This is a genomic window from Burkholderia sp. NFPP32 (genome assembly GCF_900119325.1).
Taxonomy (GTDB): Bacteria; Pseudomonadota; Gammaproteobacteria; order Burkholderiales; family Burkholderiaceae; genus Burkholderia; species Burkholderia pyrrocinia_C.
This window is the reverse complement of record NZ_FPJP01000006.1, coordinates 172,487-227,392: the sequence shown is the minus strand read 5'-3', so window position 1 is coordinate 227,392 and position 54,906 is coordinate 172,487. Positions and strand designations below refer to the sequence as shown.

The 54,906-nt window shown below is 67.5% G+C and carries 58 protein-coding genes and 3 pseudogenes (1 of these 61 running past the window's edge); 38 read left to right on the top strand and 23 right to left on the bottom strand.

Annotated features, from left to right (window positions below):
• From moaA to fdhD, 3 genes are all read right to left on the bottom strand, one after another.
• A protein-coding gene (gene moaA, locus BT264_RS14950; protein WP_072437797.1) for a GTP 3',8-cyclase MoaA crosses the window boundary here: on the bottom strand, positions 1-294 show its 5' end (the start). The gene continues 831 nt to the left of window position 1, outside the view; only the first 294 of its 1,125 coding nucleotides appear in the window; its start codon is at positions 292-294; its stop codon lies beyond the left edge, outside the window.
• A gap of 199 nt (positions 295-493) precedes the next feature.
• On the bottom strand, positions 494-1,708 hold the full coding sequence (gene glp, locus BT264_RS14945) for a molybdopterin molybdotransferase MoeA (protein ID WP_072437798.1): 1,215 nt from the start codon (positions 1,706-1,708) through the stop codon (positions 494-496).
• On the bottom strand, positions 1,705-2,577 hold the full coding sequence (gene fdhD, locus BT264_RS14940; protein WP_072437799.1) for a formate dehydrogenase accessory sulfurtransferase FdhD: 873 nt from the start codon (positions 2,575-2,577) through the stop codon (positions 1,705-1,707). The genes glp and fdhD overlap by 4 nt, the downstream gene beginning before the upstream one ends.
• Before the next feature lie 422 nt (positions 2,578-2,999).
• On the opposite strand from fdhD, the gene BT264_RS14935 reads away from it, so the two are divergent.
• The 4 genes from BT264_RS14935 (at position 3,000) to BT264_RS14920 (ending at position 7,079) form a co-directional block, all read left to right on the top strand.
• Positions 3,000-4,400 carry a cytochrome ubiquinol oxidase subunit I gene (locus BT264_RS14935; protein ID WP_072437800.1) on the top strand — a complete coding sequence of 467 codons (1,401 nt, stop codon included), beginning with the start codon at positions 3,000-3,002 and terminating at the stop codon, positions 4,398-4,400.
• Between the two features lie 2 nt (positions 4,401-4,402).
• Positions 4,403-5,410, top strand: a complete 1,008-nt coding sequence (gene cydB, locus BT264_RS14930; protein WP_072437801.1) for a cytochrome d ubiquinol oxidase subunit II — start codon at positions 4,403-4,405, stop codon at positions 5,408-5,410.
• Between the two features lie 163 nt (positions 5,411-5,573).
• On the top strand, positions 5,574-6,494 hold the full coding sequence (locus BT264_RS14925; RefSeq protein WP_072437802.1) for a bestrophin family protein: 921 nt from the start codon (positions 5,574-5,576) through the stop codon (positions 6,492-6,494).
• Between the two features lie 198 nt (positions 6,495-6,692).
• Positions 6,693-7,079 carry a VOC family protein gene (locus BT264_RS14920; RefSeq protein ID WP_072437803.1) on the top strand — a complete coding sequence of 129 codons (387 nt, stop codon included), beginning with the start codon at positions 6,693-6,695 and terminating at the stop codon, positions 7,077-7,079.
• A gap of 223 nt (positions 7,080-7,302) precedes the next feature.
• Here the strand turns inward: BT264_RS14920 and trpS are convergent, their stop codons facing one another.
• The 3 genes and pseudogenes from trpS to BT264_RS37435 all read right to left on the bottom strand — a co-directional run.
• Positions 7,303-8,316: a tryptophan--tRNA ligase gene (trpS, locus tag BT264_RS14915; protein WP_072437804.1), complete on the bottom strand. Its 1,014-nt coding sequence runs from the start codon at positions 8,314-8,316 to the stop codon at positions 7,303-7,305.
• A gap of 209 nt (positions 8,317-8,525) precedes the next feature.
• Positions 8,526-8,681, bottom strand: coding sequence for a hypothetical protein (locus BT264_RS39190; protein WP_175961797.1), 156 nt, complete (start codon positions 8,679-8,681; stop codon positions 8,526-8,528).
• A 202-nt stretch (positions 8,682-8,883) separates the two neighbouring features.
• Positions 8,884-9,369, bottom strand: a pseudogene (locus tag BT264_RS37435) (HipA N-terminal domain-containing protein); the annotation flags it as partial.
• 218 nt (positions 9,370-9,587) lie between these two features.
• Between BT264_RS37435 and BT264_RS14900 the strand changes: the two are divergent.
• The 4 genes from BT264_RS14900 to BT264_RS14885 all read left to right on the top strand — a co-directional run bounded on the left by BT264_RS14900 (position 9,588) and on the right by BT264_RS14885 (position 11,739).
• Complete coding sequence (locus BT264_RS14900; RefSeq protein ID WP_072437806.1) at positions 9,588-10,238, top strand: hypothetical protein; 651 nt, start codon at positions 9,588-9,590, stop codon at positions 10,236-10,238.
• 93 nt (positions 10,239-10,331) lie between these two features.
• On the top strand, positions 10,332-10,664 hold the full coding sequence (locus tag BT264_RS14895; protein ID WP_072437807.1) for a RebB family R body protein: 333 nt from the start codon (positions 10,332-10,334) through the stop codon (positions 10,662-10,664).
• 185 nt (positions 10,665-10,849) lie between these two features.
• Positions 10,850-11,218, top strand: a complete 369-nt coding sequence (locus BT264_RS14890; protein WP_072437808.1) for a RebB family R body protein — start codon at positions 10,850-10,852, stop codon at positions 11,216-11,218.
• 197 nt (positions 11,219-11,415) lie between these two features.
• Positions 11,416-11,739 carry a RebB family R body protein gene (locus tag BT264_RS14885; protein ID WP_072437809.1) on the top strand — a complete coding sequence of 108 codons (324 nt, stop codon included), beginning with the start codon at positions 11,416-11,418 and terminating at the stop codon, positions 11,737-11,739.
• 76 nt (positions 11,740-11,815) lie between these two features.
• Here the strand turns inward: BT264_RS14885 and BT264_RS14880 are convergent, their stop codons facing one another.
• On the bottom strand, positions 11,816-12,700 hold the full coding sequence (locus tag BT264_RS14880) for a Crp/Fnr family transcriptional regulator (protein ID WP_256260632.1): 885 nt from the start codon (positions 12,698-12,700) through the stop codon (positions 11,816-11,818).
• Between the two features lie 196 nt (positions 12,701-12,896).
• On the opposite strand from BT264_RS14880, the gene BT264_RS14875 reads away from it, so the two are divergent.
• The 8 genes from BT264_RS14875 (at position 12,897) to argE (ending at position 19,024) form a co-directional block, all read left to right on the top strand.
• Positions 12,897-13,454: an RNA polymerase sigma factor gene (locus BT264_RS14875; RefSeq protein WP_072437811.1), complete on the top strand. Its 558-nt coding sequence runs from the start codon at positions 12,897-12,899 to the stop codon at positions 13,452-13,454.
• A gap of 113 nt (positions 13,455-13,567) precedes the next feature.
• Positions 13,568-13,861, top strand: a complete 294-nt coding sequence (locus BT264_RS14870; RefSeq protein ID WP_072437812.1) for a RebB family R body protein — start codon at positions 13,568-13,570, stop codon at positions 13,859-13,861.
• 35 nt (positions 13,862-13,896) lie between these two features.
• Positions 13,897-14,556, top strand: coding sequence for a hypothetical protein (locus tag BT264_RS14865; RefSeq protein WP_256260631.1), 660 nt, complete (start codon positions 13,897-13,899; stop codon positions 14,554-14,556).
• 159 nt (positions 14,557-14,715) lie between these two features.
• On the top strand, positions 14,716-15,162 hold the full coding sequence (locus BT264_RS14860; RefSeq protein WP_034184499.1) for a hypothetical protein: 447 nt from the start codon (positions 14,716-14,718) through the stop codon (positions 15,160-15,162).
• 183 nt (positions 15,163-15,345) lie between these two features.
• Positions 15,346-16,668, top strand: a complete 1,323-nt coding sequence (locus BT264_RS14855) for a flavin-containing monooxygenase (RefSeq protein ID WP_072437814.1) — start codon at positions 15,346-15,348, stop codon at positions 16,666-16,668.
• 76 nt (positions 16,669-16,744) lie between these two features.
• Positions 16,745-17,194 carry a RidA family protein gene (locus BT264_RS14850; RefSeq protein WP_072437815.1) on the top strand — a complete coding sequence of 150 codons (450 nt, stop codon included), beginning with the start codon at positions 16,745-16,747 and terminating at the stop codon, positions 17,192-17,194.
• Positions 17,191-17,868 (top strand): DUF1028 domain-containing protein, encoded by a 678-nt coding sequence (locus tag BT264_RS14845; RefSeq protein WP_072437816.1) that lies wholly within the window; start codon positions 17,191-17,193, stop codon positions 17,866-17,868. The genes BT264_RS14850 and BT264_RS14845 overlap by 4 nt, the downstream gene beginning before the upstream one ends.
• Positions 17,861-19,024, top strand: coding sequence for an acetylornithine deacetylase (gene argE / locus BT264_RS14840; RefSeq protein ID WP_072437817.1), 1,164 nt, complete (start codon positions 17,861-17,863; stop codon positions 19,022-19,024). Before BT264_RS14845 ends, argE begins: the two co-directional genes overlap by 8 nt.
• Before the next feature lie 56 nt (positions 19,025-19,080).
• On the opposite strand, the gene BT264_RS14835 is transcribed toward argE, so the two are convergent.
• Complete coding sequence (locus BT264_RS14835; RefSeq protein ID WP_072437987.1) at positions 19,081-20,004, bottom strand: LysR substrate-binding domain-containing protein; 924 nt, start codon at positions 20,002-20,004, stop codon at positions 19,081-19,083.
• A 389-nt stretch (positions 20,005-20,393) separates the two neighbouring features.
• On the opposite strand from BT264_RS14835, the gene BT264_RS14830 reads away from it, so the two are divergent.
• Positions 20,394-21,815 (top strand): purine-cytosine permease family protein, encoded by a 1,422-nt coding sequence (locus BT264_RS14830; RefSeq protein WP_072437818.1) that lies wholly within the window; start codon positions 20,394-20,396, stop codon positions 21,813-21,815.
• Between the two features lie 133 nt (positions 21,816-21,948).
• Here BT264_RS14830 and BT264_RS14825 read toward each other — a convergent pair whose 3' ends face one another.
• The 5 genes from BT264_RS14825 to BT264_RS14805 form a co-directional block, all read right to left on the bottom strand.
• On the bottom strand, positions 21,949-24,228 hold the full coding sequence (locus tag BT264_RS14825) for an FdhF/YdeP family oxidoreductase (protein WP_072437819.1): 2,280 nt from the start codon (positions 24,226-24,228) through the stop codon (positions 21,949-21,951).
• Between the two features lie 127 nt (positions 24,229-24,355).
• Positions 24,356-27,205 carry an ATP-dependent Clp protease ATP-binding subunit gene (locus BT264_RS14820; RefSeq protein WP_072437820.1) on the bottom strand — a complete coding sequence of 950 codons (2,850 nt, stop codon included), beginning with the start codon at positions 27,203-27,205 and terminating at the stop codon, positions 24,356-24,358.
• A gap of 566 nt (positions 27,206-27,771) precedes the next feature.
• Entirely contained in the window at positions 27,772-28,041 is a 270-nt protein-coding gene (locus BT264_RS14815; RefSeq protein ID WP_072437988.1) for a hypothetical protein, read from the bottom strand.
• 93 nt (positions 28,042-28,134) lie between these two features.
• Entirely contained in the window at positions 28,135-28,950 is an 816-nt protein-coding gene (locus BT264_RS14810) for a family 1 encapsulin nanocompartment shell protein (RefSeq protein WP_072437821.1), read from the bottom strand.
• Positions 28,943-30,010, bottom strand: a complete 1,068-nt coding sequence (locus tag BT264_RS14805; RefSeq protein ID WP_072437822.1) for a Dyp-type peroxidase — start codon at positions 30,008-30,010, stop codon at positions 28,943-28,945. Before BT264_RS14805 ends, BT264_RS14810 begins: the two co-directional genes overlap by 8 nt.
• Before the next feature lie 391 nt (positions 30,011-30,401).
• Between BT264_RS14805 and BT264_RS14800 the strand changes: the two genes are divergently transcribed.
• The 5 genes from BT264_RS14800 to BT264_RS14780 all read left to right on the top strand — a co-directional run bounded on the left by BT264_RS14800 (position 30,402) and on the right by BT264_RS14780 (position 33,687).
• Positions 30,402-30,851: a phosphate-starvation-inducible protein PsiE gene (locus BT264_RS14800; RefSeq protein WP_072437823.1), complete on the top strand. Its 450-nt coding sequence runs from the start codon at positions 30,402-30,404 to the stop codon at positions 30,849-30,851.
• Positions 30,852-30,892: 41 nt separating this feature from the next.
• The gene (locus BT264_RS14795; protein WP_072437824.1) at positions 30,893-31,090 is read left to right on the top strand and encodes a hypothetical protein; all 198 of its coding nucleotides are present in this window, start codon (positions 30,893-30,895) and stop codon (positions 31,088-31,090) included.
• A gap of 75 nt (positions 31,091-31,165) precedes the next feature.
• Positions 31,166-31,621: a DUF1269 domain-containing protein gene (locus BT264_RS14790; protein WP_072437825.1), complete on the top strand. Its 456-nt coding sequence runs from the start codon at positions 31,166-31,168 to the stop codon at positions 31,619-31,621.
• Positions 31,622-31,653: 32 nt separating this feature from the next.
• On the top strand, positions 31,654-31,902 hold the full coding sequence (locus BT264_RS14785; protein WP_072437826.1) for a hypothetical protein: 249 nt from the start codon (positions 31,654-31,656) through the stop codon (positions 31,900-31,902).
• Positions 31,903-32,262: 360 nt separating this feature from the next.
• Complete coding sequence (locus BT264_RS14780; protein WP_072437827.1) at positions 32,263-33,687, top strand: aminotransferase-like domain-containing protein; 1,425 nt, start codon at positions 32,263-32,265, stop codon at positions 33,685-33,687.
• A gap of 50 nt (positions 33,688-33,737) precedes the next feature.
• On the opposite strand, the gene BT264_RS14775 is transcribed toward BT264_RS14780, so the two are convergent.
• Positions 33,738-34,898, bottom strand: coding sequence for an NAD-dependent formate dehydrogenase (locus BT264_RS14775; RefSeq protein WP_072437828.1), 1,161 nt, complete (start codon positions 34,896-34,898; stop codon positions 33,738-33,740).
• A 252-nt stretch (positions 34,899-35,150) separates the two neighbouring features.
• Here BT264_RS14775 and BT264_RS14770 point away from each other — a divergent pair, with 252 nt between their 5' ends.
• The gene (locus tag BT264_RS14770) at positions 35,151-36,683 is read left to right on the top strand and encodes an FAD-dependent oxidoreductase (protein ID WP_072437829.1); all 1,533 of its coding nucleotides are present in this window, start codon (positions 35,151-35,153) and stop codon (positions 36,681-36,683) included.
• A 15-nt stretch (positions 36,684-36,698) separates the two neighbouring features.
• Here BT264_RS14770 and BT264_RS40485 read toward each other — a convergent pair.
• A pseudogene (locus BT264_RS40485) lies at positions 36,699-36,827 on the bottom strand (DUF6566 family protein); the annotation flags it as partial.
• A gap of 310 nt (positions 36,828-37,137) precedes the next feature.
• Between BT264_RS40485 and BT264_RS14765 the strand changes: the two are divergent.
• Together BT264_RS14765 and BT264_RS14760 are read left to right on the top strand one after the other, a co-directional pair.
• Positions 37,138-37,275 carry a hypothetical protein gene (locus tag BT264_RS14765; RefSeq protein WP_083534020.1) on the top strand — a complete coding sequence of 46 codons (138 nt, stop codon included), beginning with the start codon at positions 37,138-37,140 and terminating at the stop codon, positions 37,273-37,275.
• 21 nt (positions 37,276-37,296) lie between these two features.
• A complete protein-coding gene (locus BT264_RS14760; protein ID WP_072437830.1) occupies positions 37,297-37,620 on the top strand; it encodes a four-helix bundle copper-binding protein in 324 nt (107 codons plus the stop codon).
• Positions 37,621-37,672: 52 nt separating this feature from the next.
• Here the strand turns inward: BT264_RS14760 and BT264_RS14755 are convergent, their stop codons facing one another.
• Positions 37,673-38,731 (bottom strand): sigma-54 interaction domain-containing protein, encoded by a 1,059-nt coding sequence (locus BT264_RS14755; protein ID WP_072437831.1) that lies wholly within the window; start codon positions 38,729-38,731, stop codon positions 37,673-37,675.
• Positions 38,732-39,078: 347 nt separating this feature from the next.
• Between BT264_RS14755 and BT264_RS14750 the strand changes: the two genes are divergently transcribed.
• From BT264_RS14750 to BT264_RS14710, 8 genes are all read left to right on the top strand, one after another.
• Positions 39,079-40,446, top strand: coding sequence for a sigma-54-dependent transcriptional regulator (locus BT264_RS14750; protein WP_072437832.1), 1,368 nt, complete (start codon positions 39,079-39,081; stop codon positions 40,444-40,446).
• A gap of 76 nt (positions 40,447-40,522) precedes the next feature.
• A complete protein-coding gene (locus BT264_RS14745) occupies positions 40,523-42,829 on the top strand; it encodes a hybrid sensor histidine kinase/response regulator (protein ID WP_072437833.1) in 2,307 nt (768 codons plus the stop codon).
• A 328-nt stretch (positions 42,830-43,157) separates the two neighbouring features.
• Positions 43,158-43,553: a BON domain-containing protein gene (locus tag BT264_RS14735; RefSeq protein ID WP_072437835.1), complete on the top strand. Its 396-nt coding sequence runs from the start codon at positions 43,158-43,160 to the stop codon at positions 43,551-43,553.
• Between the two features lie 27 nt (positions 43,554-43,580).
• Entirely contained in the window at positions 43,581-44,606 is a 1,026-nt protein-coding gene (locus BT264_RS14730; protein WP_072437836.1) for an SDR family oxidoreductase, read from the top strand.
• Positions 44,607-44,639: 33 nt separating this feature from the next.
• Positions 44,640-44,939 carry a DUF2795 domain-containing protein gene (locus BT264_RS14725; protein ID WP_072437837.1) on the top strand — a complete coding sequence of 100 codons (300 nt, stop codon included), beginning with the start codon at positions 44,640-44,642 and terminating at the stop codon, positions 44,937-44,939.
• Between the two features lie 52 nt (positions 44,940-44,991).
• Complete coding sequence (locus BT264_RS14720) at positions 44,992-45,561, top strand: hypothetical protein (protein ID WP_072437838.1); 570 nt, start codon at positions 44,992-44,994, stop codon at positions 45,559-45,561.
• A gap of 131 nt (positions 45,562-45,692) precedes the next feature.
• A complete protein-coding gene (locus BT264_RS14715) occupies positions 45,693-46,298 on the top strand; it encodes a DUF4142 domain-containing protein (protein ID WP_072437839.1) in 606 nt (201 codons plus the stop codon).
• A gap of 54 nt (positions 46,299-46,352) precedes the next feature.
• Positions 46,353-46,961 (top strand): DUF892 family protein, encoded by a 609-nt coding sequence (locus BT264_RS14710; RefSeq protein WP_072437840.1) that lies wholly within the window; start codon positions 46,353-46,355, stop codon positions 46,959-46,961.
• Between the two features lie 108 nt (positions 46,962-47,069).
• Here the strand turns inward: BT264_RS14710 and BT264_RS14705 are convergent.
• Together BT264_RS14705 and BT264_RS14700 are read right to left on the bottom strand one after the other, a co-directional pair.
• Positions 47,070-47,279 (bottom strand): annotated as a pseudogene (locus BT264_RS14705) (hypothetical protein); the annotation flags it as partial.
• Positions 47,224-48,084 carry a UdgX family uracil-DNA binding protein gene (locus BT264_RS14700; protein WP_371287093.1) on the bottom strand — a complete coding sequence of 287 codons (861 nt, stop codon included), beginning with the start codon at positions 48,082-48,084 and terminating at the stop codon, positions 47,224-47,226. The pseudogene BT264_RS14705 and the gene BT264_RS14700, both read right to left, overlap by 56 nt.
• A gap of 12 nt (positions 48,085-48,096) precedes the next feature.
• Between BT264_RS14700 and BT264_RS39185 the strand changes: the two genes are divergently transcribed.
• From BT264_RS39185 to dctA, 3 genes are all read left to right on the top strand, one after another.
• Positions 48,097-48,267, top strand: coding sequence for a hypothetical protein (locus BT264_RS39185; protein ID WP_177318355.1), 171 nt, complete (start codon positions 48,097-48,099; stop codon positions 48,265-48,267).
• A gap of 114 nt (positions 48,268-48,381) precedes the next feature.
• On the top strand, positions 48,382-49,305 hold the full coding sequence (locus BT264_RS14695) for a LysR family transcriptional regulator (RefSeq protein WP_072437841.1): 924 nt from the start codon (positions 48,382-48,384) through the stop codon (positions 49,303-49,305).
• Between the two features lie 43 nt (positions 49,306-49,348).
• On the top strand, positions 49,349-50,671 hold the full coding sequence (gene dctA / locus BT264_RS14690) for a C4-dicarboxylate transporter DctA (RefSeq protein ID WP_072437990.1): 1,323 nt from the start codon (positions 49,349-49,351) through the stop codon (positions 50,669-50,671).
• A gap of 24 nt (positions 50,672-50,695) precedes the next feature.
• Here the strand turns inward: dctA and BT264_RS14685 are convergent, their stop codons facing one another.
• From BT264_RS14685 to BT264_RS14665, 5 genes are all read right to left on the bottom strand, one after another.
• Positions 50,696-51,478, bottom strand: a complete 783-nt coding sequence (locus tag BT264_RS14685; protein WP_072437842.1) for a substrate-binding domain-containing protein — start codon at positions 51,476-51,478, stop codon at positions 50,696-50,698.
• A gap of 45 nt (positions 51,479-51,523) precedes the next feature.
• Positions 51,524-52,819 carry an MFS transporter gene (locus tag BT264_RS14680; protein ID WP_034184471.1) on the bottom strand — a complete coding sequence of 432 codons (1,296 nt, stop codon included), beginning with the start codon at positions 52,817-52,819 and terminating at the stop codon, positions 51,524-51,526.
• Between the two features lie 194 nt (positions 52,820-53,013).
• Positions 53,014-53,496 carry a PRC-barrel domain-containing protein gene (locus BT264_RS14675; RefSeq protein ID WP_072437843.1) on the bottom strand — a complete coding sequence of 161 codons (483 nt, stop codon included), beginning with the start codon at positions 53,494-53,496 and terminating at the stop codon, positions 53,014-53,016.
• Positions 53,497-53,591: 95 nt separating this feature from the next.
• Positions 53,592-54,023: a CBS domain-containing protein gene (locus BT264_RS14670; protein ID WP_072437844.1), complete on the bottom strand. Its 432-nt coding sequence runs from the start codon at positions 54,021-54,023 to the stop codon at positions 53,592-53,594.
• Between the two features lie 94 nt (positions 54,024-54,117).
• Complete coding sequence (locus tag BT264_RS14665) at positions 54,118-54,372, bottom strand: hypothetical protein (RefSeq protein WP_072437845.1); 255 nt, start codon at positions 54,370-54,372, stop codon at positions 54,118-54,120.
• Here BT264_RS14665 and BT264_RS39180 point away from each other — a divergent pair.
• Together BT264_RS39180 and BT264_RS14660 are read left to right on the top strand one after the other, a co-directional pair.
• Positions 54,371-54,544, top strand: coding sequence for a hypothetical protein (locus BT264_RS39180; RefSeq protein WP_177318356.1), 174 nt, complete (start codon positions 54,371-54,373; stop codon positions 54,542-54,544). The two genes, BT264_RS14665 and BT264_RS39180, sit on opposite strands and share 2 nt — an antisense overlap.
• Positions 54,541-54,843 carry a hypothetical protein gene (locus BT264_RS14660; RefSeq protein WP_072437846.1) on the top strand — a complete coding sequence of 101 codons (303 nt, stop codon included), beginning with the start codon at positions 54,541-54,543 and terminating at the stop codon, positions 54,841-54,843. The genes BT264_RS39180 and BT264_RS14660 overlap by 4 nt, the downstream gene beginning before the upstream one ends.
• Positions 54,844-54,906: the final 63 nt, after the last annotated feature.

Here is a 54,906-nt window from a genome sequence, read left to right as displayed (position 1 = left end):
GATTTTTTCGACGCCGAGCGACGTGAACGCGCGTGCGATCTTTTCCAGTTGCGCGAACGACAGCCGCTCGGACGACGGCATGAATGCGTAGCCGGCGCCGAAGCTTTCGCGCGGCATGCAGTAGCCGCAGCGGAAATTGCATTGGTCGATGACGGACAGGCGCAGGTCGCGCAGCGGGCGGCCGAGCGTGTCGGTCGTGCGGGGAAAGGCGCCGGGCGATGCGCCGCCGGAGGATGCGGCGGCGGCCGGCGTGGCGGAAACGATGGCATTCACGATCGGGTCGTCGGCCTGCATGAAGTAAGCGGAGGGGCGTCGCCGATCGACCGCGTGCGTGCCGGCGTATCGGTGCACAGGTCGTGGCGAGCCTCATCGTGAGCATAGTCCGCCGGACTTTTGCGGCAGGGACACAATCGCGCCCGAATTGCAGGAATACAGTTCGCCGTACGGGGTGCGCGGCGAATGCGCGGCATCGGGCGGCTATCCGGCGTCGCGATCATGCGAGCCAATGCGCGAATTCGTAATACGGCACCGCGTCGCCGCGCGCGATGCGCTTCCCGGCCGGCAGCCGCGCGAGCCCGCTCGCCTGCACGAGCGATTGCAGCGTGCCGGCGCCTTGCTGCCGCAGCGTGTCGAGCACGGCCGAGCCGTCGGCGCCGATGGTCCGGCGCACGCGCACGAAGCGCTCGCGCTGCGCATCCGGCTCGAAGTCGATGTCGACCGGCAGCGACGGCACGATCGGCACGCACGCGTCGCGCCCCTGCAGGCAGCGGATCAGCGGTGCGACGAACAGCGCGAACGCCGTCATCGCGGCGCCCGGATTGCCGGGCAGCAGCACGACGGGCCGCGCGTCGAGCCGCGCGAGCGCGACCGGCTTGCCGGGTTTCATGCGCACGCCGCCGACGACGAACGATGCGCCGAGCGCGGCCAGCGCGGGGCGCAGCAGGTCCTTGTCGCCGGCCGACGCGCCGCCGACGCAGATCACCAGGTCGCAACACGCGTGCAGGTCGCGCAGCGCACGATCGACGGCGGGCGCCGTATCGGCCGCATGCAGGCTCATCGCAACGCCGGCACCGGTTCCCGATACCAGCGCGGCGAGCATCGGCGCATTGCTGTTGTAGATCTGCTGCGGCGCACGCGGTTGGCCGCACGCGACGAGTTCGTCGCCGGTCGTCAGGATGCCGACGCGCAGCGCCGGGCGCACGCCGATGCGCGCGAAACCTTGCGCGGCGGCCACGCCGACGTGCATCGCGCCCATCCGCACGCCGGCCGGCACGAGCAGGTCGCCGGCACGCACTTCCTCGCCCCGGCGGCGGATGTGCGAGCCGCTGCGCTGCGGCGCGTCGAATGCGACCCAGCCGTCCTGTTCGTGCGCATGCTCTTGCATCACGACGGTGTCGGCGCCGGGCGGAATCAGGCTGCCGGTGAAGATGCGTGCGGCCGTGCGCGCGGCCAGCGGCGCGGGCGTGTCGCCCGCATAGCAGCGCTGCGCGACGCGCAGCGGCTCGCCGTGCGCGAGATCCGCGTGACGCACGGCGTAGCCGTCCATCGCACTCTGGTCGGCCGGCGGCTGGTCGAGCACGGCGGTTAACGGTGCGGCCAGCACGTGGCCGGCCGCGTCCGCGACGGGCATGGAAACGACCGCGTCCGGCGGCGCGAACGCGCCGGCGAAATGCTGCTGGGCGGTGTCGAAATCGATCAGTTGTTTCATGACGAGAGAGCCGGATGCGCTTGCGAAAGCGCCGGTTGGTCGGGATGGGCGGCGTCGGGCGACACGTATTCGACGAAGCCGTCGTTGCGGCAGAAGCCGAGCAGCCGCACGCCGGCTTCGCGGGCGACGTCGATCGCCAGCGACGTCGGCGCCGAGATCGTCGCGATCATCGGGATGCCGACCCGCGCGGCCTTGCGCACCAGTTCGTAGCTCGCGCGGCTCGACAGGAACACGAAACCCGCGTGCAGGTCGGCGCGGCGCCGCGCGAGCCGGCCGATCAGCTTGTCGAGCGCGTTGTGGCGGCCGACGTCCTCGAACACGTCGAGCACGGCGCCGCCGCGGTCGCACCATGCGGCCGCGTGGATGCCGCCCGTCTCGCGCATCAGCGTCTGGTGGGCCGGCAACGCGCGCGCGGCGCGTGCGATCGCGTCGGCGCCGATGCTGGCGGCCGCGCCGGCGGCATCGATGCGCGGCGGGTGCAGATCGAGCTGCGCGATGCTTTCGATCCCGCATACGCCGCAGCCCGTGCGGCCGGCCAGCGCGCGGCGGTGCGCCTTCAGTGCCATGAACGCCTGCTGCGACACGGTGAGCCGCACTTCGGCGCTGCCGGGCCGGCATTCGCTCTCGATGTCGAACACGTCGGACGCGCGCTCGACGATGCCTTCGCTCAACGCGAAGCCGAGCCCGAACGCGTCGAGGTCGATCGGCGTCGCCATCATGACCGTGTGCGAGATGCCATTGAACACGAGTGCAACCGGCGTTTCGTCGACGACGCGATCGACGGTGTCGCGCGTTTCGCCGGCACGATGGCGCGTCACATGACACGCGGTGCTGCCGGTCGGATCGTCGCGGCGGGTGCAGGACTCCATGCGTTTTTCTCCAGGCGGATCGGCCGGCGTGCCGGCCGGGCCCGGCGCGTATGCCGGGCGACGGGAATCGATGCCGCCGGGCGGGCGCCGAGGGGCGCGCCGTCGCCGCGGGCAGGCGTTGCATCACATGGTAAGGGCGGTGAACAGCGCGCCGCAGGCACAGCGTCGCAACGCGGAAAGCAGTACAGCTCGCGACGCCCGGCGCCGGTTGTGTCTTTTCCGGACACACATCTTTGCCGGGACGGAAAGCACAGTTTCAGGACGCGTTCGCGCGATTGCGAGTATCGTGGCAAACGCGATATCGTCGTTCACGCTTCGATGCCATGCGAGCGATCGTTTGTGTTCGCATGTGTTGTCGCCAAGCCGTCGCGCGATTTCCTGCTTCGGGCGGACGTTCTCACAATCACGAGCAAATTACGGTCATGGAAATCTTCGATGCGTTCCATCTCGCACGATTGCAATTCGCGTTCACGGTGTCGTTCCACATCGTGTTTCCCGCGATCAGCATCGGCATGGCGAGCTTCCTGGCGGTGCTGGAATGGCGTTATCTCGTCACCGGCGACGCCGCCTACAAATCCATGTTCCAGTTCTGGTCGAAGATCTTTGCGATCGGCTTCGGGATGGGGGTGGTCTCCGGCGTCGTGATGGCATACGAGTTCGGCACGAACTGGGCCGGCTTCTCGCGCGTCGCGGGCAACATCACGGGGCCGCTGCTCACGTATGAAGTGCTGACGGCGTTCTTCCTCGAGGCCGGCTTCCTCGGCGTGATGCTGTTCGGCTGGCAACGCGTGAGCCCGCGCGCGCACTTCTTCGCGACGCTGATGGTCGCGGTCGGCACGCTGATCTCGACGTTCTGGATTCTCGCGTCGAACAGCTTCATGCAGACGCCGCAGGGCTACAAAATCGAGAACGGCCTCGTCGTGCCGGTCGACTGGTTCAAGATCATCTTCAATCCGTCGTTCCCGTATCGTCTCGTGCACATGACGATCGCGGCGTTCATCGTCGCGGGCTTCATCGTGGCCGCGTGCGGCGCGTGGCATCTGCTGAAGGGCCGCCGCGACGAGCCGGTGAAGCGCAGCTTCTCGATGGCGCTGTGGATGCTGCTGCTGCTCGCGCCGATCCAGATCGTCGTCGGCGACGCGCACGGGCTCAACACGCGCGAATATCAGCCGGCGAAGATCGCGGCGATCGAGGGGCTGTGGGAAACCGAGAAGGGCGGCACCGCGCTGAACCTCGTCGGGCTGCCCGACATGCAGGCCGAAACCACACGCTATGCGATCCAGGTGCCGCACCTCGGCAGCCTGATCCTCACGCACAGCTGGGATGGCGAAATCCGCGGGCTGAAGGAGTTCCCGCCGCAGGACCGCCCGTATTCGCCGATCGTGTTCTGGACGTTCCGGATCATGGCGGGCCTCGGGATGCTGATGCTGCTGACCGCGCTGCTCGGGCTGCTGCTGAGAAAGGGCGGGCGCCTGTATGAAACGCGCTGGTTCCAGTGGTTCGTGGTGGGCATGGGGCCGTCGGGCATCGTCGCGCTGCTGGCCGGCTGGATCACGACCGAGGTCGGACGGCAGCCGTGGACCGTGTACGGCGTGCTGCGCACCGTCGATTCGGTCGCGCCGCTCAGCGCGCAGCAGGTCGGCGTGTCGCTGCTGATCTTCGTGGTCGTGTATTTCCTGGTGTTCGGAACGGGTATCTATTACATGATGAAACTGATGAAGCGCGGGCCGGCCGCCCAGGCCGGGTACATCGAGCTGCACCGGCATCCGGGGCTGCGCAAGAGCGCGCTGTCCACGCCGCTGAACGTCACCGAAGCGGAGTAACCATGCAAATCGATCTTCCTGTCGTCTGGGCCGCGATCATCGGCCTCGGCGTGTTCATCTACGTGATGCTGGACGGCTTCGATCTCGGCATCGGCCTGCTGTTCCCGTTCTTCGATGCGAAGTCCGAGCGGCAAGTGATGCTCGACACCGTCGCGCCGGTGTGGGACGGCAACGAGACGTTCCTGGTGCTCGGCGGCGCGGGGCTCTACGGCGCGTTCCCGGTCGTGTATTCGACGCTGCTGCCCGCGAATTACCTGCCGCTGGTGCTGATGCTGGTCGGGCTGATCTTCCGCGGCGCGGCGTTCGAACTGCGTGCGAAGGCGACTCGCACGCAACACATGTGGGATCTCGCGTTCATCGGCGGCTCCGCGCTCGCGGCGTTCTGCCAGGGGATCGTGCTCGGTTCGCTGCTGCAGGGCATCAAGATCGAGAACAACCAGTTCGCGGGCGGGCCGTTCGACTGGCTGTCGCCGTTCAGCCTGCTCTGCGGGATCGGCGTGCTCGTCACGTATGCGACGCTCGGCTGCGGCTGGCTGATCCTGAAGGTCGACGGCGAACTGCAGCGCAAGATGCGGCTGCTGATGAAGCCGCTCGCGGGTGTGTTGCTCGCCGTGATGGCCGTCGTCAGCCTGTGGACCGTAATCGGCTTGCCGGCCGTCGCGCACCGCTGGTTCGGCAGCGGCAACCTCGGCTGGTTCCTGCCGGTGCCGGTCCTCGTCGTCGCGTGCGTGTGGGGTATCTTCCACACGGTGAAGCGCCAGCACGAGGCCACGCCGTTCCTGCTGACGCTCGCACTCGTGTTCCTCGGCTACACGGGGCTCGTGATCAGCATCTGGCCGAACATCGTGCCGCCGTCGCTGACGATCTGGGACGCGTCGTCGAGCCATTCGAGCCAGCTGTTCGCGCTCGTCGGCACGGTGATCGTGCTGCCGATCATCCTCGTGTACAACGCGATGCAGTACCGCGTGTTTCGCGGCAAGGTGCGCGAGGGCGACATCGGCTATCACTGAGCGGCGCGCGATGTGACGGGGCGTGGCGGACGTGGGCGTATCATCGCGCGCAGCGCGGCCCCGGCACGTCCCCTGCCCGAAAGCGGCCCGCCACGCGCGGGCCGTTGCACATCGGGTGCGGGCGTTCCGTGTTGCGTATTCCTTTGTCAGTCGAGAAACAACCATGATCGTCAGACCACGACAAAACTGGCTCAGGATGCTGTTCGTCTGGAACGGCTCCGTGCTGCAATCGATCATTCCGCAACTGGTGTTCATGGCGATCGTCAGCACGCTGGCGGTCTTCACGAACGGGCGCATCTTCGGCGAGAAGATTCCGCTCAACACCGCGCCGTTCACGCTGTTCGGGCTCGCGCTCGCGATCTTCCTCGCGTTTCGCAACAACGCGAGCTTCGAGCGCTTCAAGGAGGCGCGGCATCTGTGGGGCAACCTGCTGATCGCGGCGCGCAACGTGACGTCGCAACTGAATCGCTACCTGCCCGACAGCGTCGGCGATGCCGAGCGCAACCGGCTCGCCGATCTGCTGATCGCGTTCACGTATGCGCTGAAGCATCAGCTGCGCCATACCGATCCGACCGAAGACCTGCAGCGCATCCTCGGCGCGGAGCGTGCCGGCGCGCTCGCACGCAAATGCTTCAAGCCGGTCGCGATCCTCGACGAGCTGCGCGGCGGCATTGTCCGCGCGCTGGGCCGCGCGCCCGGCAGCGACGCGACGTGCTGGATGTTCGAGACGCAGCTCGACGAACTGGGCAAGTCGGTGGGTGGTTGCGAGCGCATCCTGTCGACGCCGATCCCGTTCTCGTACAGCGTGCTGCTGCACCGCACGGTGTATGCGTACTGCGTGCTGCTGCCGTTCGGCCTCGTCGATTCGACGGAGTTCTTCACGCCGTTGATCTGCGTGTTCATCTCGTACACGCTGATCGCACTCGAAGCGATCGCGAACGAGGTCGCCGAACCGTTCGGCCTCGCGCCGAATGCGCTCGCGCTCGATGCGATGACGCGCACGATCGAGCGGTCGGTGCTCGAGCTGGGCGATCGGCCGATGCCGGAGGAGTTCGTGCCGGCGTCGACGTACCAGATCACGTAAGCGGGCACGCGCAACGCGTCGGTTATTCGCGGTGATCGGCGACGATTTCGACGGCTGCCTGCACAAGCGGATCGACGGCGGTTATGCGTTTGTCATTGATTTCGACGAAGAATAGCGGCACGGGCGTTGCCTGTTATCGATGATGCAGCGTGACCGTACGAACGGCGGTTGCCGATTGCCGCTTCAGGAGGGATTGAAATGCGAATCTACGTGACGAGTATTTTTGTCGACGATCAGGACAAGGCGTTGACGTTCTATACCGACAAGCTCGGCTTCAGGCTGAAGAACAACATCCCGGTGGGCGACTACCGCTGGCTGACCGTCGTGTCGAAGGACCAGCCGGACGGCACCGAGTTGTTGCTCGAGCCGAGCAACCATCGTGCGGTCGGACCTTACAAACAGGCGCTGTATGAAGACGGCATTCCGGCGGCGTCGTTCCAGGTCGACGATCTCGATGGCGAGTTCGCATGGCTTACCGCACACGGTGTGCGCTTCACGCTGGAGCCGATGGACGCGGGGCCCGTACGCGTCGCCGTGATCGACGATACGTGCGGGAACCTCATTCAACTGATGCAGATGAAGTAACGCGTTGCGCGGGCCTGATCAGCCGGCCGATCGTTTCCGCTGGCCTCATGGTGTCGCGGGCGGGCGTGGCTGACGGGGAAACGATAGCGGGTGCGAACGGGCATGACGGCGCCGATCGGTGGCTGACCGCCTGCGGGGCGGCCTTGCGCCGTCCGGAGCCTGACAAGCCGCTCCGGCTTTCCGCCGCGCGTCGTCCTCGCACCGCGTTTGCCGCCTGCGCCGCTCAATCGAAATACGTGAGCCCCAGCGCGCCCTTCACCTCCGCGAGCGTCGCACCCGCGACTTCCCGCGCGTGCAACGTGCCGCGCTTCAGGATCGCCATTACCTCGGCCTTGTCGGCCTCGAACTCGCGGCGGCGCGTGCGGATCGGCTCGATCAGTGCCTGCAGCCGCTCGTTCAGCACGCGCTTGACGACGCTGTCGCCGAGCCCGCCGCGGCGATAGTGCGCCTTCAGCTCGTCGACCGTCTGCACATCCGGCTCGAACGCGTCGAGGAACGTGAACACGACGTTGCCCTCGACCTGGCCGGGGTCGCTCACGCGCAGGTGGTTCGGATCTGTATACATGTCCTTCACGGCCTGCGCGATCTCGTCCGGCGTCGCGCCGAGCGTGATTGCATTGCCGAGCGACTTGCTCATCTTCGCCTTGCCGTCGATGCCCGGCAGCCGTGTGACCGACGACAGCACGGCCTCGCATTCGACCAGCACCGGCTGCTCGACGGTCGCGTTGAAGCGGCGCACGAGTTCGTTGGTCTGTTCGATCATCGGCAATTGATCGTCGCCGACAGGTACATGCGTTGCCTTGAACGCAGTGATGTCGGCGGCCTGGCTCACCGGGTAGGTCAGGAAGCCGGCCGGGATGTCGCGCTCGAAGCCGCGCAGGCGGATCTCTTCCTTGATGGTCGGATTGCGTTCGAGGCGCGCGACCGTGACGAGGTTGAGCAGGTATTGCGACAGCTCGGCGAGCTCGGGCACCTGTGACTGCACGACGATCGTCGAGATCGCCGGATCGATGCCGACGGCGAGATAGTCGAGCGCGACCTCGATCACGTTCTCGGTGACGCGCTGGCGGCGGCCCATGTTGTCGGTCAGCGCCTGCGTATCGGCGAGCAGCAGGAATTGCCGCGCTTCGTGCTGCATCTGCACGCGCGCGCGCAGCGAGCCGATGTAGTGGCCGAGATGCAGCGGGCCGGTGGTGCGGTCGCCGGTGAGGATGGTCGGGCGGTTCGGGTGGGTCATGGTGGTCGTTGGCTCCGGGTTGTCGAAGCAGCCAGCCATGATGTCGGCGCTGAAACGCAAATGCCGCCATGGCTGGCGGCATCACGTTTGGGACATGCAAAAGGAAACGGGCCGCCTGGGTCAGGCGCGCCACCAGCAATGCAGGTTCGGCAGGGCAGGTTTGGTTTCCATCGCGAAAGTATAACGCAGCGCGGTGACGGCCATGCGCGTCAGCGCAACACCGATTCCATTGCGAGGTACGCGGTTTCGGCGGACGGCCACAGCAGGTACAGCAGGCCGGCCATCAGCAGCAGCGCGCCCGCGCGCACCAGCGGCGTGCGGTCTTTGTCGCGCGGGGAGGGGATGGGCGGATTCGGTTTCTTCATGCTTGCAGGCGCGCGATGCGCCACTCCAACGGTTACTGCAACGGGTCGAGCGGGGCGACGCCGGGGTGTTGCGGGGTTCAACGGGGCTGGGGCGCGGTTGGCGCACCGAGTCGCCTGGGCGCGACTGCGGGGTTGACCGGTCGCGGGGCATTAAAAAAGGGACGGTTGAACGTCCTGTGGCTGCCGTCCATGCCGAGGCGACGGGCATCCTACCAGTTCGGCAGTCCGGCCACAGGCAAGAATTGTCGGGGATGGGCGCGGCCGTCGGCTCGCTGCCCATCTGCTCGAAAAGCGCGTAGCCCGGCGTCGCCGCGCAACATCGACAGCAGCTTCTGCCGTGCGTCGGCCAGTGACGCACTCTTCGGCGCGGTCTTCAGCGCACACTCGGGCATCTTCTGGATGCGGCGTTCAAGCTCGTCGAGCGAAAGTGGCTGCGTGCTGCCGCCGCTTCCCGCTCGCCTTCGGCGCGCAGCGTGAGCGCGCCGGCCGATTCGCGTCCGAAGTATGCGAGCAGGCTCCAGGCGTAGCCTGCGTCTCCTTTCGCCTCGCGCGCGAGCGACATGCGCCTCCCTTCCTCGGGCAGCAGATGGTCGAAGAACCGCTGGACCGGGCGATCGGTCGATGTATCGATGCACGCTTCCACGCGCAGCCCGAACGTCGGCGACATCCGGTACCCGACACACGCAGCCGGCGCGAGCCGGCGACCGACTTCACAGACCCGTCGCACGGTTCGTCCCTGCAGCAGTCCTGCCGAAATTTCCGGCAAGGCCGTCGCGCATCCATTTCCCGGAGAACACCATGCGATATCCATTGCAGCACGTCGACCAAGGCGCGTCGGCGCTGCGTCCATCCGAACCCGAACCGCACGCACCGGCGCCGCGGGCGGACATCGAGGAGGTGTGAGCCATGAGCAGCGAAGCACTCGACCCCCTGTTGAGGCAGTTCGCAGAGAAGCGCTTGGGACGGCCCCTCGAGCCGGGCGAAGAACAGGCGCTGCTGGAGCGGCTGCCGGGCAGGCACGGGAACCAGCCGGCGCCGGCCGCCGGCACGGCCAAGCAGGCGAGCGCCGCGAACCCGCCATTGCCGCGGTTGAAAACCCGGCAGGAGGCGCGCGAGCAGGTCAAGCATTTTCTGCAGCTCAACCAGCAGAAGGCGTACGAGAAGATGCGCGGCATCCTGCAGACGATCGACGCGCAGAACGAGACGACCCTCGGCATGCTGGCGTCGGAACAGCAGAAAGTGTCCGGCGTACTCGACGCGCACGAGCCGCCGGGCGACGCGCAGGCATCCGGCACGGCGGACATCCAGGACAGCACCCGCCAGGCGCTGGCGATGATCGGCGAACAGCTGACGGGCCTCATCCGGCAGGAAATCGACACCTGCTTCCGGCAATACGTCGATTCGCTCGCCGACCGGCTCGCCGTACGGCTCGACGCGATAGACGGCCGGCTGCAAAGCGTCGGCGCCGGTCCGACCGAACGGTCCGAACCGACCGCGCCGGGTGCTGCCGCCACCGCCGCCGTTCACGATACCGCCGGCCCAGCGTCCATGGAGTAGCACGCGGGTCATGCGGCGAAGTCGAGCGGCTGGACGCGAAACCGGCCGGCCCCGATGTGCGATCTCTCAACTACGTGAATCAAGGAGCAAAAAATGAGTGATAAGTGTCAAGTGTGCCAGGTCAATCCTGCGATTACCGATGCCGTCACGCAGGTCAACGTCAAGGTGGTCGCCGAGGCGCCGGCAATGGCGATGGGCTCGCTGTACCAGGCCCAGAGCCATTCGCTCAGCATCCTGTTCGAGAACGCGGTGCAGCAGCAGTCGCAGGCCGCGATCCAGTCGCAGACGTCGACGAACGTGGGGACGATGCAGCTCTACACGATCGGGCCGGAAAGCGCGGGTGCGGCCGCCACGGAAATCGGCTCGAACGGGATCATCTCCCTGCTGGCCGACGTGATCGCGATTGGCAAGGCGGTGACCCCCTAAGGGGTCAACGCCGTAGTCGAGCGGCGGCGCAAGCGGCACGAGCCGCCCATGCCGCCGCCGTGCCGCGGATCCGCAGCACGGCCGCCGGCACCTGAACAGCGGTGCCGCGCAGTGTTCCGGAGCAACCGACAGAACGGGCCGAGCCAATTCGATGCGGCGCCCGTTCGCAAACCAGGAGAAATACGATGCCAAATGACGCAAACGCCGACAACAAGGACCCGAAGGACCCCTGCGACTGCAAGACGTGCACGGTCAATGCCGCGATCACCGACGCGGTCACGCAGACCAACGTCAAGGTGGTGGGCGAAGCGCCCGCGATGGCAACGGGCTCGCTGTACCAGGCCCAGAGCCATTCGCTCAGCGTGCTGTTCGAGAACGCCGTGCAGCAGCAGTCGCAGGCCGCGGTCCAGCTGCCGACCTCGACGAACGTGGGCACGATGCAGCTCTACACGCTCGGGCCGGCGAGCGCCGGCGCCGCCGCGACGGAAATCGGCTCGAGCGGCGTGATTTCCGTGCTGGCTGATGTGCTCGCGCTCGGCAAGGCGCTTGTCTGACGCGTAACCCGGCGTCGACGCCGGGCGGCGGCCTCGATCCAGGTGGCTGCCGCCCGGCGCCCGGCGACGTGTCGACGCCCGCGACGGCGAGCGAGCACGCCGCATCGACGGCACCGTGCGGCGCGGCGTCGCCGACCAACCCACTCATGCTTTCGCCGTGACTGCGCCGTAGCGGCGAGCAAACCAGGAGTAACGACATGACGGAACAGGTTTCCGCCGCGATTACCGATGCAGTCACGCAAGCCAACGTCAAGGTGGTGGGCGAAGCCCCGGCCGTGGCCTTGGGCACGCTCATGCAGTCGAACAGCCATGCGTCCGCGATCCTGCTTCACAACGCGGTGCAGATGCAGGCGAACCAGGCGGCGTCCAACCTCGCCGCCACGACCGTCGGCATCATGCAGCTCTATGCCGGCTCGCCGGTGGCGGCGGCCGCCGCGGCGCGCTCGGCGAACGACAACTTTGCGTCGCAGCTGGCCGCCATCGCACAGTTGATGAACGCCATCAGCCACTGGCGCGGCTGACCTTCACCGCGCGCCGTGCAACCCGGCGCGCGCAACCTCCCCGCGCCGCGGCACGACGCATGAGCTTGCCGGGGCATCAATTGGTGTCGGCGATGTAGCGGAGCTGCTCCGGTTTTTCGATCGTCACACCGTGCTCGTGAAGCCGGATCAGGCCGTCGCGCTGCATCCTCTGCAGGCTGCTGTTCAGTCGCGGCCGGCTGACGTTGAGCATCGCAGCCAGGATGCTCTGGTTCTCCGGCAGCGGCACCTCGAGATCGTTCCCTTGCATGCGGTTCAGCAGATGGCGCGCGAGCCTTGCTTCGAGCCGGTACAGGCACGCCGACTCGACGAAGTCGCTCAGCTGATGGATGTGCCGGCACAGCTGCTCGTGGATGCGCTCCATGAAATCCGCGTTGGCCAGCAGCGGCGCGAAGTACTGGCGATGCAGCAGCGAAATGCGGCAGTCGGGGCTCAACTGCGCTGTGAAGCTGCGCCGGTGTGCGCGGATCAGCGTGCTTTCGCCGATGAGTTCCCCCGGCACCGAGTGGCCGAGAATGATTTCGCGTCCGCCGGGTTCGTGCAGCGTCATGTAGACGCGGCCGCGGTGCACGAAGGCGACGAAATCTCCCGGATCGCCCTTGAAGAACAGCAGGCGATTGCCGTGTTCGGGCCAGGGCGTGACATGCCGCTCGATATGAGCCAGCAGGCTTTCCGGTAGATCGGTGAGTATCGGTATATTGCGCAGCGTTTGAACGTTAGCAAGGGCAGGCATGTTTTCCGTGCGAGGTTGTTTGACGATGCGGCCACCTAGCGAAAAACGCTGCCTTTGGCACTGCGTGAAAAATGAACAATGAAGATAGCCAGATAATCGGCAAGCAATCCGGATATGGCGGCACTTCGGTGGCAAGGACGCTTGGTCGATCGACGCGGATAGCAGCGCGCGGCTCGCGAACACGTCGCGGCGGCAGTCGTTCTTTTTCATCGCAATGCCGTTATTCACGCCCGGCGGCGCGCCTGAAACGACGGATGGGGCTATGCCGGGGGATTAAAATTTCCGTTCATAATAATCAAGAAAATTTACCGAAACCGATTATCTTGATAACGGTGTTACGCGGGTAACAGCGCCATTCGCGGCATCGAATCGATTCTGTGTTTTCCATGAAAAAGGAAGGCACGGGATGACAACCTCGAACCAGCACGCTGCCCCGACGCCTGAGTCACCGGCGCAGCAGCTCGATCGCACGTGGCGGGAAATGCAGGGGAAATTGCGGCGCCGCGCGCGCCTGCTGTGCAAGGGCGATGTTTACCGTGCCGACGAACTGCTCTCCGATACCGCACTCAAGGTCCACATTTACCTGCAGCGTTCGCCCGAGCGCGTTCAGAACCTGGCCGGCTTTCTCTTTCTGGCACTGAACCATGCGTTCCTCGATGGCGCGCGCCGCCGTCTCCGCGAAAGCGGCAGGCTCGAATTCGACCCGGACTGGGACGACGATCACACCGTCGAGCTGGCTGGCCACGCGCCGTCGATGGAGCAGCAACTGCTGCTCCGGCAGCTGCTGCTGCGTCTCGAGCAGGCGCTGTCCACGCTCCCGCAGCAGCAGCAGATGCTGTTCACGCTGAAGTTCGAGGAGGACCGCCCCTATCTGCACATCGCGGCGACGCTCGGGATCAACGAGCCGCTCGCCAGAAAGCGTGTCGAGCTGCTGCGCAAGAAGTTGCGCGAGGAACTCGCCTGAGCACGTTCACGAACGCGGGCACGCAGCGTTCCTAACGGCATGCGCGGCGTCGATGGCCTGCCGGCCCGCCGTTCCTTCAATCGCATGCCGGAGCCGAGATCCGAGGAGGCCTCGTGGCAGACAAAGTCAATGAGCAGGTTACCGACGCGCTGACGCAGACCAATGTCAGCGTCGTCGCGGGATCGCCGGCCCAGGCGCTGGGCACGCTTTACCAGATGTTCAGCCAGGCCGTCGGCATCTCGGCGCAGAACATGACGCAGCAGCAGGCGGCGCTGAACCAGATTTCGAACGCCGTCGTGTCGAAGGCGGTGGCCATGATCCTGTCCGTCGAAGCATCGCCGAAGGGGGCCTCGGGCGGCGCCGCGCATGCCCCGACGGCCGGGCCGCAGACGGGTTCCACGCATTAGGACGCGCTGACTCTCGGGATACCTGAACCATGAACATGAAAGGCATTTTGGGCGGGCGCGGCGACGGCGTGCCGCAGACACCGCAAACACCGCAAACACCGCAAACACCGCAAACACCGCAAACACCGCAAACACCGCGCGATGTCGCAGACGCCGCAGCCGAAGCAACGACGCCGGCCGATGTCGCGCCGAACACCGCGGCGTCGAAGGCCGGCGCGCGTACGTGGCCGATCAACCGGCTGCGCAGGCTCACCGATGCGCTGAAGGCGCCGAACCAGATCGCCGATACGGCCGGGTCAGGCGGTTCGGCGCTGCAGACCGTGCAGGCGATCAACGCGGAAGCCGCGTCCTACGCGACGACGCAGATCGCCGTCGGCCCGAACATGATGATCACGCAGGCGGGCGGCATGGTCGCGCAGGCGGCGGCCAACTACTTCGAGGCGTCGACGTCGCTGGCGATCGCGGGCAAGAGCGTGCTGATGAAGGATCTGGCGCAGAAGACCATCGACGAGAACGTGCCCGGGATGGCGATGGATGCGATGGGCCTGCTGTTGACGGACCTGTTCGTCGCGACCGCGGCGATCGTCGCGGGCGCCGCGGAGGCGATCGAAGGGGAGGCCGCGAGCGTCGCGCTCGACAAGATCGACGAGAGCCTGCAGAAGTATCAGGCGCTGCTGGACAAGAAGGGCACGTAGAGCGCGACCGCGCGCGCAGTGGCAAGGAATCAACCGACACGACCCGCCGGGCCATCAGGCCGGATGCGGGATGTGAGCGGCGGGACCGACGCGCGTCCGTTTTCCCGGACAGGTCGCGGCCCCGCCACCGGCAGTCCCATCGAGTCAAATGAGGAACCCATGCCCTACGACATTCACAACGTACAAGGTCCCGCGCCGCTGGCGGTTGGCGAGCGCATCTGGGGCGATGCGGCGGAAATCGATTTCGGCGCGATGACGAGCTGCATCGCGCTCGTCGAGCAGACGCCGGGCCAGCCGACGTCGGTGCGCGCAATCCATCTGTCGATCGTCAGCGGCGACGGCACGAAGGTTTACGATCCGTCGGCGAACGTGGCCGGGCAGGTCGAGACGATCATGCAGCAGAGCGGCGACCTGCGTACCTGCCTCGGGCGCATCGATCTCTGGCAGGCCAGCCAGCAGCAACAGCTGCAGGATTTCTTCGCCGCGCTGATGCTGAGCCTCGACATGCAAAACTGGGTGCAGGTGCCGGACGGCAACCTGCGGGTGCGGATCAACGGCGGCGTGATCCAGTATCAGAAGGGCACCGGTCCATGGACCAACGCGTAGCCGGCACAGTACGGGCGCGTCGTCCTGCGCTGCTCGCCGCCCGCGCGACACCCAGCTTTTTGCTCGTCAACACCAACAAAAATCATCATTTCGCCTCCGGCGGTGTGTCAGCAGAATGTCTCCATTCCAGCTCGTGCGACAGCAGGAACGTCGCATCGAGCCGCACTTCAGAAGGAGACAGCCGTGGCAGTCGAAACAACCTCAATCGATACGCTCGTCGTCGGCGCCGGGCAGGCCGGCGTGGCCATGAGCGAGCACCTGGGCAAGCTGGGCGTGCCCCATCTCGTGCTGGAGCGCAGCCGCATCGCCGAACGCTGGCGCACCGGGCGCTGGGATTCGCTGGTCGCGAACGGCCCCGCGTGGCACGACCGCTTCCCGGGGCTCGAATTCGACGGCCTCGATCCCGATGCGTTCGCATCGAAAGACCAGGTCGCGGACTACTTCGAAGCGTATGCGCGGAAATTCAACGCGCCGATCCGCACCGGCGTCGAAGTGAAGAACGTCGTGCGCAACGCAGGCAAGCCGGGCTTCGTCGTCGTGACGTCCGACGGCACGATCGAGGCGAACCGCGTGGTCGTCGCGACGGGGCCGTTCCAGCGCCCGGTCATTCCGCCGATCGCGCCGGACGACGCACGTCTCGTGCAGATCCATTCCGCCGACTATCGCAACTCGGGCCAGCTTCCGGAAGGCGCGGTGCTGGTGGTCGGCGCGGGTTCGTCGGGCGTGCAGATCGCCGACGAGCTGCAACGCGCGGGCCGGCAGGTCTACCTGTCGGTCGGGCCGCACGATCGTCCGCCGCGCGCGTATCGCGGCCGCGACTTCTGCTGGTGGCTCGGCGTGCTCGGCGAATGGGACAAGGAAGTCGCGACGCCCGGTCGCGAACACGTGACGATCGCGGTGAGCGGCGCACGCGGCGGCCATACGGTCGATTTCCGCGCGCTTGCGAACCAGGGCGTGACGCTGGTCGGGCTGACGAAGTCGTTCGACGGCGGCGTGGTCACATTCGAACGCGACCTCGCGATCAATCTCGCACGCGGCGATGAGAACTACCTGTCGCTGCTCGCTGCGGCCGACGCGTATGCGGCGCGCAACGGCCTCGACCTGCCGGAAGAGCCGGACGCGCGCCGCATCCTGCCGGACCCCGAATGCGTCGCGCATCCGATCCTTTCCCTCGACCTTGCCGGTGCCGGCGTCACGTCGATCGTCTGGGCGACCGGCTATGCGGTCGACTACGGCTGGCTGAACGTCGACGCGTTCGCGGCGAACGGCAAGCCGCAGCACCAGCGCGGCGTGTCGACGGAGCCCGGCATCTATTTCCTCGGGCTGCCGTGGCTGTCGCGGCGCGGTTCCAGCTTCATCTGGGGCGTGTGGCACGACGCGAAGCACATCGCCGATCACATCGTGACGCAGCGCAAGTACCTCGACTACCACGATGCGTCGCAACATCGCGCGGCCGCGCAAGCGGCGCAGGCCGACGCGCGCCCGCTCGCCGAAGCGACGAACTGACGAGCAGACACGAACCCGCCGCGCTGCGTCCGCTGCCGGCGCGACGGGTGTTTCCACCGACGATCGAAGGACCTCGATGAGCCAACCTACCCATACGCGTATCCGCATGTTCAACACGAAGGATACCTATCCGAACCAGACGCTCGACAACGACCTGTGCCAGGCCGTGCGGGCCGGCAATACCGTCTACGTGCGCGGCCAGGTCGGCACCGATTTCGACGGCAACCTGATCGGCCTCGGCGACGCGCGCGCGCAGGCCGGGCAGGCGATGAAGAACGTCAAGCAGTTGCTGGAGGAAGCCGGCAGCGACATCACGCATATCGTGAAGACGACGACCTACCTGATCGACCCGCGTTATCGCGAGCCGGTGTACCAGGAAGTCGGCAAGTGGCTGAAGGGCGTCTATCCGATCTCGACGGGGCTCGTCGTGTCCGCGCTCGGCCAGCCGCAGTGGCTGATGGAAATCGACGTGATCGCGGTGATCCCGGACAACTGGCAGCCGAACCGCGCACAGGAGGCGACATGACTTTCTCCATCGTCGGGCGCTGCCCGGAGACGGGGCAGCTCGGGATCGCGATCAGCTCGTCGAGCATCGCGGTGGGTGCGCGCTGCCCGTGGGTGCGTGCGGGCGTGGGCGCGGTCGCGACGCAGAACATCACGCTGCCGGCGCTCGGCCCGCAGATTCTCGACCTGATCGAGCACGAACAGCTCGGGAGCGCCGCGGCGCTCGACCGCGCGCTCAGCGCGAACGGCTGGAGCCAGTACCGGCAGGTCACGGTGATCGACGGGCAAGGGCAGACGGCGTGTTTCACCGGCAAGGAAGCGCTCGGCACGCATCACGCGGTGAAGGGCGAGCAATGCGTGGCGGCCGGCAACCTGCTGGCCGCGCCGGCCGTGATCGATACGATGGTGCGTGCATTCGAACAGGCGCCCGGCCTGCTCGCCGATCGCCTGCTGGCCGCGATGCATGCGGCGATCGCAGCCGGCGGCGAGGCGGGGCCGGTGCATTCGGCCGCGCTGAAGGTGGTCGGCGACGTGGCCTGGCCGATCGTCGACCTGCGCGTCGACTGGGCCGATGCCGACCCGATCGGGCAGCTCGACGCGCTGTGGCGCGCATATCGACCGCAGATGCAGGATTACCAGACCCGCGCGCTGAACCCGACCGCCGCGCCGAGCTACGGAGTGCCGGGCGATGAGTGACGCATCGAGCCGCGCGCTGCTCGAACGGCTGATCGCGTTCGCGACGGTCAGCCGCGATTCGAATCTCGAGATGATCGCGTTCATCCGCGACTATCTCGCGGGCTTCGGCGTATCGAGCGAACTGTTCTACAACGCGGAGCGCACGAAGGCGAGCCTGTATGCGACGATCGGGCCGCGCGATCGCGGCGGCATCGCGCTGTCGGGCCACACCGACGTGGTGCCGGTAGACGGGCAGGCGTGGACGGTCGAGCCGTTCCGGCTGACCGAGCGCGACGGCCGCCTGTATGGTCGCGGCACGGCCGACATGAAGGGCTTCATCGCTTCGGTGCTCGCGGCGGTGCCCGCGTTCGTCGCGAGGCCGCTGAGCGTGCCCGTGCATCTCGCGTTCTCGTACGACGAGGAAGTCGGTTGTGTCGGCGTGCGGCCGATGCTCGAAGCACTGGCCGCGCGCGAGCATCGGCCGCGCCTGTGCGTGATCGGCGAGCCGACCGAACTGAAGCCGGTGCTCGGTCACAAGGGCAAGCTCGCGATGCGCTGCCACGTGAAGGGCGCCGCGTGCCACTCGGCGTATGCGCCGTCGGGCGTCAACTCGATCGACTATGCGGCGAAGCTGATCGGCCGGCTCGGCGAGATCGGCGCGGCGCTCGCGCGGCCCGAATGGCACGACAGCCGCTTCGATCCGCCGTTCTCGACCGTGCAGACCGGGTTGATCAAGGGCGGCCGCGCGCTGAACATCGTGCCGGCCGAATGCGCGTTCGATTTCGAGGTGCGTGCGCTGCCGGATTTCGATGCGCACGACGTGCCGAGAAAGCTGCAGGACTATGCGGAATCCGAACTGTTGCCGAAGATGCGCGCGGTGCAGCCTGATACCGATATTCAACTGCAGCCGCTCGGCGCGTACCCGGGGCTCGCGACCGCGCCCGACAGCGAAGCCGCGCGCCTGCTCGCGATGCTGAGCGGGTCCGATGCGTTCGGTACGGTCGCGTTCGGCACCGAGGGCGGGCTGTTCGGGCAGGCGGGCATTCCGACCGTGGTGTGCGGGCCCGGCAGCATGGACCAGGGGCACAAGCCCGACGAGTTCGTCACGCTCGAACAACTGCACGGATGCGACGCGATGCTGGGCCGTCTGGCCGCGCATCTTGCTTCGGCCGCCTGAACCCATAGCCGACACGCACGCGCCCGTCCGGTGGCGCGTGCGTTTTTTCTCCTTCGTTATCGCGCCGATTCCGCGACGATCCGCGCGAGCCGCTCGCGACAGAAATCGACAAACGACTGCGCCTGCTTGGTGAGCTGCCCGCGTTTCAGTCGTGCGCTCACGAGCCCGGACGGGCTCACCGTTTCGCTGAGGCCGATCGTCACGACGCGCCGGCCGTCGTACGTATATTCCGAATACGGGCGCGTGACGAGCAGCGAGAAGCCGAACCCCTGGCCGACCATCCCGCGCACCATCTCGATCGACGGCGAGCCGAACACGATGTTCGGCGTCAGCCCGAGCTCATGAAACAGGCTGACGAAATACGTGCGGCTCGGCTGCACGTCGAGCAGGATCATCGGCTCGACACAGAGGTCGCGCAGCGACACGTGCGGCTGGCCCGCGAACCGGTGGTTCTCCGGCAGCAGCACGTACGGCTGCTGCGGCGGCATCAACGGCTCGGTTTCGATCGTGCCGTCGAGATCGTGGTCGTACATCAGCGCGAGATCGAACGTGCCGGACGTCAGGCCCTGCACGAGTTCCTGCTGGTCGCCGTCGCGCAGCCGGATGTTGACGCCCGGGTAGCGCTCGCGAAACCCCGCGATGAGCTGAGGAAGATAGAGCGGCGCGACCGTCTCGAAGCAGCCGATGTCGATCTGCCCGGTGATCACGTCGTTGTCGGCGAGCGCGTTCTGTTCGAATTCGTGCGCGATGCGCAGCAGCTCCTGCGCTTTCCGGTAGAAGCGCGTGCCGCTCGGCGTCAGCGATACGCCCTGCGCGTGATGGCGGATGAACAGCTTCACGCCGAAGCTTTCCTCGAGCCCCTTGATCGCGCTGGAGATCGACGGCTGCGCGATGAAAAGCTGGCGCGACGCCTCGGCGACGCTGCCGGATTCCACCGTCGTCACGAAGTATTTCAGTTGCCGCAAAGTGTAGTGAGCCACATGCACCTCTGATGCCCGGCCCCGGCATGCCGCCGAGGGCGAATTCTGTCCATGGTTTCGCGTAGCACCTTACCTGAAGAAGCCTGAAGCCGAAATTTCCGCTACAGAGCTTTTTCGTATGTCCCGGAAATATTTTTAGTATTTCTCCGTCGCGGCATCGGGGGCGCACCATCGTCTCCAATCCGGATCACAACGAGGCCGCACACGTGCCGGCGGGACATGTCGTCCGTCCCCGCATGCCGCGCATTGTCCGCTTCGGCCGACAACCGCCGCGCGTGCACGCGGCGCGTCGTCGCTCGCGTATCCGGACCCGATTGCAGGCTCGCGCACCGTCGTGGGCCGGCTGAAACGGCAAGCGCGCATCGCCGCGCAGGACAGGAGACTTCACCATGACGAACGTGGACCGCAACGCGTCCCCGATGATAGAGAAACACACGATCGGCTACGTGCCGCCCGCGGAACGCCACGGCAAGGTGCGCGACCTGTTCACGCTCTGGTTCGGCGGCAACATCGCGCCGCTGCCGATCGTGACCGGCGCGCTCGGCGTGCAGCTCTTCCACCTGAACCTGATGTGGGGCATCGTCGCGATCGTCGTCGGCCAGGCGGTCGGCGGCGTGCTGATGGCGCTGCATTCCGCGCAGGGGCCGCAGATGGGCATCCCGCAGATGATCCAGAGCCGTGCGCAGTTCGGTTCGTGGGGCGCGCTGCTCGTCACGGTGATCGCGGCCGTGATGTACGTCGGCTTCTTCGCGTCGAACATCGTGCTCGCCGGCAAGTCGGTGCACGGCATCGCGGCGTCGGTGCCGGTGCCCGTCGGCATCGTGATCGGCGCGGTGGGCTCGGGGCTGATCGGCATCGTCGGCTACCGCTTCATCCATATCCTGAACCGGATCGGCACGTGGGTGCTCGGCATCGGGATCCTGGTCGGCTTCTGGATGATCCTCACGCACGTGACGACTGACGATTTCCTGACGCGCGGCGGCTTCGACTTCGCCGGATGGCTCGCGACGGTATCGCTGTCGGCGTTGTGGCAGATCGCGTTCGCGCCGTACGTGTCGGACTATTCGCGTTATCTGCCGGAAAACGTCGGCGTGGCGTCGACGTTCTGGGCGACCTATCTCGGCTGCACGATCGGTTCGACGCTCGCGTTCATCTTCGGCGCGGTCGCGGTGCTCGCGGTGCCGGCCGGCGCGGACACGATGGATGCAGTCAAGCAGGCGACGGGCCCGCTCGGACCGCTGATGCTCGTGCTGTTCCTGCTGAGCGTGATCAGCCACAACGCGCTGAACCTGTACGGCGCGGTGCTCGCGGTGATCACGTCGGTGCAGACGTTTGCGTACAAGTGGATTCCGACCGCAAAAACCCGCGCGGCGGTGTCGGTCGTGATCTTCGTTGCGTGCTGCTACGCGGCGATCGGCGCATCGACGAACTTCGTCGGCAACCTCGTCGATCTCGTGCTCGCGCTGCTGGTCGTGCTCGTGCCGTGGACGGCGATCAACCTGATCGACTTCTACGTGATCCACAAGGGCAAGTACGACATCCAGTCGATCTTCATGGCGGACGGCGGGATCTACGGCCGCTTCAATCCGCAGGCGCTGCTCGCGTATGCGATCGGCATCCTCGTGCAGATTCCGTTCATGAACACGCCGATGTATGCGGGCCCGATTCCCGCGCATCTCGGCGGCGCGGACCTGTCGTGGCTCGTGGGGCTGCTGCTGACGTCGCCGCTGTACTACTGGCTCGCGACGCGCGACAGCGCGTACCGGCGCCGGCAGGGCGGTGCGCATCTGCCGCCGACTGCAGCGCAGTAAGCGGGGCACTGTTCGAAGCGGAGAAGAAAGAGTGGGGCTACCGTAGCGATGGCGATGCGGTGGCTCGTGGAAGCGTTTCGGTATGACGAGGGCAGGCTCGCGGCCGGAGAAGCGCCGCAAGCCTGCGCGTGCATCAGACGGCCGCGGAGCGCGCGACGCGCACCGGCACCGACTTGTACGACGGCGTGCCGCTTTCCTTGTCGATGTAGTCGAGCGGCACGAGCACGTTCGCTTCCGGGTAGTACGCGCCGACCGAGCCCGGCGCGATGTCGTACTCGATCGCGGTGATCTTCTCGAGACGCAGCGTGCGGCCCGACGCGGTGATCGTCTCGATGTCGACGAGGTCGCCGTGTTCGAGCCCGTACTTCGCGAGATCCGCCGGGTTCATGAACAGCACGTCGCGCCGCCCGAACACGCCGCGATAGCGGTCGTCGAGCCCGTAGATCGTCGTGTTGTACTGATCGTGGCTGCGCAGCGTGATCAGCCGCAGCACCTGCTCGGCGCCGAGCACCGCCGCGTCTTCCGCGACGCCCTTGTAGACCGAGAACATCGCCTTGCCGGTCGCCGTGGGCCATACGCGCTCGGTGGGCGGCAGCGGCAGCCGGAAGCCGCCCGGCGTGCGGATGCGTTCGTTGAATGCCTCGAAGCCGGACACCGTGCGGTCGATCAGGTCGCGGATGCGGTCGTAGTCGGAGATCAGGTCGAGCCACGCGACCTTGCTGTTCGGCAGCGTCGCATGCGCGATGCCCGCGACGATCGCGGGCTCCGAGCGCAACTGGTCGGACGCCGGCTTGAGCTTGCCGGCCGACGCGTGGACCATCGACATCGAATCCTCGACGGTGATCGATTGCCGGCCGCTCGCCTGCATGTCGAGCTCGGTACGGCCGAGCACGGGCAGGATGAAGGTTTCCTTCCCGACCAGTAGGTGCGTGCGGTTCAGCTTGGTGCCGAGATGCACGCTCAGGTCGAGCTTCGCCATCGCCGGGAACGACAGCTCGGGATCGGGCAGCGCGACCGCGAAGTTGCCGCCGAGGCACAGCAGCGCCTTCGCGCTGCCGTCGACCATCGCCTGCATCGCCTGCACGGCGTCGTGCCCGTGATGCGCGGGCGGCGTGAAGCCGCATACGTCCTCGATCTTCTTCAGGAACTCGGCCGACGGTTTCTCGGTGATGCCGACCGTGCGGTTGCCCTGCACGTTCGAATGGCCGCGCAGCGGGCAGATGCCGGCGCCGGGCTTGCCGATGTTGCCGCGCATCAGCAGCAGGTCGGCGATCAGGCGCACGGTTGCCGTGCCCTTGTTGTGCTGCGTGACGCCCATCCCGTACGTGACGATCGTCGCGTTCGATTTCGCGTAGGCGAGTGCGACCTGTTCGAGCTGCGCCTGGCTGAGGCCGCTCGCGCGCTCGATGTCGTCCCACGACGTGACCTGCAGATCGGCCGAGAACGCGTCGAAGCCGTTGGTGTGCTGAGCGATGAAGTCGCGGTCGAGCACGTCGCCGCGCTCGGCTTCGAGCTGCAGCAGCGCCTTCATGATGCCCTTCAGCGCGGCCGCGTCGCCGCCCGCGTCGAGCTGGTAGTACGTCGATGCGATGCGCGTCGAGCCGAACGACGCCATCTCGATCATGTCCTGCGGATCCGCGAAGCGTTCGAGCGCGCGCTCGCGCAGCGGATTGAACACGATGATCGGCACGTTGCGCCGCGAGCACTCATGCAGCGTACCCATCATCCGCGGGTGGTTCGTGCCGGGGTTGTGGCCGATCGAGATGATCAGCTCGCAGTGGTCGAAATCCTCCAGCGATACGGTGCCCTTGCCGATGCCGATCGACTGCGGCAGGCCGACGCTGGTCGGCTCGTGGCACATGTTCGAGCAGTCGGGGAAGTTGTTGGTGCCGAGCTCGCGCGCGAACAGCTGGTACAGGTACGCGGCTTCGTTCGACGCGCGGCCGGACGTATAGAACTCGACCTGCTCGGGCGGCAGCGCGCGCAACACTTCGCCGATGCGCGCGAACGCATCGTCCCATTCGATCGCACGGAACGTGTCGGTCGCGCGATCATAGACGAGCGGATGCGTGAGCCGGCCCATGTTCTCCAGTTCGTAGTCCGACATGCGCAGCAGCGACGATACGGTGTTCGCCGCGAAGAACTCGGGCGTCACGCGCTTGGTCGTCGCTTCCCACGTGACGGCCTTCGCGCCGTTCTCGCAGAACTGGAACGTCGACTTGTGTTCCTTGTCGGGCCATGCGCAGCCGGGGCAGTCGAAACCGTCGGGCTGGTTGGTCCGCATCAGCACGATCGGCGCCTCGATGGTTTCCATCTGCGTGCGCACGGCGTCGGCTGTCGCGCGAAGCGCGCCCCAACCGCCGGCGGGCCCGTCGTACTTCCTGATGCCTGGCACTTCGCGTCGATTTGTCATTGTGAATCTCCATGAGCCGGGCCCGGTGCGGGCGGCTCGGGTTGCGCCGTGTCGCGGCGTGGTGCGGCTCCGTCCGTCGGACGGAGTCGGTCATGCGTGCCCCGGGCATGCAGGGCAGGCGGGGGTTTCAGTGCGCGTCCTTCTTCGCGCCGGACGACTTCTTGCCGGACGGTTTCGCGGCGGGTGTGGGCGGCGGTGCGTCGGCGGGCGTGTCGCCTGTCTTCGCATCGTCGCCTGCCTTGGCCGCCTTGCCGTTCGGTTTCGCCTTGCCGCCGGCGTCCTTCTTCGCGTCCTTCGTGTCCTTCGCTTCCGGCGCGGCGAGCTTGTTGAACTTCACTTCGTCGCTGTCCTTGTCGTAGTCGACTTCGACGCGGTCGCCCGACTTCAGCCGGTCGGCGAGGATCTCCTTCGCGAGCTTGGTCTCGATGGTCTGGCGGATCTGGCGCTTCAGCTCGCGCGCGCCGAACTCCGGCTGATAGCCGGCTTCGGTCAGGTGCTCGACGAGCGAGTCGCCCATCATGAGCGTGATGTCCTGCGCGGCGGCCGTGCGCACCACGCGGTCGAGCTGGATCTGCACGATCGCGCGGATGTTCTCCTTCGACAGCGCGTGGAAGACGATCACCTCGTCGATCCGGTTCAGGAACTCGGGGCGGAAATGGCCCTTCAGCACCTGCATCAGTTCGTCGCGGATCGCCTTGTCGGTCTTGCGCGCGGCTTCCGGCTGCGTGAGGTTGTCCATGATGATCGCGGCGCCGAGGTTGCTCGTCGCGATGATGATCGTGTTGCTGAAGTCGACCACGCGGCCCTTGCCGTCGGTCAGGCGGCCGTCGTCGAACACCTGCAGCAGAACGTTGTAGACGTCCGGGTGCGCCTTCTCGATCTCGTCGAGCAGGATCACGCTGTACGGGCGGCGCCGCACGCGCTCGGTGAGCTGGCCGCCTTCGTCGTAGCCGACGTAGCCGGGCGGCGCGCCGATCAGCCGCGCGACCGCATGCCGTTCCATGTACTCGGACATGTCGATGCGGATGATCGCCTGCTCGTCGCCGAACACGGTCTCGGCCAGCGCCTTCGCGAGCTCGGTCTTGCCGACACCCGTCGGCCCGAGGAACAGGAACGTCGCGATCGGCCGGTGCGTCTGGCCGAGCCCCGCGCGCGACAGCCGCACGGCGTCGCTGACGGCCACCACCGCGTCGCTCTGGCCGACCACGCGCTCGCGCAGCTGCTCTTCCATCTTCAGCAGCTTCTGGCGCTCTTCCTGCGTGAGTTCCGACACGGGGATGCCGGTCAGCCGCGACACGACCTCGGCGACCGATTCGACCGTCACCTCCAGCGTTTCCGAGCCGGTCTTGCGCTGCCACGCCTCCATCTTTTCATCGACCGTCTTCTGCTTCGCGTTGATCTGCTCCTCGAACTGCTTCGCTTCGTCGAAGCGCTTGCGCGACGTCGCGTAGTCCTGTTCGCGCTTCAGTTGCGCGATCTGCGCTTCGCCTTCCTGGATGTCGACGGGGCGCGACGTCGCGCCGATCCGCACGCGCGCGGCGGCCTGGTCGATCAGGTCGATCGCCTTGTCGGGCAGGAAGCGCGACGTGATATAGCGGTCGGCGAACTCGGCGGCCGCGACGAACGCGTCGTCGGCGAACGTCACCTGGTGGTGCGCCTCGAGACTGTCGCGCAGCCCGCGCAGGATCACGATCGTCTGCTCGACGCTCGGCTCCGGCACGAACACCGGCTGGAAGCGCCGTTCGAGCGCCGCGTCCTTCTCGATGTATTTCTGGTATTCGTTGAGCGTCGTCGCGCCGATCAGGCTCAGCTCGCCGCGCGCGAGCGCGGGCTTCAGCACGTTCGCGATGTCGAGGCCGCCTTCGCCGCCGCCCTGGCCCGCGCCGACGATCGTATGCAGTTCGTCGATGAACAGGATCAGTTCGTCCTGCTTCGCAGTCACTTCGTCGATCAGCTGCTTCGCGCGCTCCTCGAACTCGCCGCGATACTTGGCGCCGGCGACCATCGAATTGATGTTGACCTCGACGAGCCGCTTGTTGCGCAGCACCTCGGGCACGTCGCCGTTGACGATCCGCTGCGCGAGCCCTTCGACGATCGCGGTCTTGCCGACGCCCGGCTCGCCGATCAGCACCGGGTTGTTCTTCTTGCGGCGCGCGAGCACTTCGATCGTGCTTTCGATTTCCTGCGCGCGGCCGAGCACGGGGTCGAGCTTGCCCTGGCGCGCGATCGCGGTGAGGTCGCGGCCGAACTTGTCGAGGTTCGGCGTGCCGGTCGGTGCGTCGACGCGGCCGTCCTCGGCGCCCTTGCCGACCACCTTCACGACTTTCTGGCGCAGCGCCTCGGGCGTCACGCCGTATTTCTTCAGCAGCGTGCCGGCGATGCTGTCCGGCACCGATGCAAGCCCGATCAGCAGGTGCTCGGGGCCGATATACGAGTGGCCAAGATCGCGCGACGCCTGGAACGCGTATTGCACGGCCTTCTTCACGCGAGGCGAGATCGACAGCTTGTCGAGCGGCGCATCGGGGGCGGCCGTGCCGGTGTGCGCATGCTCGTCGATATACGACTTGATGTCCTGCGGCGACAGCTTCAGTTCCTTCAGCAGCGCGGCGCAGACGTCGGTGTCCGCGAGCGCGTAGAGCAGGTGTTCGGAGTCGAGCTCGCTGCGGCGCAGTTCGTGCGCCTTCTCGGCCGCGCGCTGCAGCAGTTCGAGCGTATGTTCGCTGAACGCGTCGGTCGGGTCGACCGATTCGCGCGGCACCTCGGCGGCGAGCGGCGATTCGTCGCCGAGCTCACCGAACAGCGACGACGAGCCGCCGCCGCCCAGCAGCGAATCGAACGGGTTCAGCATGCTCTGATGCCGCATCAGCTGACGGAAATGGTAGTCGCAGATCGAGATCGTCTTGCGCTCGCCGTCCTGCATCACGGTTGCGCGCGCAACGGCCGGCCGGGCGTGGCAGATATCGCAAAGTGCGGGCATGGTGGTCTGGCTCCTGTCTGTGAAGGTGGGTCGAACGGTGAAGTCACGATGCGGTGCAGCGCTGGCGCGTGCCGACCGCGAACACGCGACGAGAGGCGCGGCGGCGCGCGGGCCGCGCCCACGCTGTCGCGCCGCGCGCGCCGGCGAGGCGCACGGTCGCGGCGGGGAGCGCGCATGCTGCGAGGAGCCCACGGCATCGCTTCGACTGCGTTCAAAATAGCGCCTCGGCGGGAGGCATCCAAGACACAGTTTCGCGCCGGACCGACTGCGAATTGCACCCTCACATGCGCGCACGCACGGGGGACAAGGAGTACAGACGGGCGCGCACGCGGCGACGCGGGCGCGCGCGGCATGTGCAGCGTGCGGTGACTGGAGGCACGGGGGAGGGAAACGCGAACGGATCGCGGTGCGACATCGGCGCGCAGGGCGCCGGTCGGCGGCAAACGGACGGTGATGCGGGTGGGCCGGCCGCGCGCGCATCGCAGCCGATGCGTGCGTGGCGGCCGAACGAGAGGTCCAGTTGCACGGTACGGGCCGGACATGGCGCCAACCGTGGCGAACCGCGATCAGTCGGACAGTTTCATCGCGAGCCGCTGGCGGGCGATCTGCTTCACGTCCGTCGACAGTGCCGCATTCGGCAGACCATTGGCCCAGACGGAGAACGAATCCTCGATCAGGTTGCGCGTGTCGGGCGGCAACTCGGCCAGCATCAGCGACACGACGGTAAACAGCACGGCGGTGTCGCCGGCCTCGCTGCCCGCGTTCGCATCGACCGTTTTCTTCAGGCTGTCGACCGACGCTTGCAGTGCCTGCAATGCATCATTCGTATCGCTCATGACATTCTCCATGCAAGATGGGTTCGATCGGCGACGAACATGCGGCCGGTCGCGCGCGACGCCCGGGCGGGCATCGCGCGCAGGCAACCTGGATCAGGTGGCCGTGCTGGCCTGCGGCGCCACGGCCACCGATGCTTCGCTTGTCAGCATCAGGAACGTGAAGGTTTCGCGCAGGTACAGGCGGACGGCCTTGTCGCTATGGCTCGTGTAGCCGATCGATACGTCTTCCCCGAGGTGCAACTCGTAATCGCCGCCGCGCATCGACAGCACGCAGCCGCCGCTGAGCGCCGGCGCCCAGATGATCTCGCCGCTGACGATCCGCTTGATGTGGCCGAGAACCGGATACCCCTGGTCGCGCGCCTCGCTGAGCGCGGTATACGCGTCCGAGCCGAGCACCACCGAGTACGGGCCGTCGACGCCCGCGAGCCGCAGCGCTTCGAGCGCGTCGCTGATCGCGTCCGGGTACGCGCTGACGTCCGCCGGCAGCGTGAGCTTGCGGTTCGACGTGCCTTCGCGGATGCCGACGATGCCGGCGGCCGGGTAGCCGTCGAAAATCGCGTTGTCCTCGGCGAACGCGAGCCGCTGCGCGGCGTCCTTCGCCGGTTGCCAGTCGGCGTCGCGCGCGCCGCGCTCGACGCTGTCGATCGCATCGCGGCTCAGTTCGAACGGCACCGTCAGCTCGACGATCGTGCGGACTTCGCGCAGCCGCGCGTTCACCTGCTCGCGCGGCGCGGCGACCTCCACCAGGTGCCCGGTGCCGACGGCCGACAGCTCGGGGCCCGCGGGGCCGTCGACGTCGACGACGCGGCGGCCGGCCACCGATCGTTTGAAGGTGCGCGCCACTTCCTCCTCGATTTGTTCCCAGGCGGACGACGAGATCGGGGCGAGTTCGCGGTGCAGGTTATTCATAGGCTTGGGTTCCTTTCAGCGAGCCGATTTTCAGCGAGCCGTCGCGCTGCGGCGCGGACGACGAGGATTCCGGTTGCGCGGCGTCGGCGGCCGGCGCCGCGCGATCGGCGAGCGCTTCGAGCAGGTCGGCCGACGGCACGAAGAACAGCGAGCCGGTGACCGCGCGGCTGTAGTCGAGCAGGCGGTCGTAGTTGCCGGGCGGGCGGCCGACGAACATGTTCTCGAGCATCTGCTCGATCGGCGCCGGCGAGCGCGCATAGCCGATGAAATAGGTGCCGAATTCGCCGGCGCCCGGACGCCCGAACGGCATGTTGTCGCGCAGGATCTTCACTTCCTGGCCGTTCTCGTCGAGCGTGGTCAGCGAGCTGTGCGACGACGACGGCTTCACGTCCGGCGCGAGCTCGATGTCGGACAGCTTGGTGCGGCCGATGATGCGCTCCTGCGTCTCGACCGCGAGCGCGTTCCAGCCGGCCATGTCGTGCAGGTACTTTTGCACGATCACGTAGCTGCCGCCGGCGAATTCGGCATCTTCATCGCCGATCACCGTGAAGTCGACCGCTTCGCGGCCTTCGGGGTTCTCGGTGCCGTCGACGAAGCCGATCATCGCGCGCTGGTCGAAATTGCGGAAGCCGTGCACCTCGTCGACGACCGTGACGGCGCTGCCGAGCGCGCCGAGCAGTTGCGTCGCGAGTTCGAAGCACAGGTCCATCGCTTCGGCGCGGATGTGCAGCAGGATGTCGCCCGGCGTCGCGACCGCGATGCGCTGCCCGGCGCCGAATTCGCGGAACGGATGCAGCGACGCGGGGCGCGGGTCGCCGAACAGCGTATCCCACGCGTCGGCGCCGAAGCCGCACACGCAGGTCAGGTTGCCGCCGGGCACGCGCTTGCCGACCGAGCGCACGAGCGCGGCGATGTCGCCGCACCATGAACGGATCGTGTCGGCGTGATCGGCGCCGGGATTGATCGTTGCCACGAGGAAGATCGCGCTGCGCGTGATCGGGCTGTGAACGGCCTGGGAGAGCGGGGGAGGTGTCTGCATCGCGGCCTGCCGGTCAGTCATGTCGGGGCGGACGGGCCGCGGCTGCCGCGGCGCGCGAAGGCGAACGGTTGGACTGTGTCATGCGACTGTTCTCTTTGTGACATGCGGATGAAGGACGTTGCGCGGGCATTGCGCAACGGGCCGCAGCGGCGGCGGCCGGCCGCCCGGCGCGTGACTTGCCCGCACCGCGCAACGTCGTCGAGCATGCAATCTAGCAGCTTCGGCGGGTCTTTGGAACACGTATCGTCAATCTGTCATTCGAATGCGTCAAACGGGGCCGGAATTTGCGCGGCGGCCGCGCAGCTGTACTCCTGGCATGCGCGGCGCTGTGCTCTTGAGCGTCCGTGCAGCGTGCAGTAGATTAGGTCCCGCTGCCCGGTACCGCTCACGGATCTTCATACCGACCGTCACCTTGAATACGTCCACCGTTTCCTGTTCGCCGTCCGAGCGCATCCGTCGCCGCTTCGGCCATTTCCTTCACGCGGCCGAACTGGCCGGGCTGATCGTGATCGGTCTCGCGACCGCGTTCGCGATGACGCAGGAAGCGTGGAAGGTCGTGCTCGCGGGCGAGGTGTCGCTGACCGACCTGCTTCTCATGTTCCTGTATCTGGAAGTGCTCGCGATGAACGTGCGCTACCTGCGGCTCGGCCGGCTGCCCGTGCGGTTTCCGCTGTTCATTGCGATGACGTCGCTCGCGCGCGACCTGATCCTGCGCGGCGCGACCGACGGCCCCGAGCGGATGCTGATGACGACGTTCGGGATCGTGCTGCTCGCGGTGGGCGTGCTGATCCTGAGCTTCGGCCAGCATCGTTTTCCGGCCGACGTCGACGATGTCGAGGAGGACGCGCATGTGGGCCGGTGACGCGCGAACGATATGCACCATGTTTCTACAGGAGGGGCCGGATGAGCACGCATTCCGTCGCAACGAAGCAGGCGATCGATTTGCAGCACGCGTCGTCGGACGCGTACCGGCAGGCACGCGACGCGCGTGACGCCGATCCGGCGCGCGCACGTGCGCCGTCCGTCGTCGCGATGCAGCAGGCGGCCGCGCATGCGTATGTCGAGGCAGCCCGCGCACGTGTCGAAGCCACAGGCATCTGAATGAACACCGGGTTGCCGGCGCGCCGCGCGATGTGCGCCGGCAGCATATGCCCATCTACACGAGAGAGGTGTCGCATGACCAAGCAACTGATCGTCGCCGTGTTCGGCAGCGTCGACACGGCCCGCCAGGCGGCGAACGATTTCGAGGCGCTGTCGGAGAAGAATGAAGGATTCCGCATCGAGAACGGCGTCGTCGTCGAAAAGGACGCGGCCGGCAAGCTCGCGGTGCTCGCCGCCGAATCGCGGCCGTTCAAGGGCGGCGTGATCGGCGCGATCGCGGGCGGCCTGCTCGGGATCCTCGCCGGGCCGCTCGGCGTGGTCACCGGCATGGCGGCCGGCGCGGGTGCCGGCATCCTCGCGGACGCGGCCGGCAACGCGCTGCTCGACGGCACGTTCGTCGAGACGGTGGCCGCGCGGCTCGTGCCCGGCAGCGTCGCGATCATTCTCGAGGCGAAGGAAGCCACGCCGTTCTCGGTCGACAACGTCGTGACGGGATTCGGCGGCAAGGTCTTCCGCCAGGCGCTCGGCTGAGCGCCGCCTTCCAACCGTTTCGGGAGAACCGCATGCGCATCGATCAATCGTACCGGCGCTTCGACATCGCGGCGACGCTGTCGCCGCTGCCCGGCAACCGCGCGATCGCGACCGTCGACGTGACGACCGACGATCCGGCCCGCATCGCCGATCTCGGCACCGGCTACTTCCTGCAGATCCGCAAGTGGGTCGAGTCGAACGACGTCGCGCAGCTGACGGTGGTGTTCGACGAGTGCAAGGTCGCGATCGACCACTACGCGGACAACGTCGACGACGCGTGAGTCCACGCATCGCCACGCCGGACACGCATCGAGTCGTCGCCGGCTGCCGGCGATCGGAAATACAAAACGACTTGTGCCGGCGCAGCGCGGCGCCGCACCGGCGCGTTTGAATCTGTTCACCACGCCAACCGGATTTGGCGTTTGATCGCCAAACTGTCACTTACATTCGTCGAAATGACGCAGTAGGATGCCGATCCTTGTCTTGATGGGATCCGCATTGCTATCCGCCTTCAATTTCGGTAACGGACGAGGCTCGAACCGGGACGCCCGCGGCCGGGCACGGCTATCCGGCTTCGTGCATCGGCGCGGCCGGGACGCGCACGCGTCCCGGGCCGGTTCACCGCTGGCGGGGCGAGGCGGATGAAGCTCTACGAGAAATTCGCGAACGACATAGAGAGACTCATCCGGCAACGCGTGTATCGACACGGCGATCGTGTGCCGTCGGTGCGGCAGGCGAGCCAGCAGCACCGGATCAGCATCACGACCGTGCTTCATGCGTACCTGCTGCTCGAAAGCCGCGGGCTGCTGGAAAGCCGCCCGCAGTCGGGTTACTTCGTGAACCTGCGCCGCGACGACAGCCATGCGCCGGTGCGCGAGCTGCGGCCGTCGAAGCCGATCGCGATCTCGTCGTCGGTGGACGTGAGCCGGCTCGTGCTGTCGACGCTGCGCTCGATCGGCACCGACGACGCGGTGCCGCTCGGCTCGCCGTATCCGGACCCGAGCCTGTTTCCGTTCGAGAAGCTGAACCGCTATGCGTATGCGGCCGGCCGCGACAAGTCGCTGTGGGGCGTGACGGACGGGCTGCCGCCCGGCCATCCGCGGCTGATCCGGCAGATCGCGCGCCGCTACCTGGAAAACGGGATGTCGGTGGATCCGAACGAGATCATCGTGACGGTCGGCGCGACTGAGGCGATCAACCTGTGTCTGCAGGCGGTGGCGACGCCGGGCGATACGATCGCGGTGGAATCGCCGACGTTCTACGCGATGCTGCACGCGATCGAGCGGATGGGGATGAAGGCGATCGAGGTCGCGACGCATCCGGAATACGGGATCGACATTGCGGCGCTGGCGGCGATTGCGAAGTCGCAGCCGATCGCCGCATGCATGGTGATGCCGAACTTCCAGAACCCGCTCGGCTTTCAGATGCCCGACGAGCGCAAGCGCGAGCTGGTTGAGTTCGCAACCAAAGCGGACCTGCCGATCATCGAGAACGGTGTGTACAACGAACTGTACTTCGGCAACATGCATCCGAGCACGCTGAAGTCGTACGACCGCAACGACATCGTGTTGCATTGCTCGTCGTTCTCGAAAAGCCTGACGGCCGCGTACCGGATCGGCTGGGCGTTGCCGGGCCGCTATCGCGAACAGGTCGAGAAGCTGAAATTCCTGAACACGCTCGCGACGCCGTCGTTGCCGCAACTGGCGATCGCGGAGTTTCTCGAGCGCGACGGTTACGAGCATCACCTGAGGCGGATTCGCAAGGCGTACGCGCAGCAGGCGAACCTGATGCGCGCGATGGTGTCGCGGTTTTTCCCGGAGGGCACGCGCATTTCGAGCCCGGCGGGCGGGTACGTGCTGTGGGTCGAATTGCCCGCGCAGGTCGACGCGATGCGGCTGTATCAGCTCGCGCTGGAGCAGGGGATCACGATCGGGCCGGGCTACATGTTCTCGATCGCGGACAGCTACCGGAACTTCATCCGGCTGAACTACAGTAGCCCGTGGTCGCCGGAGATCGAGCAGGCGGTCGTCGCCGTCGGCAAGCTCGCCGCGTCCTGTATCGGCTGACCGCGGCCGCGGGCGCGTGCAACGACACGCAACCCGCGCGTCGTGTTGCATCAGGTCAGCCGGTACGATTGCGCGCCCGTTCCCGCGAGCGTGCCGCCGTCGACGATCAGGTATTCGTTGCGGATCGGCTTGCCGTCGAACCAGCATTGCAGGATCTCCAGCGTGCCGGCCGCATAGCGCGCCTGCGCGGACAGCGAAGTGCCCGAGATGTGCGGCGTCATTCCGTTGAACGGCATCGCGCGCCACGGATGGTCGGGCGGCGCCGGCTGCGGAAACCACACGTCGCCGCCGTAGCCCGCGAGATGCCCTGACGTAACGGCGCGCACGACCGCGTCGCGGTCGACCAGCTTCGCGCGCGCGGTGTTGATCAGGTACGCGCCGCGCTTCATCCGCGCGATCATCGCCGCGTCGAACAGGTGCTCGGTCGACGGGTACAGCGGGATCTGCAGGTTCACGATATCGACGGCGCCGGCGAGCGACGCGGCATCGGCGTGATACGTGAGCGCGAGTTCCTGCTCGATCGCGGCGTCGAGCCGGTGCCGCTGCGTGTAGTGCAGATGCAGGCCGAACGGCTTCAGCCGACGCAGCACCGCGAGACCGATGCGCCCCGCGCCGACCGTGCCGAAATGCATGCCTTCGACGTCATAGCTGCGCGACACGCAATCGGCGATGTTCCAGCCGCCTTGCTGAGCGATCGCATGCGACGGCAGATAGTTTCGCACCAGCGCGAGCGTCGTCATCACCACGTGTTCGGCCACGCTGATGCTGTTCGAGCCCGTGACTTCGGCGACGGTGACGTGCGCGCGCGCCGCGGCGTCGAGATCGACGTGATCCGAACCGATGCCGGCCGTCAGTGCGAGCTTCAGCTTCGGCGCGCGGGCGATCCGTTCGGCCGTCAGGTACGCGGGCCAGAACGGCTGCGAAATCACCACGTCCGCCTCGGGCAGCCGGCGCTCGAATTCGGAGTCGGGGCCGTCCTTGTCGCTCGTCACGATCAGCGTGTGACCGTGCGTTTCCATATAAGCGCGCAACCCGAGCGCGCCGGATACCGAGCCGACGAGTTCGCCGGGCCGGAAGCCGACGGGGCCGGCCGGCGTCGGCGCGGTTTGTCCGTCCGCGTATTGCGCGATGACCGGAATCGCGTCGCGTACGTAGCGCGGCGGATAGCCGTCGACGGGATCGGGGTAGAGCACGCACAGGACGGTGGCCATCGGGAGAACCTCTGGTGACGGAATGAAGGCGGAGCGGCACGCGAATTGCGCGGTCCGCGCGGAAGTACGCGCGGAAGTACGATGCCGCGGCCGCCGCGTGTTGCGTCGCAACGTCGATGACGTTCTACGCCGGTCATGGATCGCGTACAAGCTACAGTCGGTGTTTGCGTGCGCTGCGGGGCGTCTGTACCTGTTCTTTTCATGAAGGACGCCGATAATGGGATCGTTACCTGACTCTGCGGGAGCGATGTCATGTCCGGAAGCGATTCCTCGTCTTCACACCCTGATCTCGCGCTGGGCATCGCGCTCGACGACATCGCCGACGGCGCGATGATCGAGGGCCATGTCGGCGACGCAGCGGTGCTGCTCGTGCGCCGCGCCGACGAACTGTTTGCCGTGGGCGCGCAATGCACGCACTACGGCGCGCCGCTGGCCGACGGCCTGCTGGTCGGCGACACGATCCGCTGCCCGTGGCACCACGCGGCGTTCTGCCTGCGCACCGGCGCGCGGCTGCGCGCGCCGGCGCTCGACGGGCTGCCGTGCTGGCGCGTCGAACGCCGCGACGGTCGCGCCGTCGTGCTCGATGCGCGGCCGGCCGCCGCGCCGCCGGCGCTGAATGCGGCCGGGTTGCCCGCATCGGTGGTGATCGTAGGCGGCGGCGCCGCTGCGATCGCGGCCGCCGTGACGCTGCGGCAGGAAGGTTATCCGCATCCCGTCACGCTGCTGAGCGCCGACCGCGATCCGCCGTACGACCGGCCGAATTTGTCGAAGGACTATCTCGCGGGCACGGCCGACGCCGACTGGCTGCCGCTGCGCGCGCCGTCGTTCTATACCGACCATCGAATCGACGTGCGGTGCGGCACGCGCGTCGCGCGGATCGATCCCGCGCAGCATGCGGTCGAGCTGGCCGACGGTAGCCGCGTCGGATACGGCGCGCTGCTGCTTGCAACGGGCGCCGAACCGAACCGGCTGACCGTGCCCGGCGCCGATCTGCCGCACGTGTGCGTGCTCCGCTCGCGCGCCGACTGCGACGCGCTGATCGGCAAGCTGAAAACGGCGCGCCGTTGCGTCGTGGTCGGCGCGAGCTTCATCGGGCTCGAAGCGGCCGCTGCGTTGCGCACGCGCGGGCTCGACGTGCATGTCGTCGCGCCCGATGCGCAACCGATGGCGCACGTGCTCGGCGAAGCGCTCGGCGGTACGATCAAGGCGCTGCACGAATCGCATGGTGTCGTGTTCCATCTCGGCGCGACGCTCGCGCAAATCGCACCGGACAGCGTGACGCTGTCGACCGGCGACGTGCTGCCGGCCGATGTCGTGGTGGTCGGCATCGGCGTCCGTCCGAACGTTGCGCTCGCGCAGGACGCGGGGCTTGCGGCCGAGCGCGGCGTGACGGTCGACCGCTTCCTGCAGACGAGCGCGCCCGGCGTCTACGCGGCCGGCGACATCGCGCGCTGGCCCGATCCGCTGACGGGCGAGCGCATTCGCGTCGAGCACTGGGTCGTCGCCGAGCGGCAGGGCAGCGTCGCGGCGCGCAACATGCTCGGGCAGCAGCAGCCGTTCGACGCGGTGCCGTTCTTCTGGAGCCAGCATTACGACATGACGATCAACTATGTCGGGCATGCGGAGCAATGGGATCGCGTCGAGATCGACGGCGACCTCGGCGCGCACGACTGCTCGATTGCATACTGGCGCGGCGACACGCGGCTCGCGGTCGCGACGATCGGCCGCGATCTCGACAGCCTGACGGCGGAAGCGGCATTGGAGCGGCAGATTGCAGCCGCGTGACAGCGGCCCGGCCAGCTCGGGTGCCGGCAGGTCGACGGGCGCGCCGTCGCGGAAGATCCGCACCTGCGCGACCCACGCACCGTTTGCGTTGTGTGTCGCTTCGACGCGAATCTCGTGATCCGCGAAGGTGTCGGTTGCGTGCATCGGTCGGGGCACTCCGTCGGTCGCGAACGCGGATCCGGCGGTGCTGCGTCGTACGACACGCAGTCGTGCGTTCGCGCGTGACGGCCGTCACGCAGCGCCCGATGGGGATGATTCTCGCGGCGATCGCGATGCAGATGATCGTCGCGAGCCTGAAGGCCGCGTCCGCGCTGCCGCATTGAAGGCGACGCACGACTCGACGCAAACCCGCCGCTGTTTGACCTGACGCTAGCGCCGTTGCGCGGGCGCGCGCCTTGCTCGATCAGTTCGACGGTCACGTTCGCCGTCCCGCTTTCGACAACGAGGGCCGCACATGAAAGCCGTCATATTTCACGGCAGCGGTGACATTCGCATCGATACGGTGCCCGACCCGGATATCGCCGATATGGCCGATGCGGTCGCGCGCGAACCGGGCCGGATGAAGGTGCAGCTCGAACCCCGACGTATGTGAACCGGAACGAGGAGCGATGCGATGGACGATCGATACGACAACTGCATGGCCGCGTGCGACGCGTGTGCACACGCGTGCGATGCGTGTTTGGCCGCGTGCCTCGCGGAACCCGACGGGCACGCGCTGGCGGCCTGCATCGCGCTCGATATCGAATGCGCGCAGCTGTGCCGCTTCGCGTCGGGCGCGATGGCGCGCCGCAGTGTGCTCGTGCCGAGCGTGTGCGCAATGTGTGCACAGGCGTGCGACCTGTGCGCGACCGAATGCCTGCTGCATGCGCACGATCATTGCCGCAACTGCGCGCTCGCGTGCGAAACGTGCGCGGCGATGTGCCGCGCGATGGCATGAGCATGTGCGGTCGCGGGGCGCGCTGACCCCGGTGCGCGACGCGCTGCCGCGCTCACTGATTCGGTGCGCCCGGCGGCGGGGCTGCGCTCGCGCTGGTGGTGGCGATGGTGGCGGCGCCCGCGTCACCGGGGTTCGGCGCCGCAGCGCCGTTCACCGCGCTGCGCTCGTGCTCGGGCAGCAGCGCGAGACGGTTGTACAGCGTCTTGAGGCTGATGCCGAGCGCTTTCGCGGTGCGCGGCTTGTCGCCGTTGAAATGCCGCAGCGACGCGGCGATGAAGCGCTGCTGCGTGTGCGCGAGCGTCGTGCCGATATGCAGCGTCATCGCGTTGTGGCGCACTTCCTCGTGCGGCGGTTGGCGGCGCGGCAGTTGCAGGTCGATCTGCTCGTCCGCGAGGATGAACGCACGCTCGAGCGCATTGCGCAGTTCGCGCACGTTGCCGGGCCACGTATACGCGCGCAGCGCCTTCATCGCCTGCATCGACAGGCGCTTTCTCGTGCGGTGCCGCGCATTCAGCCGCTCGACGATCTGGAGAGCGATATCACCGACATCGTCCTCGCGCTGCCTGAGCGGGGGCACATGCAGCGCGATCATCGCGATTCGGTAGAACAGGTCTTCGCGCAGCCGGCCGCTGCGCACGGCCTCGACGGGATCGTGATGCGTGGCCGCGACGATCCGCACGTCGAGCGGAATCGATTCATGGCCGCCGACGCGCACGATCGTGTTCGATTCGAGCGTGCGTAGCAGCTTGACCTGCAGCTCGCCCGGCATTTCCGCGATCTCGTCGAGGAACAGCGTGCCGCCGCACGCGGCTTCGAACATGCCCACATGCTGCGCGACCGCGCCGGTGAAGCTGCCTTTTTCGTGACCGAACAGATGCGATTCCGCGATGTCGGGCGCGATCGCCCCGCAGTTGACGGGGACGAACGGCCCGCGCCGCCGCGGGCTCAGGTCGTGCAGGAGACGCGCGACGATATCCTTGCCGGCGCCGCTTTCCCCGACGATCAGCACGCTGGCGTGCGTGGTCGCGACGCGCGACACCTTCAGTAAAAGGGCCTGGATCGTACGCGAGCGACCGAAGAGTCGCGCGCTGTCATCGCCGGTTTTCGCCATGGCGCGATATCGAATCAGGAAGATTTGACCGAATATTGTCGAGGTCTGATGAAAAAACGACGTGGCATGCGTCGTTTTCCTGTACGGAGCTTACCTTTTATACCAACGGCGCGACATTGAATCTGGCAATGCGAGCCGCCGCGGCAGATAGATTTATTCGATGAGCGACGAATGCGCGACCGGGGTCTTCTATACTTCGAAGCAGCGTTTTTCATTGCAGGACGGCCGGTCCGCTCATTGGTATGCAGTGCGGAAGGTGTTGCCGTGTGCCGGCCGCGCGTGCTGCGCCGCACATCCGTCGCGGTTCCGGCCAGTGCCCGCGCCGGGCCGCCTCACAAGGAGCCTCGATGCCCTATGTCCTGATCGTCGAAGACGATGCCGATACGCGCACGATGCTCGCGACACTCGCACGCACGCAGCAGCTCGCATGCGATACGGCCGCGACGCTCGAAGAAGCGCGCACGCTCGTCACGACGCATACCCCCGATCTCGTGCTGTGCGATCTCGTGCTGCCGGATGGCAACGGCATGGATCTGTTCGACGCATTGCCGAAACGCTCGCACTGCGAAATGGTGTTGACCACCGGCCACGCGAGCCTCGAAACCGCGATCGACGCATTGCGGCGCGGCGCGACCGACTATCTCGTGAAGCCGCTGAACATGCAGCGGCTGAACAGCATCTTCGCGCGCGTGCCGCGCACGACCGCGCTGCACGAAGAGATTGCCGAGCTGCGCTCGGAGCTGAAGCGCCTCGGGCGTTTCGGCCGCATGCTCGGCAGCTCGCCCGCGATGCAGGCCGTCTACGATGCGATCGGCCGCGTCGCGCGCACCGAGGCTTCGGTGCTGCTGACGGGCGAATCGGGCACCGGCAAGGAGCTGGCCGCGCAGACGGTGCACGACCTGAGCCTGCGCCGCCGCGGCCCGTTTCTCGCGGTGAACTGCGGCGCGATCGCCGCGAACCTGGTCGAGAGCGAGATGTTCGGCCACGACCGCGGCAGCTTCACCGGCGCCGAGCGCCAGCACAAGGGCTTCTTCGAACGCGCGGACGGCGGCACGCTGTTTCTCGACGAGATCACCGAGATGCCGGTCGAATCGCAGGTCAAGCTGCTGCGCGTGCTGGAGACGGGGCGGCTTACGCGGCTCGGCTCGACGCGCGAGATCGACGTCGACGTGCGCATCGTCGCCGCGACGAACCGCGATCCGGAAGCCGCGATGGCGGACGGCAAGCTGCGGCCCGACCTGTTTCACCGGATCAACGTGTTTCCGATTCCATTGCCGCCGCTGCGCGAGCGCGGCGACGACATCCCGATGCTCGCCGACGCGTTCCTGCAGCATTTCAACGAAGAGAGCGGCCGGCATCTGCGCTTCGCGCCGGCCGCGCGCGAAGCGCTGAAGACCCACGAATGGCCCGGCAACGTGCGCGAACTGCGCAACTTCGTGCAGCGAGCGAGCATTTTCAGCGATGCGGACGTGATCGAGACGCTGCCGCCGCCGATCATGGAAGAGCTGTCGAACATGGTCGATTCGCACGAGGATCGCGTGACCGTGCCGTTCGGCACGCCGCTCGAGGAAGTCGACCGGCGGCTGATCCTCGGCACGATCGCGCAATGCGGCGGCGTGAAGGCGCAGGCGGCCGAAGTGCTCGACGTCAGCCTGAAGACGATCTACAACCGGCTCGCGCAACTGGAAGACGAAGCGGACAAGCCGGATTCCTGATGCCGCCGCGATCGCGCTCGTGCACCCGTTCCCGCGTGGCGTCGCGCATCGTCGTCGCGCGGCAGGAGCGTATCCGATGATCGACTTCTCGCGCATGCGCGCCGGGAATTACGCAACGGCCGTGATGCTGGTCGCGATCGCGACCGTGCTGCAGGCGCTCGCGATCCGCTTCGGCGGCGTGAACCTGCCGTTCGTCCTCTACTACCCGCTGCTCGCGGGCGCCGCGTGGGCCACCTCGTTCCTGTTCGGGATGGTGGCGACCGTGATCAGCGGCATGCTCGTGTGGACGCTGTTCCTGTCCGATCCGGCTGCCTATACGGAGCCGCTGCCCGAGCGGCTCGTCCGGCTCGGGACGCTCGTGCTGATCGGTGCGCTCGTCTGCGCGATTGCGTCGATGCTGCGGCACGCGCGACTCACGAACGAATACGCGCGCCGGCGCGAAGCGGCCAGGCATCGGCGGCTCGAAACCGTGTTGCAGGCGCTGCCGCATGGTGTGATCGCAACCGATACGAACGGACGGCTCACGTACATGAACGCGGCCGCGGCTGCACTCGTCGGCTGCGCACCAGCCGATGCGACGGGCCGCGCCGCGCGCGACGTGCTGCGGGTGTTCGATCGCGCCGGCCGCCGCGTGCCGGCGACGCCGCTCGATCGCGCGCTCGGCGGCGCGGGCGTCGTGTCCGACCAGCACTGGCTGCATGCGGACGGTCGCGAGCCGGTGCCGATCGTCGAGGTCGCGTCGCCGATCGCCGATGTCGATGGCAACATCGACGGCGCGGTGCTGCTGTTGCGCGATGCCGGCGCGGATCGTTCGCGCGTCGACGCGTCGCGGCTGCAGCGCGCGGTGGTCGACGCATCGCCGGACGCGATCGTCGGCGTCGATGCCGGCGGCCGCATCGTCAGCTGGAACCCGGCCGCGCAGCGCCTGTTCGGCTATGACGAAGGCGACGCGCTCGGGCGCGCGTTCGAATCGCTGGTCGCGATGCGCTGGCTGAAACGCAGGCCGTTCGCCGAATCGTTCGACGATATGCGCGAAGCGGTCGGGCCGATCGACCTGCTGTGCGTGCGACGCGATGGCCGGCGCTTTCGTGCGACGGCGGCTGCGGGCCCGGTGAGCGGCGACGCGCGTGCGTGCGTCGCGCTGTCGCTGACATTGCGCGAAACCGGCGCGCAGCGCCTGCGCGACCTGCGCACGCTGCGCTCGCTGCAGCGCGCGCGCCATGCGCGCGACCAGGCCGATACGTCGAACCGCCTGAAGGACGAGCTGCTTGCGACGGTATCGCACGAATTGCGCACGCCGCTGAACGTGATCTACGGCTGGGTCGAGGTGCTGCGCAACGCGGGCGACGACGCGCTGCAGCAGCAGGCGATCGACGCGATCGACCGCAGCGCTCGCTCGCTCACGCGGATGGTCGGCGACATCCTCGACGCATCGTCGCTCGCGACCGGCAAGCTGCAGCTCGACGCGATGCCGGTGGATGTCGTGCGGCTGTTCTCCGACTCGGTCGGCGCGTTCCAGACGGCCGCGTCGTCGGCCGGTATCGTGCTCGAGTTCGAATGCACGGCGGCCACCTGCATCGTGTCGGGCGATGCCGAGCGGCTGCGGCAGATGCTGTCGAATCTCGTGTCGAACGCGCTCAAGTTCACGCCGAGCGGCGGCGCCGTGACGGTCGCGCTGGCGCGCGTCGATACGCGCGTGGTGCTGACCGTGTCCGACACCGGGCAGGGTATCGCGGCGGAGTTCGCACCGTTCGTGTTCGACATGTTCCGCCGTGCGGACGATTCGCCCGCGTCGTCGCGGCGCGGCCTCGGGCTCGGCCTGTCGATCGTGCGGCATATCGTCGAACTGCACGGCGGCAGCGTGGCCGTCGAGAGCGCGGGCCGCAATCGCGGCGCGACGTTTACGGTGACGCTGCCGGCCGGCTGGCAGCCGATGGGCGCGATGGCCTGGGGGATCGCGCAGGCGGATGGCCGTCACGAGCCGCTCGTGCTGGATGCGCAGCGCATCCTGATCGTCGACGACGATGCAACGACGCGCACGAGCCTGACCGCCGCGCTGACCACGTTCGGCGCGACTGTCGCGATCGCATCGTCGGGCCGGGAAGCGCTCGCGGTGGCCGCCGACATGCGGCCGACCGTCGTGCTGTCCGATCTCGCGATGCCGGACGGCGACGGATTCTGGCTGCTCGATGCGTTGCGGCGCAGCGCGATGAACGGCGGCGGCGGGCTGTCCGACCTGCGCGTGCTGGCCGTGACCGCGCACGCGGGCCTCGCCGACGAACGCCGCGCGCTCGAAGCCGGGTTCGAAGGTTATCTGTGCAAGCCCGTCGACGTGCGCGAACTGGCGCGCAAGATTGCGCAGGTAACGAAGCGCACCGGCTGACGCCGCGCATGCGTAGCGCGCCGTCGTGCCGAGGGTTCCGCGGGTATCTCCTTTCCCGCGCCGGTGCGCGTTCGCCGATCGATGCGATTCCCTCATGATGTCGCCCGATGCGGGCAGGCGCGTCGACGCGCGCCCGTTACCCGCCCGTTACCCATCGCCCGGCAATCGTCATGCCCGGCTGATGCGCGCCGAAAAAATTACAACGCATTGGATGAAAGCACCTCCACCAGGCGCCACGCGCGTGCATGCGGCGCCGGCGCCGCGGCACGCGCCTTGCGCGGGTGACACGTGCCCGCCGGCCATGCCGGCCCGACGAAAGGAGGTCACGATGAAGATATTCCCGCTGCAAGCCCGGTCACCGCGATCGGGTCGTCATCCCGCAAAGCGCATCGGCATGGTCGTCGCGATCGCCGCGGCCACGGCCTGCGCAATGGTCGCGCCGAACGTGATCGCCGCCGGCGACGACAGCGCCGCGTCGTCGTCGTCGCATTCGACGACCGGCATGAAGATCCGCGACGCGACGATCACGACCAAGGCGAAGGCCGAACTCATCGGCACGAGCGGCCTGACGGCCGGCGACATCCATGTGAAGACGCGGCGCGGCATCGTGACGCTCACCGGCAGCGTGCCCGACGAGCAGCAGCGTACGCAGGCCGTCGGCGTCGTGAAGCAGCTCGACGGCGTGCGGAGCGTGCGCGATCAGCTGACCATCCGGCCCAAGTGACGTCGGCGCCGTAACAGGAGTCCAGTCATGAACTGCATGCTCAAACCGGTCGGCGAGCAGACGATCGTGATTACCGGCGCGACGAGCGGCATCGGCCTCGTCACCGCGCGCAAGGCGGCACGGCGCGGCGCGAAGCTCGTGCTGTTCGCACGCAACCAGGAGGCGCTGAACACGCTGTGCGACGAAATCCGCCAGCACGGCGGCCTCGCGGTGCCGGTCGCCGGCGACGTCGGCAACATCGAGGATCTGCAGCGCGCGGCCGCGGCCGCGGTCGATACATATGGTGGTTTCGATACGTGGATCAACAACGCGGGCGTGTCGATCTTCGGCACGGCGGCCGCCGTGCCGCTCGAGGATCAGCGGCGGCTGTTCGATACCAACTACTGGGGCGTCGTGCACGGGTCGCTCGTCGCGGCCGACCATTTCCGGCGCAAGAGCGATTTCCACGGCGGCGCGATCATCAACATGGGCAGCGAGGCGTCCGACGCGCCGGTGCCGCTGCAAAGCGCCTACGTTGCGTCGAAGCACGCGGTGAAGGGCTTCACCGATTCGCTGCGGCTCGAGATGGAAGCGGACCACCTGCCAGTATCCGTCACGCTGATCAAGCCGGCCGCGATCGATACGATGTTCGTGATGCACGCGAAGAACTACATGAACGTCGAAGCGAAGCTGCCGCCGCCGATCTACGACCCCACTCTCGTCGCCGACGCGATCCTGTTCGCGGCCGCGCACGCGCGCCGCACGCTGTTCGTCGGCGGCGCCGCGAAATTCGCGTCGGCGAGCGCGTACCACGCGCCGCACCTGTTCGATCGCGTCGCGGCCACGCTGTTCTCGCGCGGCCAGCGCACGGTGCGGCCCGCGCGGCCGCGCGACGACAACGCGCTGTACGAGTCGCGTCACGCGCTGCACGAGCGCGAAGGCATGGACGGGCCGGTGCTGCGCGGTTGCGCGTACAACACGGTGGTGCAGCGGCCGAAGGTCGCGGGTGCGGTCGCGCTGGGCGCGGCGCTCGTGGTGGCCGCGCTCGCGCGTTCGCGACGCGCTTCCACGTGAGCCAAGCCCGGCATTTTTCCGAAGGAGGCTTCGATGACATCCCGATTGCACACGGGCCACGAACTCAGCCGCTCGCGTTCGCACGAAGGCGAGCGCGCGGTGCAGGACCGCGACAAGGGCGGCCACCAGACCGGGCACGGCAAGGCGCCGGGCCCGGTCGACATCCGGAAGACGCTGAAGGGGCTCGACTATCCGGCGAGCAAGGCGGACGTCGTCCAGTGCGCGGAGCGCGCGCATGCGGACCGCGGCGTGATCGACCTGCTCACGCGCATTCCCGATCGCGAATACGGCACGCCGGCGTCCGTGTCGAAGGAACTCGGGCGGCTGATGTAAGCGCCGCCATGTCGCGCCGCCCACGCGGCGCACCGTCACGAGGAGCACGAACATGGCGATGATCGTCGCAGGCCGCTTCACGACGTTCGACGAAGCGGAAGGCGGGGCGCGCTACCTGTACGAACGCGCGTTCGGCCCGGACGACGTGTCGATCTTCTTCCTGAACCCGGGCGGCCAGCATGCGCGCTTTCCGATCGGCGGCGACGTATATGCCGACTCGGCGGCTAAGCCGGGCGGCCGCGGCGCGATGATCGGCGCGATGCGCGGGTTGTTGATCGGCGTCGTCGCGGGGCTGGCCGCTTACGCACTCGGCGTGCGCGAGTGGTTCGTGCCGGCCGCCGGCGCGCTGGCCGGCGCGTATCTTGGCGCGCTCGGCGGCGCGCTCGGCCGGATGCGCGGCGAGCGCGTCGAAGGCAAGGGCGCGCTCGCGCACAGCGACACCGGCGTGATCCTGGCCGCGCGCGTGACGCCCGATACCGCGAACACGGCGGAGGACGTGCTGCGCGCGACCGGCGCGATGTCGATCGAGCGCGTCGAAGGCGACTGGCAGGACGGCGAATGGCGCGACTTCGATCCGGTGCGCCGGCCGGACGCCGCCGCGTCGGGGAGCAGGACGAACTGATCGGCTGCAACGCGCCGGTCGCGTGAGGGCACGCGAGGGCGGGACGGGCCGGACATCGCGCCCGAACGGCGGTTCTATCGGCGGCGGCTGGCGGTTGTCGGTCCCGGCCGCCCCAAGCAAGGAGAAGACGGATGAAGCACTTCAACTGGACGATCGCAGCACTCGCCGCGCTCGCGCTCGCTGTCCCGGGCCTCGTGCATGCGCAGATGCCGGGCGGGCCGCCCGCGTCGAATTCGCGCGCGCCGGGCGGCGTGATCGACCCGTCGTCGGGCGCGGGCGATGCACGGATCGCGAAGGCGCCGCAGGGCGGCGACGCGGAATTCATCGACAAGGCCGCGATCGCCGGCAAGGCCGAGGTGCAGGCGAGCCAGCTTGCGCTGAAGCAGGCGCAGTCGCCGGACGTGCGCGCGTTCGCGCAGCGCATGGTGGCCGATCACGGCAAGGCGAACGCGCGGCTGAACGAGATTGCCGCGCGCAAGGGCATGAAGCCGCAGGCCGATCAGATCGCGGACCCGGACGTCGAGGCGCTGCGCGGCAAGAGCGGCCACGATTTCGACGTCGCGTACGTCGCGGCGGCCGGCCCCGATGCGCATCGCGAGGCCGTCGCGCTGTTCGAAGGCGAGGCTCGAGACGGCGGGGACGCCGAACTGCGCGCGTTTGCGAGCGCCGCGCTGCCGACGCTCAGGCATCACCTGAGCCTGGCGCAGGCGCTCGAGCGCAAGGTGGGCGCGCAATGACGCGTGCCCGTTCAACCCCGGGCCGCATGTGCGGCCCGTATCCTGGAGACGTTCATGGCACACCGGCAACAGAAGCACGAAGGCATCCGCGAACTGCTTTGTCAGGCGTATGAAACCGAGCTTGGCGGCGCGAAGATCTACGAGGCTGCGCTGCAGTGCGCGACCGACGAGGATTTGCACAAGGAATGGGAGAAGTACCACCGCGAGACGCTCCATCATCAGGAGGTGCTGCGCAAGGTGTTCGATACGCTCGGCATGGATCCCGACGCGCAGTCGCCCGGGCGCAGCGCGGTGGCGGCCACCGGGAAGTCGCTCGTCCACGTGATCGAGCAGGCGCGCAAGCAGGCCGATCCGGCCGTCGCGCAGATCGTCGCGGCCGAATGCGTGGTGCTCGCCGAGACCAAGGACCACCTGAACTGGGAGCTGATCGGCTATGCGGCCGACCAGTTGTCGGGCGATGCCGCGAAGGTGCTGAAGGGCGCGCACGACGAGGTCGAGGCCGACGAGGATCACCACCTGTACCACACGCGCGGCTGGGCACGCGAGATGTGGATCGAGTCGATGGGCTTCAAGGCCGTGCTGCCGCCGCCGGAGGAGGTGAAGAAGGTCGAATCGGCGGCCGATGCGGCGCGTGCCGAACGCTCGCGCGGCAAGATGATGTAACGGGAGCGGCAGCCGGGCAGCGGCGGATTGCCGGCGGCCTGGCTGCCATCACGTGCCATCACGTTGTGGGCGCAACGATTCGCCGGAGCCGGATCACGTCGGCATGCCGACGACCATCCACGGCATGTTGAAGCCGAACTGGCTGCCCGCCGGTGCGTAGACGGCGACGTTGCTCGGGTCGGCGTCGGATGCGCCCGCGAGCAGGCCCGGGCCGAGCCGCCGGTACCACGGCTTCGCGGCCGCAGGCCGCGGCGCGGGCCGCTCATCCGGCGTCTCCCGATGCGCCCGGCCGGCCGCCGTTGCTGCCGTCGTTGCCATTTTGGTCGCCGTGGCCTTGGCCGTCGCCGTGGCCGCGCGCGAGGCGCGACGCGGTACGCAACGCATCGACGAGCGTCCGGTATGCGTGTTCGCGAGAGTCGGCGCCGCGCGTACGCAGCACATACGACGGATGGCAGGTTGCGACGACAAGCCGGCCTTCGGCGGTCCGCACCGGCGCGCGCGTGCGCTCGAGCGTCGCGTCGTTGTCCTGCAGCACCGCGCGCAGCGCGGTACCGCCGAGCGCGACGATCACGCGCGGGCGCACCGCGTCGAGCTCGCGTTCGAGCCAGTAGCGGCACGCGGCGACCTCGCGTTGCGCGGGCGTCTTGTGCAGGCGCCGCTTGCCGCGCGGCTCCCATTTGAAGTGCTTGACCGCATTCGTCAGGTAGACGTGCGCGCGCTCGATTCCGGCCTCGTCGAGCGCGCGGTCGAGCATGCGGCCGGCCGCGCCGACGAACGGCAAACCCTTGCGGTCCTCCTGATCGCCCGGCTGCTCGCCGACCAGCATGATCGTTGCGTCGACGGGCCCGGCGCCCGGAACCGGTTGCGTCGCGTGTTCCCACAGCGCGCAGCGTCGGCACACGTCGAGCGTCGCCGGCGCGTCGTCTCCGCGGGCGGCAGGGGCCGGACGAGCGGCCGCCTGGCGCGTCATGCGGCGCCTCTTGAGCGGGCTCGCGCGCCGCATGCGGCTGCCTGCGCGAACCGACGCGCCGGCCTGCACGCGGCAAGCGACGCGCTCGCGTGGCCTGGCTGGAAAATCGACATCCCGCGCATCGATGGCTCCCATATCGACGATACGGAACATGGAGCAACCGGCATGCCGCATGCAGTCGACATGGGCGCGCAGCTTACGGCCGGCCTGCATCCGCTGACGGGGAGAGACGCGATGCAACCCATCCCCGGCGACGATCCGGCCGCCGTCGACGGGCCGCACCATACGAGCGCGACGGCGGTCGCCGCCAGGCATCGCGCGCGTTCTCCGTCGTGATCGATGCGCTGCGGCACCGCGCGTAGCGGGCGCAGGAGCCGGGCATCTCCGGGCTGGGTGAGCTTGCCCGAATCATGCACAATACCCGGCATCTGAAATGCGGAGGCGTGGCCCGTGGGAATCAACTTCGATTTGACCGACTTGCAGGCGTTTCGCGCGGTGGTGGAGCTGGGAAGCTTCCGAAAGGCCGCCGACGCGATCAGCATTTCGCAGCCCGCGCTGAGTCGCCGGATCGACAAACTCGAGGAAGCGCTCGGCGTGCGGTTGTTCGAGCGCACCACCCGCAGCGTCACGCTGACCACCGTCGGGCGCGTGTTCGCGCCGAGCGCCGAGCAACTGCTGGACGATCTCGACGTCGCGCTGCTCGGCATCCGCGACGTTTCGTCGAGCCGCCTCGGTCATGTGACGATCGCATGCGTGCCGTCGGTGGCCTACTACTTCTTGCCGAACGTGATCGCGAGCTATCATCGCCGCTTTCCGCGCATCAGGGTCAAGTTGCTGGACGCGAGCGCGAACGAGGTGCTGGGCGCGGTCATCAGCGGCGAGGCCGATTTCGGCGTGAGTTTCATGGGCAGCCAGGAGCCGGAGATCGAGTTCAAGCTGCTGCTGCAGGAACGGTTTGTTGCCGCGTGCCGGCGCGATCATCCGCTCGCGCGCAAGAAGCGCGTGACTTGGAACGAGCTTTACGAGTACGAGTATGTGTCGGTGGACAAGACTTCCGGCAACCGCCTGCTGCTCGACCAGGCATTGACGACCGTCGCGCCGCGGGCGCCGAGCGTGTGCGAGACGCGCCACGTGACGACCCTGCTCGGGTTGATCGAAGCCGGGCTCGGCGTCGCCGCGGTACCGTCGATGGCGATGCCCGGACACGACCATCCCGTGCTCACGAGCGTGCCCCTCGTCGAACCGGTGGTCAAGCGCCGGGTGGGCATCGTGAAACGGCGCGGCCGCGCGCTGACGCCGGCCGCGGAGGAGTTTCACCGGGCGATCGTCGACGCGAAACGCGGCGGTGCCGCAAGCAGCGATGCATCGAAGTGACGAAGATCAAGAACACAAACAGGACATCGGGGAACACCGCATCGTGAGGCTGGCAAGACCGCTCCGTTCGCTCTACGTGCAGGTTCTGCTGGCGATGGTGCTCGGCGTGAGCGTCGGCCACTTCTGGCCGTCGGCAGGCGCGCTGCTCAAGCCGCTCAGCGATGCATTCGTCGGCCTCGTGCGGATGATGATCGCGCCGATCGTGTTTTGCACGATCGTCTCCGGCATCACGTCGCTGGCGAACGGCAAGGCCATCGGGCGCACGATCGTGCGCGCGCTGGTGCTGTTCTATCTGCTGACCGCCGCCGCACTCGCATTCGGGCTCGTCACCGCGTTCGTGCTGCGGCCCGGCGCCGGCATGCATGTCGACGTGCGCCATCTCGATTCGAGCATCCTCGCGCAATATGTACGGCATGCGCAACCGCACGGGCTCGTCGAGTTCGCGCTGAGCGTGATCCCCGATACGTTGCTCGGCGCGTTCCAGAAGGGCGAGGTGCTGCCGGTGCTGCTGCTGTCGCTGCTGTTCGGCTTTTCGCTGAATGCGTATCCGCAGGCCGGTCGGCCCGTGCTGGCGCTGATCGACGGCGTCGCGCAGATCGTCTTTCGCGTGCTCGCGATGATCATGCGGCTCGCGCCGCTCGGCGCATTCGGCGCGATGGCGTTCACGGTGGGCCGCTTCGGCATCGGCTCGGTTGGCTCGCTCGCGAGGCTGATGGCGTCGTTCTACGTGGCCTGCGTGCTGTTCGTCGCGCTGGTGCTTGCGCCGCTCGCACGACTGCACGGTTTCGCGTTGTGGCGGCTGTTGCGCTACCTGCGCGAGGAATTGCTCATCGTCCTCGCGACCTCGTCCACGGAGCCGGTGTTGCCGCGGCTGATCGTCAAGCTGGAGTCGCTGGGGTGCGACAAGGGCGTCGTGGGCCTCGTGCTGCCGGCCGGCTACTCGTTCAACCTGGACGGCACGGCGATCTACCTGACGCTCGCGGCATTGTTCATCGCGCAGGCGTGCGACGTGCCGCTTTCCGCGCCGCAAATCGCGGCGATGCTCGCCGTCATGCTGCTTACGTCGAAGGGGGCGGCCGGCGTGTCCGGCAGCGGGCTCGTCGCGCTCGTCGCGACGCTCGCTGTGATGCCCGACCTGCCGGTTGCCGGGGTCGCGCTGCTGGTCGGCATCGATCGCTTCATGTCCGAGGCGCGCGCGCTGACGAGCGTGATCAGCAATGCGTGCGCGGTGATCTTCGTTTCGTCGTGGGAAGGGGAGTGCGATCGTGAGCGGCTCGCGCGGATGCTGAGCGCGGCCGAGCCGGCGAACCTGAACTGCGCCGATGATGCCGCGGACAACGCCGGGCGCGACGGGAAGGCTGTCTGACGCACGCCTTCCCGTGGTTCGTGCTTACTGTGCGGAGACGGAATCCAGTCCGGTCGACTTCACTTCCGGCTGCACGTCGGGCGACGCGAGATAGTCGAGGAGTGCCTTCGCTTCCGTTGGATGTTGCGCGCCGACTGGGATGCCGGCGGCGAAGCGTGTGACCGACTGCAGCGATTCGGGAATCTTGCCGACGAAGGTCGCGCCATGGACGGGCAGCAGTTCGCTCACCTGCTGGAAGCCGATTTCGTAGTCGCCGTTCGCGACCACGGACGCGACCGGGATCCGCGGGACCATCTTCGCCTTCGCTTTCACCTGATCCTCGATGCCGAGCTTCCTGAACAACTCCCGCTCGATATAGACGCCGCTCGCGCTATCCGAGTAGGCGATCGACTTTGCGTGCAGCAGCGCCTGCTTCAGGCCTTCGGCCGAGCTGATGTCCGGTTTCGCCGCGCCTTCGCGCACGACCATGCCGATGCGGGAATCGGCCAGCTCGACGCGCGATCCGGGGATCACCTTGCCTTGCTTGATCAGATCGTCGAGCGCGTAGCCGACCATGATCACCGCGTCGGCAGGCTCGCCGCGCGCGAGCCGGTTCGGAATCGCCTCGGGCGATTTGCCCATCGACGGGCCGAGCGCGGTGTCGAGCGTGTTGCCCGTGCGGGACGCGAACTGCGGGCCAAGGAGCTTGTAGGCCGCGGTGAAGCCGCCCGAACTCATCACGTGCAGCTCGGCGGCCTGTACGTTCGGGGCGACTGCGGAGGTGGCGACGAGCGCGGTCGCGCACAGTTTCAGGAACAGGTTTTTCATGGTTGTGGTCGTGCGGAGTCGGGGCAGGTTGCTCGGCATGGGGCGTCAGTGCGCAGGTGTCAGCGTCGGCGTCCGGCGGCGATAGAGCGCGAACGTCGCAAGCAGCGCGCACACCGCGGCGAGGCTCATCCAGTAGCCCGGCGCAGCCTTGTCGCCGGTCATGTGAATCAGCGCCGTCGAGATGGCGGGCGTGAAGCCGCCGAATACGGCCGTCGCGAGGCTGTAGGCGAGCGAGAAGCCTGCCACGCGCACCTCCACCGGCATCACTTCCGTCAGCGCGACGATCATCGCGCCGTTATAGATCCCGTACATGAACGACAGCCACAGGAGCACGAGCAGCATGTTGACGAACGACGGCGCATGAGCGAGCAGCGACAGCGCAGGATAGGCGGTCGCGATCGCGAGCACCGTCATGCCGACGAGCAGCGGCCGGCGGCCTATTCTGTCCGACAGCGCACCGCCGATCGGAAGCCAGACGAAATTCGACACGCCGACGCACAGCGTCACGAGCAGGCTGTCCGCGGTGCTCAGGTGCAGAACCGTCTTGCCGAAGGTCGGCGCGTAGACCGTGATCAAGTAGAAGCTCGTGGTCGTCATCGCGACCAGCATCATGCCTGCGAGTACCACGCCCCAGTTCTGGACCAGCGTACCGAACACTTCCTTCATGCCGGGACGATGCCGGCGCGCCTTGAATTCCTGCGTTTCCTCCAGATTGCGACGCAGCATGAAAATGAACGGCACGATCGTACAGCCGACGAAGAACGGGACGCGCCATCCCCATGCGGCGATGGCCGATGCGCTGAGCCATTGATTGAGCGCGAAGCCGAGGCCCGCCGCGACGACGATCGCGACCTGCTGGCTGGCGGACTGCCAGCTCGTATAGAAGCCCTTGCGGCCGGGCGTGGCCATCTCGGCAAGATAGACCGACACGCCGCCCAGCTCGGCACCCGCCGAAAAGCCCTGCAGCAGTCGCCCGATCAGCACGAGCGCGGGTGCGAGCAGGCCGATCGTCGCGTAGCCCGGTACGAACGCGATCAGGATGGTGCCGCTTGCCATGATGGCCAGCGTGACGATGAGACCCTTGCGGCGGCCGACGTCGTCGATGTACGCGCCCAGCACGATCGCGCCCAGCGGCCGCATCAGGAAGCCGGCGCCGAACACGGCGAACGTCATCATCAGCGAAGCGAACTCGCTCGCGGCGGGAAAGAACACGGCGGCGATCTGCGTCGCATAGAAGCCGAACAGGAAGAAATCGAACTGCTCGAGGAAGTTGCCGGCCGTGACGCGGAATACCGCGGCGGCCTTCGAACGTCCGGTCGGAAGGCTGGGCGAGGGGTGCATCGGGGTGTCTCCAGAAAAATCCCGACAATGCGCGGAAGGCGATCGATTGTCGTTTTGGCAATGTTCACCCGGAGACGGAGAAACGATAAGTGCGATTTTTGGATGAATTGATGTCGTATGGTTATCAATAGGGGCGGCCGGCAGACGAAAAAAAAGCCCCGCATGCGCGGGGCGTGTCGGCCGGTCGCGAACGCTCAATGAGGGTCGCGTGTGCGCGGATTGTTCAGTTCCTCGGTCGGATCGGTCAGCCCGAGCTCGTCGCCGGGGCTCCAGTACGGCGTACTGCCGTAGTACTCGTGCAGCGGCTCGGCCCATTGCGGATCGGCCATTGCCGGCCAGTGGTCCTTGTCGAAGCCGGGAGCGTTCTTGATCCGCTCCGACGACACCGACAGCAGGAAGCACTTGCGCTCGGTGTCGAGCGTCAGCGCGCTCCACGGGATCGCGAGCAGCTTGTCGCCGATGCCGAGCAGGCCGCCGCTCGACAGCACCGCGTACGCGATGCGGCCCGAGCGCACGTCGAGCATGATGTCCTTGATCTTGCCGACGTCGTCGCCGTCGGTCGTATAGACCTTGTCGCCTTCCAGCGTGTTGGCCGCCATGACGTCGGGGCCGGGGCCGGCCGCCGTTGCGGCGCCCTTGCCGATGATGCGGGTCTGACCTTGATTGGAAGTCTGCATGGTGTTTCCTCCAGGCTGCGTGGTGCGCGATCGTACCCGGGCGGGCCGCGGGTCGCGCGGGTGGTCGGGACGGGGCGAAGCAAAGGCTCGACCCGTCACGTCTGCCTCGGCTGCGACACGCCTTCGAGCGTGTTCGCGACGTCGTCATGCGTCGGGCCGGCCGAGCGCGTCGCGATGTCCGCGAGCGACAGCATGCCGACCAGCCGCTTGTCGTGATCGACGACGGGCAGGCGGCGCAACTGCGCGTCTGCCATGTAGTGCTGGATCTCTTCCAGCGAATCGTCGTCGAAGCACCATTCGATCGGGCCCGACGCGACTTCGTGAATCCGCGTCTCCGGCGGCTTGCCGACCGAGATCGCGCGCACCGCGAGATCGCGGTCCGTCACCATCCCGATCAGCCGGTTGTTGTCGCACACGGGCAGCGCGCCGATGTCGTAGCGCTCCATCAATTGCGCGGCATGGCGGATCGAGTCGGTCGGCGCGATGCACACGACGTCCTGCGACATGATTTCGTTGACGCGATGCATGAAAGTCCTCCTTGCGGGTTGGGTGTGGGCGATGCTTCGGCACATTCAGCAAACCGCATGTCGTGCGGCGCACGCGGCCTGTCGTTCGTCGCCGTCATCTGTCGCGGCGTTCGCGCTTGTCCTGCCACGGCCCTTCGTCGTGCGTGCCGGGCGGCGTGTCGGGCTCGATGCGCGTGATGCCGCCGGTCGCGGGCGGGTCGCTCGCCGGAAACGTGTCCTCGAGCTGCTTGTCGATATGGCGTTCCGAATGGCGCGTGTGCGTGCGGTCCTCAGGCTTCAGCGGCTGCGATGGGGAGGGTCGCTGCTTGCGCTCCGGCGCGTCGTGGCCGGACCGGGTCGAATCCTTCATGGCGAAGCTCCGTATCGGTGACGATGACGCCGATTTCCCACAACGGCCGTTCCCGGATCGCACGCGGCACGCGATTTGCCACGTCGGCGGCGAAGACGAAGACGACCATGGCAGCAACGCGCGGCGCACCCGGTACCTGCGGTGCGCGCATCAAGCGGAGACACGACGATGATTCCGAAACGACGACCAGGCGTACGCTACGAGATCAACGTATGCGGCGGCGGATTCGATTCGGTGAAGAGCCATTTCGATACGTGGAAACACGAACCGCTGATCTACCGGCCCGAGCGCCGGATGTTCGAGGGCAAGGCCGACGTGCGGCCGCTCGGCGACGAGACGTTCGGCTCGACCGAGCCGGCGCGCTTCGCGCTGCAGCGCGCATGCGAGCCGGCCGACCCGTATGCGCTGGCGGCGCGTGTGCGGGACGACGGCCGCGAGCTGTGGCTCGTGACGGCCGCGTACGACGCGTAGCGGCGCGCTTGCAAGAATTGCAGCGAACGGTGTAGCGAATGCACGGCGCGCGCCGCGGGCGCG

Coding starts and splice junctions, on each gene's coding strand:
- glp (WP_072437798.1), bottom strand. CDS start 1,708: ATGAAACAACTGATCGATTTCGACACCGCCCAGCAGCATTTCGCCGGC.
- fdhD (WP_072437799.1), bottom strand. CDS start 2,577: ATGGAGTCCTGCACCCGCCGCGACGATCCGACCGGCAGCACCGCGTGT.
- BT264_RS14935 (WP_072437800.1), top strand. CDS start 3,000: ATGGAAATCTTCGATGCGTTCCATCTCGCACGATTGCAATTCGCGTTC.
- cydB (WP_072437801.1), top strand. CDS start 4,403: ATGCAAATCGATCTTCCTGTCGTCTGGGCCGCGATCATCGGCCTCGGC.
- BT264_RS14925 (WP_072437802.1), top strand. CDS start 5,574: ATGATCGTCAGACCACGACAAAACTGGCTCAGGATGCTGTTCGTCTGG.
- BT264_RS14920 (WP_072437803.1), top strand. CDS start 6,693: ATGCGAATCTACGTGACGAGTATTTTTGTCGACGATCAGGACAAGGCG.
- trpS (WP_072437804.1), bottom strand. CDS start 8,316: ATGACCCACCCGAACCGCCCGACCATCCTCACCGGCGACCGCACCACC.
- BT264_RS39190 (WP_175961797.1), bottom strand. CDS start 8,681: ATGAAGAAACCGAATCCGCCCATCCCCTCCCCGCGCGACAAAGACCGC.
- BT264_RS14900 (WP_072437806.1), top strand. CDS start 9,588: ATGAGCAGCGAAGCACTCGACCCCCTGTTGAGGCAGTTCGCAGAGAAG.
- BT264_RS14895 (WP_072437807.1), top strand. CDS start 10,332: ATGAGTGATAAGTGTCAAGTGTGCCAGGTCAATCCTGCGATTACCGAT.
- BT264_RS14890 (WP_072437808.1), top strand. CDS start 10,850: ATGCCAAATGACGCAAACGCCGACAACAAGGACCCGAAGGACCCCTGC.
- BT264_RS14885 (WP_072437809.1), top strand. CDS start 11,416: ATGACGGAACAGGTTTCCGCCGCGATTACCGATGCAGTCACGCAAGCC.
- BT264_RS14880 (WP_256260632.1), bottom strand. CDS start 12,700: ATGAAAAAGAACGACTGCCGCCGCGACGTGTTCGCGAGCCGCGCGCTG.
- BT264_RS14875 (WP_072437811.1), top strand. CDS start 12,897: ATGACAACCTCGAACCAGCACGCTGCCCCGACGCCTGAGTCACCGGCG.
- BT264_RS14865 (WP_256260631.1), top strand. CDS start 13,897: ATGAAAGGCATTTTGGGCGGGCGCGGCGACGGCGTGCCGCAGACACCG.
- BT264_RS14860 (WP_034184499.1), top strand. CDS start 14,716: ATGCCCTACGACATTCACAACGTACAAGGTCCCGCGCCGCTGGCGGTT.
- BT264_RS14850 (WP_072437815.1), top strand. CDS start 16,745: ATGAGCCAACCTACCCATACGCGTATCCGCATGTTCAACACGAAGGAT.
- BT264_RS14845 (WP_072437816.1), top strand. CDS start 17,191: ATGACTTTCTCCATCGTCGGGCGCTGCCCGGAGACGGGGCAGCTCGGG.
- argE (WP_072437817.1), top strand. CDS start 17,861: ATGAGTGACGCATCGAGCCGCGCGCTGCTCGAACGGCTGATCGCGTTC.
- BT264_RS14830 (WP_072437818.1), top strand. CDS start 20,394: ATGACGAACGTGGACCGCAACGCGTCCCCGATGATAGAGAAACACACG.
- BT264_RS14825 (WP_072437819.1), bottom strand. CDS start 24,228: ATGACAAATCGACGCGAAGTGCCAGGCATCAGGAAGTACGACGGGCCC.
- BT264_RS14820 (WP_072437820.1), bottom strand. CDS start 27,205: ATGCCCGCACTTTGCGATATCTGCCACGCCCGGCCGGCCGTTGCGCGC.
- BT264_RS14815 (WP_072437988.1), bottom strand. CDS start 28,041: ATGAGCGATACGAATGATGCATTGCAGGCACTGCAAGCGTCGGTCGAC.
- BT264_RS14810 (WP_072437821.1), bottom strand. CDS start 28,950: ATGAATAACCTGCACCGCGAACTCGCCCCGATCTCGTCGTCCGCCTGG.
- BT264_RS14805 (WP_072437822.1), bottom strand. CDS start 30,010: ATGACTGACCGGCAGGCCGCGATGCAGACACCTCCCCCGCTCTCCCAG.
- BT264_RS14795 (WP_072437824.1), top strand. CDS start 30,893: ATGAGCACGCATTCCGTCGCAACGAAGCAGGCGATCGATTTGCAGCAC.
- BT264_RS14790 (WP_072437825.1), top strand. CDS start 31,166: ATGACCAAGCAACTGATCGTCGCCGTGTTCGGCAGCGTCGACACGGCC.
- BT264_RS14785 (WP_072437826.1), top strand. CDS start 31,654: ATGCGCATCGATCAATCGTACCGGCGCTTCGACATCGCGGCGACGCTG.
- BT264_RS14780 (WP_072437827.1), top strand. CDS start 32,263: ATGAAGCTCTACGAGAAATTCGCGAACGACATAGAGAGACTCATCCGG.
- BT264_RS14775 (WP_072437828.1), bottom strand. CDS start 34,898: ATGGCCACCGTCCTGTGCGTGCTCTACCCCGATCCCGTCGACGGCTAT.
- BT264_RS14770 (WP_072437829.1), top strand. CDS start 35,151: ATGTCCGGAAGCGATTCCTCGTCTTCACACCCTGATCTCGCGCTGGGC.
- BT264_RS14765 (WP_083534020.1), top strand. CDS start 37,138: ATGAAAGCCGTCATATTTCACGGCAGCGGTGACATTCGCATCGATACG.
- BT264_RS14760 (WP_072437830.1), top strand. CDS start 37,297: ATGGACGATCGATACGACAACTGCATGGCCGCGTGCGACGCGTGTGCA.
- BT264_RS14755 (WP_072437831.1), bottom strand. CDS start 38,731: ATGGCGAAAACCGGCGATGACAGCGCGCGACTCTTCGGTCGCTCGCGT.
- BT264_RS14750 (WP_072437832.1), top strand. CDS start 39,079: ATGCCCTATGTCCTGATCGTCGAAGACGATGCCGATACGCGCACGATG.
- BT264_RS14745 (WP_072437833.1), top strand. CDS start 40,523: ATGATCGACTTCTCGCGCATGCGCGCCGGGAATTACGCAACGGCCGTG.
- BT264_RS14735 (WP_072437835.1), top strand. CDS start 43,158: ATGAAGATATTCCCGCTGCAAGCCCGGTCACCGCGATCGGGTCGTCAT.
- BT264_RS14730 (WP_072437836.1), top strand. CDS start 43,581: ATGAACTGCATGCTCAAACCGGTCGGCGAGCAGACGATCGTGATTACC.
- BT264_RS14725 (WP_072437837.1), top strand. CDS start 44,640: ATGACATCCCGATTGCACACGGGCCACGAACTCAGCCGCTCGCGTTCG.
- BT264_RS14720 (WP_072437838.1), top strand. CDS start 44,992: ATGGCGATGATCGTCGCAGGCCGCTTCACGACGTTCGACGAAGCGGAA.
- BT264_RS14715 (WP_072437839.1), top strand. CDS start 45,693: ATGAAGCACTTCAACTGGACGATCGCAGCACTCGCCGCGCTCGCGCTC.
- BT264_RS14710 (WP_072437840.1), top strand. CDS start 46,353: ATGGCACACCGGCAACAGAAGCACGAAGGCATCCGCGAACTGCTTTGT.
- BT264_RS14700 (WP_371287093.1), bottom strand. CDS start 48,084: ATGTTCCGTATCGTCGATATGGGAGCCATCGATGCGCGGGATGTCGAT.
- BT264_RS39185 (WP_177318355.1), top strand. CDS start 48,097: ATGCCGCATGCAGTCGACATGGGCGCGCAGCTTACGGCCGGCCTGCAT.
- BT264_RS14685 (WP_072437842.1), bottom strand. CDS start 51,478: ATGAAAAACCTGTTCCTGAAACTGTGCGCGACCGCGCTCGTCGCCACC.
- BT264_RS14680 (WP_034184471.1), bottom strand. CDS start 52,819: ATGCACCCCTCGCCCAGCCTTCCGACCGGACGTTCGAAGGCCGCCGCG.
- BT264_RS14675 (WP_072437843.1), bottom strand. CDS start 53,496: ATGCAGACTTCCAATCAAGGTCAGACCCGCATCATCGGCAAGGGCGCC.
- BT264_RS14670 (WP_072437844.1), bottom strand. CDS start 54,023: ATGCATCGCGTCAACGAAATCATGTCGCAGGACGTCGTGTGCATCGCG.
- BT264_RS39180 (WP_177318356.1), top strand. CDS start 54,371: ATGGCGAAGCTCCGTATCGGTGACGATGACGCCGATTTCCCACAACGG.
- BT264_RS14665 (WP_072437845.1), bottom strand. CDS start 54,372: ATGAAGGATTCGACCCGGTCCGGCCACGACGCGCCGGAGCGCAAGCAG.
- BT264_RS14660 (WP_072437846.1), top strand. CDS start 54,541: ATGATTCCGAAACGACGACCAGGCGTACGCTACGAGATCAACGTATGC.